Source organism: Solirubrobacter ginsenosidimutans (genome assembly GCF_027587205.1).
Window position 1 is genome coordinate 111,697 of sequence record NZ_JAPDOD010000015.1, and the last position, 56,181, is coordinate 167,877.

The 56,181-nt window shown below is 69.9% G+C and carries 57 protein-coding genes and 2 tRNA genes (2 of these 59 cut by a window edge); 38 read left to right on the top strand and 21 right to left on the bottom strand.

The genetic code is table 11. The features are described from left to right. Positions 1-779: the 3' portion of a protein kinase domain-containing protein gene (locus OM076_RS17030; RefSeq protein WP_270041228.1), read on the top strand. The gene continues 745 nt to the left of window position 1, outside the view; only the last 779 of its 1,524 coding nucleotides appear in the window; its start codon lies beyond the left edge, outside the window; the stop codon is at positions 777-779. 349 nt (positions 780-1,128) lie between these two features. On the opposite strand, the gene OM076_RS17035 is transcribed toward OM076_RS17030, so the two are convergent. From OM076_RS17035 to OM076_RS17070, 8 genes are read right to left on the bottom strand one after another with little or no spacing between them, the layout of a single operon-like run. Next, positions 1,129-2,118: a D-alanine--D-alanine ligase family protein gene (locus tag OM076_RS17035; RefSeq protein ID WP_270041229.1), complete on the bottom strand. Its 990-nt coding sequence runs from the start codon at positions 2,116-2,118 to the stop codon at positions 1,129-1,131. Next, positions 2,115-3,944: a Stk1 family PASTA domain-containing Ser/Thr kinase gene (locus OM076_RS17040; protein WP_270041230.1), complete on the bottom strand. Its 1,830-nt coding sequence runs from the start codon at positions 3,942-3,944 to the stop codon at positions 2,115-2,117. Before OM076_RS17040 ends, OM076_RS17035 begins: the two co-directional genes overlap by 4 nt. Continuing rightward, a complete protein-coding gene (locus OM076_RS17045; RefSeq protein ID WP_270041231.1) occupies positions 3,945-5,330 on the bottom strand; it encodes a peptidoglycan D,D-transpeptidase FtsI family protein in 1,386 nt (461 codons plus the stop codon). Continuing rightward, positions 5,327-6,619, bottom strand: a complete 1,293-nt coding sequence (locus OM076_RS17050; protein ID WP_270041232.1) for an FtsW/RodA/SpoVE family cell cycle protein — start codon at positions 6,617-6,619, stop codon at positions 5,327-5,329. Before OM076_RS17050 ends, OM076_RS17045 begins: the two co-directional genes overlap by 4 nt. Further along, the gene (locus OM076_RS17055; RefSeq protein ID WP_270041233.1) at positions 6,616-7,953 is read right to left on the bottom strand and encodes a Stp1/IreP family PP2C-type Ser/Thr phosphatase; all 1,338 of its coding nucleotides are present in this window, start codon (positions 7,951-7,953) and stop codon (positions 6,616-6,618) included. The genes OM076_RS17050 and OM076_RS17055 overlap by 4 nt, the downstream gene beginning before the upstream one ends. Positions 7,954-7,955: 2 nt before the next feature. Continuing rightward, positions 7,956-8,444, bottom strand: coding sequence for an FHA domain-containing protein (locus OM076_RS17060; RefSeq protein ID WP_270041234.1), 489 nt, complete (start codon positions 8,442-8,444; stop codon positions 7,956-7,958). Between the two features lie 3 nt (positions 8,445-8,447). After that, on the bottom strand, positions 8,448-9,203 hold the full coding sequence (locus OM076_RS17065; protein WP_270041235.1) for an FHA domain-containing protein: 756 nt from the start codon (positions 9,201-9,203) through the stop codon (positions 8,448-8,450). Positions 9,204-9,260: 57 nt separating this feature from the next. Next, positions 9,261-10,952: a serine/threonine-protein kinase gene (locus OM076_RS17070; RefSeq protein WP_270041236.1), complete on the bottom strand. Its 1,692-nt coding sequence runs from the start codon at positions 10,950-10,952 to the stop codon at positions 9,261-9,263. A 190-nt stretch (positions 10,953-11,142) separates the two neighbouring features. On the opposite strand from OM076_RS17070, the gene OM076_RS17075 reads away from it, so the two are divergent. The 5 genes from OM076_RS17075 to OM076_RS17095 all read left to right on the top strand — a co-directional run bounded on the left by OM076_RS17075 (position 11,143) and on the right by OM076_RS17095 (position 15,920). After that, a complete protein-coding gene (locus tag OM076_RS17075; RefSeq protein WP_270041237.1) occupies positions 11,143-12,195 on the top strand; it encodes a hypothetical protein in 1,053 nt (350 codons plus the stop codon). Between the two features lie 176 nt (positions 12,196-12,371). Further along, positions 12,372-12,902, top strand: coding sequence for a DUF4446 family protein (locus OM076_RS17080; RefSeq protein ID WP_270041238.1), 531 nt, complete (start codon positions 12,372-12,374; stop codon positions 12,900-12,902). Next, positions 12,899-13,732 carry a prephenate dehydratase gene (gene pheA, locus OM076_RS17085; protein WP_270041239.1) on the top strand — a complete coding sequence of 278 codons (834 nt, stop codon included), beginning with the start codon at positions 12,899-12,901 and terminating at the stop codon, positions 13,730-13,732. Before OM076_RS17080 ends, pheA begins: the two co-directional genes overlap by 4 nt. Before the next feature lie 144 nt (positions 13,733-13,876). Continuing rightward, positions 13,877-14,371, top strand: a complete 495-nt coding sequence (locus OM076_RS46135) for an HNH endonuclease (protein WP_505017721.1) — start codon at positions 13,877-13,879, stop codon at positions 14,369-14,371. Between the two features lie 58 nt (positions 14,372-14,429). Further along, complete coding sequence (locus tag OM076_RS17095; protein ID WP_270041241.1) at positions 14,430-15,920, top strand: M48 family metallopeptidase; 1,491 nt, start codon at positions 14,430-14,432, stop codon at positions 15,918-15,920. 275 nt (positions 15,921-16,195) lie between these two features. On the opposite strand, the gene gyrA is transcribed toward OM076_RS17095, so the two are convergent. The 6 genes from gyrA to dnaA form a co-directional block, all read right to left on the bottom strand. Next, a complete protein-coding gene (gene gyrA / locus OM076_RS17100; protein WP_270041242.1) occupies positions 16,196-18,766 on the bottom strand; it encodes a DNA gyrase subunit A in 2,571 nt (856 codons plus the stop codon). Between the two features lie 3 nt (positions 18,767-18,769). Beyond that, a complete protein-coding gene (gyrB, locus tag OM076_RS17105) occupies positions 18,770-21,193 on the bottom strand; it encodes a DNA topoisomerase (ATP-hydrolyzing) subunit B (RefSeq protein WP_270041243.1) in 2,424 nt (807 codons plus the stop codon). A gap of 145 nt (positions 21,194-21,338) precedes the next feature. Continuing rightward, a complete protein-coding gene (locus OM076_RS17110; protein WP_270041244.1) occupies positions 21,339-21,632 on the bottom strand; it encodes a DciA family protein in 294 nt (97 codons plus the stop codon). Continuing rightward, positions 21,629-22,729, bottom strand: a complete 1,101-nt coding sequence (gene recF / locus OM076_RS17115) for a DNA replication/repair protein RecF (RefSeq protein ID WP_270041245.1) — start codon at positions 22,727-22,729, stop codon at positions 21,629-21,631. Before recF ends, OM076_RS17110 begins: the two co-directional genes overlap by 4 nt. Further along, complete coding sequence (dnaN, locus tag OM076_RS17120) at positions 22,726-23,832, bottom strand: DNA polymerase III subunit beta (RefSeq protein WP_270041246.1); 1,107 nt, start codon at positions 23,830-23,832, stop codon at positions 22,726-22,728. The genes recF and dnaN overlap by 4 nt, the downstream gene beginning before the upstream one ends. Before the next feature lie 152 nt (positions 23,833-23,984). Then, the gene (dnaA, locus tag OM076_RS17125; RefSeq protein WP_270041247.1) at positions 23,985-25,313 is read right to left on the bottom strand and encodes a chromosomal replication initiator protein DnaA; all 1,329 of its coding nucleotides are present in this window, start codon (positions 25,311-25,313) and stop codon (positions 23,985-23,987) included. A 306-nt stretch (positions 25,314-25,619) separates the two neighbouring features. Here dnaA and rpmH point away from each other — a divergent pair, with 306 nt between their 5' ends. The 11 genes from rpmH to OM076_RS17180 all read left to right on the top strand — a co-directional run bounded on the left by rpmH (position 25,620) and on the right by OM076_RS17180 (position 33,132). Next, entirely contained in the window at positions 25,620-25,769 is a 150-nt protein-coding gene (gene rpmH, locus OM076_RS17130; protein ID WP_270041248.1) for a 50S ribosomal protein L34, read from the top strand. After that, on the top strand, positions 25,769-26,176 hold the full coding sequence (gene rnpA, locus OM076_RS17135) for a ribonuclease P protein component (protein WP_270041249.1): 408 nt from the start codon (positions 25,769-25,771) through the stop codon (positions 26,174-26,176). The genes rpmH and rnpA overlap by 1 nt, the downstream gene beginning before the upstream one ends. Then, complete coding sequence (yidD, locus tag OM076_RS17140) at positions 26,173-26,421, top strand: membrane protein insertion efficiency factor YidD (RefSeq protein ID WP_270041250.1); 249 nt, start codon at positions 26,173-26,175, stop codon at positions 26,419-26,421. The genes rnpA and yidD overlap by 4 nt, the downstream gene beginning before the upstream one ends. 3 nt (positions 26,422-26,424) lie before the next feature. Further along, the gene (locus OM076_RS17145; protein WP_270041251.1) at positions 26,425-27,396 is read left to right on the top strand and encodes a YidC/Oxa1 family membrane protein insertase; all 972 of its coding nucleotides are present in this window, start codon (positions 26,425-26,427) and stop codon (positions 27,394-27,396) included. Continuing rightward, positions 27,393-27,851 (top strand): Jag family protein, encoded by a 459-nt coding sequence (locus tag OM076_RS17150; protein WP_270041252.1) that lies wholly within the window; start codon positions 27,393-27,395, stop codon positions 27,849-27,851. The genes OM076_RS17145 and OM076_RS17150 overlap by 4 nt, the downstream gene beginning before the upstream one ends. A 13-nt stretch (positions 27,852-27,864) precedes the next feature. Continuing rightward, positions 27,865-28,536 carry a 16S rRNA (guanine(527)-N(7))-methyltransferase RsmG gene (gene rsmG, locus OM076_RS17155; protein WP_270041253.1) on the top strand — a complete coding sequence of 224 codons (672 nt, stop codon included), beginning with the start codon at positions 27,865-27,867 and terminating at the stop codon, positions 28,534-28,536. Between the two features lie 81 nt (positions 28,537-28,617). Then, complete coding sequence (locus OM076_RS17160) at positions 28,618-29,376, top strand: ParA family protein (protein WP_270041254.1); 759 nt, start codon at positions 28,618-28,620, stop codon at positions 29,374-29,376. Continuing rightward, the gene (locus OM076_RS17165; protein WP_270041255.1) at positions 29,369-30,259 is read left to right on the top strand and encodes a ParB/RepB/Spo0J family partition protein; all 891 of its coding nucleotides are present in this window, start codon (positions 29,369-29,371) and stop codon (positions 30,257-30,259) included. Before OM076_RS17160 ends, OM076_RS17165 begins: the two co-directional genes overlap by 8 nt. Further along, positions 30,250-30,323 (top strand) — tRNA-Ile (locus tag OM076_RS17170). The genes OM076_RS17165 and OM076_RS17170 overlap by 10 nt, the downstream gene beginning before the upstream one ends. Before the next feature lie 425 nt (positions 30,324-30,748). Further along, positions 30,749-31,804, top strand: a complete 1,056-nt coding sequence (locus OM076_RS17175; RefSeq protein ID WP_270041256.1) for a hypothetical protein — start codon at positions 30,749-30,751, stop codon at positions 31,802-31,804. 32 nt (positions 31,805-31,836) lie between these two features. Further along, positions 31,837-33,132 (top strand): calcium-binding protein, encoded by a 1,296-nt coding sequence (locus tag OM076_RS17180; protein ID WP_270041257.1) that lies wholly within the window; start codon positions 31,837-31,839, stop codon positions 33,130-33,132. Positions 33,133-33,137: 5 nt separating this feature from the next. On the opposite strand, the gene OM076_RS17185 is transcribed toward OM076_RS17180, so the two are convergent. Next, a complete protein-coding gene (locus OM076_RS17185) occupies positions 33,138-33,497 on the bottom strand; it encodes a cupin domain-containing protein (RefSeq protein WP_270041258.1) in 360 nt (119 codons plus the stop codon). 18 nt (positions 33,498-33,515) lie between these two features. On the opposite strand from OM076_RS17185, the gene OM076_RS17190 reads away from it, so the two are divergent. Both OM076_RS17190 and OM076_RS17195 read left to right on the top strand, forming a co-directional pair. After that, entirely contained in the window at positions 33,516-34,526 is a 1,011-nt protein-coding gene (locus OM076_RS17190; protein WP_270041259.1) for a DNA adenine methylase, read from the top strand. Between the two features lie 29 nt (positions 34,527-34,555). After that, on the top strand, positions 34,556-35,038 hold the full coding sequence (locus OM076_RS17195; RefSeq protein WP_169542186.1) for a bifunctional nuclease family protein: 483 nt from the start codon (positions 34,556-34,558) through the stop codon (positions 35,036-35,038). Position 35,039: 1 nt separating this feature from the next. Here OM076_RS17195 and OM076_RS17200 read toward each other — a convergent pair whose 3' ends face one another. After that, entirely contained in the window at positions 35,040-35,984 is a 945-nt protein-coding gene (locus OM076_RS17200) for a D-alanine--D-alanine ligase family protein (protein WP_270041260.1), read from the bottom strand. Then, on the bottom strand, positions 35,981-37,339 hold the full coding sequence (locus tag OM076_RS17205; RefSeq protein ID WP_270041261.1) for an aminotransferase-like domain-containing protein: 1,359 nt from the start codon (positions 37,337-37,339) through the stop codon (positions 35,981-35,983). The genes OM076_RS17200 and OM076_RS17205 overlap by 4 nt, the downstream gene beginning before the upstream one ends. A 25-nt stretch (positions 37,340-37,364) precedes the next feature. Between OM076_RS17205 and OM076_RS17210 the strand changes: the two genes are divergently transcribed. Together OM076_RS17210 and OM076_RS17215 are read left to right on the top strand one after the other, a co-directional pair. Next, a complete protein-coding gene (locus OM076_RS17210) occupies positions 37,365-37,955 on the top strand; it encodes a DUF4126 family protein (protein ID WP_270041262.1) in 591 nt (196 codons plus the stop codon). After that, positions 37,952-39,418 (top strand): alkaline phosphatase family protein, encoded by a 1,467-nt coding sequence (locus OM076_RS17215; protein ID WP_270041263.1) that lies wholly within the window; start codon positions 37,952-37,954, stop codon positions 39,416-39,418. The genes OM076_RS17210 and OM076_RS17215 overlap by 4 nt, the downstream gene beginning before the upstream one ends. A 75-nt stretch (positions 39,419-39,493) precedes the next feature. Here the strand turns inward: OM076_RS17215 and OM076_RS17220 are convergent, their stop codons facing one another. Together OM076_RS17220 and OM076_RS17225 are read right to left on the bottom strand one after the other, a co-directional pair. After that, positions 39,494-40,324, bottom strand: a complete 831-nt coding sequence (locus OM076_RS17220; protein WP_270041264.1) for an LLM class flavin-dependent oxidoreductase — start codon at positions 40,322-40,324, stop codon at positions 39,494-39,496. 4 nt (positions 40,325-40,328) lie between these two features. Beyond that, positions 40,329-41,123: a TIGR00282 family metallophosphoesterase gene (locus OM076_RS17225; RefSeq protein ID WP_270041265.1), complete on the bottom strand. Its 795-nt coding sequence runs from the start codon at positions 41,121-41,123 to the stop codon at positions 40,329-40,331. Here OM076_RS17225 and OM076_RS17230 point away from each other — a divergent pair. Genes OM076_RS17230 through OM076_RS17285 form a run of 12 tightly spaced genes read left to right on the top strand, consistent with a single transcriptional unit; the run spans position 41,104 to position 52,127 of the window. Continuing rightward, on the top strand, positions 41,104-42,474 hold the full coding sequence (locus tag OM076_RS17230) for an AI-2E family transporter (protein WP_270041266.1): 1,371 nt from the start codon (positions 41,104-41,106) through the stop codon (positions 42,472-42,474). The genes OM076_RS17225 and OM076_RS17230 overlap by 20 nt on opposite strands. An 11-nt stretch (positions 42,475-42,485) precedes the next feature. After that, positions 42,486-43,112, top strand: coding sequence for an ABC transporter ATP-binding protein (locus tag OM076_RS17235; RefSeq protein WP_270041267.1), 627 nt, complete (start codon positions 42,486-42,488; stop codon positions 43,110-43,112). Continuing rightward, the gene (locus OM076_RS17240) at positions 43,097-44,407 is read left to right on the top strand and encodes an ABC transporter permease (RefSeq protein ID WP_270041268.1); all 1,311 of its coding nucleotides are present in this window, start codon (positions 43,097-43,099) and stop codon (positions 44,405-44,407) included. Before OM076_RS17235 ends, OM076_RS17240 begins: the two co-directional genes overlap by 16 nt. Positions 44,408-44,418: 11 nt before the next feature. Then, positions 44,419-45,396 carry a porphobilinogen synthase gene (hemB, locus tag OM076_RS17245; protein ID WP_270041269.1) on the top strand — a complete coding sequence of 326 codons (978 nt, stop codon included), beginning with the start codon at positions 44,419-44,421 and terminating at the stop codon, positions 45,394-45,396. Further along, the gene (ahbA, locus tag OM076_RS17250) at positions 45,381-46,460 is read left to right on the top strand and encodes a siroheme decarboxylase subunit alpha (protein WP_270041270.1); all 1,080 of its coding nucleotides are present in this window, start codon (positions 45,381-45,383) and stop codon (positions 46,458-46,460) included. Before hemB ends, ahbA begins: the two co-directional genes overlap by 16 nt. A gap of 1 nt (position 46,461) precedes the next feature. After that, a complete protein-coding gene (gene hemL, locus OM076_RS17255) occupies positions 46,462-47,751 on the top strand; it encodes a glutamate-1-semialdehyde 2,1-aminomutase (RefSeq protein WP_270041271.1) in 1,290 nt (429 codons plus the stop codon). Continuing rightward, positions 47,748-48,200: a hypothetical protein gene (locus tag OM076_RS17260; protein WP_270041272.1), complete on the top strand. Its 453-nt coding sequence runs from the start codon at positions 47,748-47,750 to the stop codon at positions 48,198-48,200. Before hemL ends, OM076_RS17260 begins: the two co-directional genes overlap by 4 nt. A 57-nt stretch (positions 48,201-48,257) precedes the next feature. Further along, the gene (locus OM076_RS17265) at positions 48,258-48,947 is read left to right on the top strand and encodes a QcrA and Rieske domain-containing protein (protein ID WP_270041273.1); all 690 of its coding nucleotides are present in this window, start codon (positions 48,258-48,260) and stop codon (positions 48,945-48,947) included. Further along, positions 48,944-49,747: a cytochrome b gene (locus OM076_RS17270; protein WP_270041274.1), complete on the top strand. Its 804-nt coding sequence runs from the start codon at positions 48,944-48,946 to the stop codon at positions 49,745-49,747. The genes OM076_RS17265 and OM076_RS17270 overlap by 4 nt, the downstream gene beginning before the upstream one ends. Next, positions 49,747-50,466, top strand: a complete 720-nt coding sequence (locus tag OM076_RS17275; RefSeq protein ID WP_270041275.1) for a c-type cytochrome — start codon at positions 49,747-49,749, stop codon at positions 50,464-50,466. The genes OM076_RS17270 and OM076_RS17275 overlap by 1 nt, the downstream gene beginning before the upstream one ends. A gap of 5 nt (positions 50,467-50,471) precedes the next feature. Then, complete coding sequence (locus OM076_RS17280; protein ID WP_270041276.1) at positions 50,472-51,152, top strand: ubiquinone/menaquinone biosynthesis methyltransferase; 681 nt, start codon at positions 50,472-50,474, stop codon at positions 51,150-51,152. Next, positions 51,153-52,127, top strand: coding sequence for a polyprenyl synthetase family protein (locus OM076_RS17285; protein WP_270041277.1), 975 nt, complete (start codon positions 51,153-51,155; stop codon positions 52,125-52,127). On the opposite strand, the gene OM076_RS17290 is transcribed toward OM076_RS17285, so the two are convergent. Then, a complete protein-coding gene (locus OM076_RS17290; RefSeq protein WP_270041278.1) occupies positions 52,124-52,561 on the bottom strand; it encodes a hypothetical protein in 438 nt (145 codons plus the stop codon). The genes OM076_RS17285 and OM076_RS17290 overlap by 4 nt on opposite strands. Before the next feature lie 139 nt (positions 52,562-52,700). Between OM076_RS17290 and OM076_RS17295 the strand changes: the two genes are divergently transcribed. The 4 genes from OM076_RS17295 (at position 52,701) to OM076_RS17310 (ending at position 54,820) form a co-directional block, all read left to right on the top strand. Further along, positions 52,701-52,952 (top strand): Sec-independent protein translocase subunit TatA/TatB, encoded by a 252-nt coding sequence (locus tag OM076_RS17295; protein WP_308214346.1) that lies wholly within the window; start codon positions 52,701-52,703, stop codon positions 52,950-52,952. Between the two features lie 24 nt (positions 52,953-52,976). Further along, positions 52,977-53,993: a twin-arginine translocase subunit TatC gene (gene tatC, locus OM076_RS17300; RefSeq protein WP_270041279.1), complete on the top strand. Its 1,017-nt coding sequence runs from the start codon at positions 52,977-52,979 to the stop codon at positions 53,991-53,993. Between the two features lie 12 nt (positions 53,994-54,005). Next, the gene (locus tag OM076_RS17305) at positions 54,006-54,719 is read left to right on the top strand and encodes a tetratricopeptide repeat protein (RefSeq protein ID WP_270041281.1); all 714 of its coding nucleotides are present in this window, start codon (positions 54,006-54,008) and stop codon (positions 54,717-54,719) included. 28 nt (positions 54,720-54,747) lie between these two features. Beyond that, positions 54,748-54,820 (top strand) — tRNA-Lys (locus OM076_RS17310). Between the two features lie 168 nt (positions 54,821-54,988). On the opposite strand, the gene OM076_RS17315 is transcribed toward OM076_RS17310, so the two are convergent. Beyond that, a complete protein-coding gene (locus OM076_RS17315) occupies positions 54,989-55,348 on the bottom strand; it encodes a hypothetical protein (protein ID WP_270041282.1) in 360 nt (119 codons plus the stop codon). A gap of 104 nt (positions 55,349-55,452) precedes the next feature. Between OM076_RS17315 and OM076_RS17320 the strand changes: the two genes are divergently transcribed. After that, positions 55,453-56,181, top strand: the beginning of a protein-coding gene (locus OM076_RS17320; RefSeq protein ID WP_270041283.1) for a hypothetical protein. Its footprint extends 1,140 nt past the window's final position; 729 of the gene's 1,869 nt are visible here — the first part of the coding sequence; its start codon is at positions 55,453-55,455; its stop codon lies off the right edge, out of view.

Sequence of the window (56,181 nt, forward strand, 5' to 3'; positions counted from 1 at the left end):
GCATGACCGACAAGGACCTCGCGCACCGCTACGCCGACGTCCCGTCGCTGATCGCCGACCTCGAGGACGCGCTCGCGCTGGAAGCTGCCCGCCAGGGCACCTCGACCGGCGAGGCGACCGCGGTCATCCGCACGCTCCCGGCCCGCGCCCGCCGCCGGCTGCCGTTCCGGATGCGTCACTCGCTGCCGGTGCTGGTGATCATCGGCCTGATCGCCGTCGCCGTGGCGATCGTGGTCATCGTCTCGCGCGAGGTCCCGCCGCGCGTCGAGCGCGGCACCGGGCCCGGCCGGATCGAGCAGTCCACGCCCACCGGCACCAAGGTCGTCTCGGTCCCGCGCGGGTCCGCCCACGACTACGACCCGCTGGGCGACAACGAGGAGCACAGCGAGGAGTCCAGCCGCGTCGTCGACCGCGACGACGGCACCGCCTGGACGACCGAGAGCTACCAGGACGGGCTCGAGGGCGCGGGCAAGTCCGGCGTCGGCATCTACATCGACGCCAAGCCCAAGGTCGCGGCGGTGCAGATGCAGATCGACACGCCCCAGCCGGGCTTCAAGGCGACGATCTACGCCGCCCCGCCCGGCGCCGTGCCGAAGTCCGTGCCCGAGGGCTGGACGAAGGTCGGCGCCGGCACGGTCTCGACCTCCAACAAGCGCATCAAGCTCGACACCGGCGGGACCGAGTACCGCTACTACCTGGTCTGGATCACGAAGCTCGCGCCGGGCTCGACCAACGCCGAGATCTCAGAGATCCGCCTCTTCCAGGAAGTCGCGGCCTAGAGGCCCCGCACGTCAACTGCGCCGGGCGTGGTGCCGACATCCCCGTCCGTGCCGGGCCTTCCGGTGATCGGTTTCGGCGAGCAACGAAGTCATGCGTGAAGGGGGTCCAACTCGACCAGTGCGAACCTGATCGAAACCCGCGATCCGTCCCTCAAACGCGCATGGTCGACCATGGCGAGCGGGACAGCGCGAGTGCGGGACACACTGACCAGCCCACGCCCGTAACTGTCGGTATCCCGGCACCACACTTCGAGCCAACAGAGCCGCGCCGAGCGGCGAACGACGGCGAGTCAGACCCGGGGGGTGCGCCACTCCCCCTCCCCACCCGGCGCAGTTGACGTTCGTCCCTCTAGAACGCGACGGCGCGTTCGGTCTCGAAGCGCTCGATGGCGAGCGCCAGCAGGCGATCGCAGAGGGCCGGGAACGAGAGGCCTGAGGCCTCCCAGAGCTTGGGGTAGACACTCGTCTCGGTGAAGCCCGGCAGCGTGTTGAGCTCGTTGACCAGCACCCGCTCGCCGTCCTCGACGAAGAAGTCGACCCGCGCCAGGCCCGAGCATCCCACCCGCACGAACGTGTCGCACGCGAGCCGTCGCACCTCGCCCAGGACGTGCTCCGGGAGCCGCGCCGGCGCCACCAGCTCCATGCCGCCCGGCTGGTACTTGGCCTCGTAGTCGTACCAGTCGGACCCGGTGAGGACGATCTCGCCCGGGATCGAAGCGTCGGGCTCGCCGTTGCCGAGCACGGAGCACTCGACCTCCATGCCCGCCGAGAAGCCCTCGACGATCACCAGCGAGTCGTGGGCGAAGGCCGCGTCCAGGGCCGGGCCCAGCTCGGACTCGGACCAGACCTTGGCGATCCCGACCGAGGAGCCCAGGCGGGCCGGCTTGACGAACACCGGGGTGCCCAGCACGGCGAGCTCACGCGTCACGGCCTCGGGCTCGGCCTGCCAGCGCGCCAGCCGCACGCCCGCGTACGGGACCTGGGGAACATCCGCGGCGGCGAGCACCTCTTTGAAGACGATCTTGTCCATGCACAGCGACGACGCGAGGACGCCCGCGCCGACGTAGGGCACGTCGAGCAGCTCGAGCAGGCCCTGCAGCGTGCCGTCCTCGCCGAACGGACCGTGCAGCACGGGGAAGACGACGTCGGCGCCGAGCAGGCCGCCGCCCGGTCGCAGCGAGAGCTCTGCGCCCTCGAACACCCACGCGCCGCCGCGCTCGATCGTCACCGGCAGCACCTCGTGGCCCGCGGCGACGACGCCTGCGCGAACCGCTGCGGCGGAGCTGAGGGAGACGTCGTGCTCGGACGAGCGCCCGCCCGCGAGGACCGCGACCTTCATCCGACGGTCGGGGTCGGCGTCGGAGTCGGAGTGGGCGACGCCGACGGCGTCGGCGTGGCGCCGTTGGAGCCCAGGAAGATCGTCACGGTCGCGCCCGTCGAGCGGGGCGTGCCCGCCGCGGGGTTCTGGTCGCTCACGCGATCCAGGTTGTCCGGGTCGGGGCGGGTGCGGACCTGCACCTTGAAGCCGGCCTTCTCCAGGATGGCGGTGGCCTCTTCCTCGGTTGGATGATCGGTCGTCACGTCTGGCACCTTGGGTCGTTCGGCGGCCACGGTCAGCGTGACCGCGGCGCCCTTGTTCACGCTCGTACCCGAGGGCGGATCCTGCTCCATCACGGTTCCGGCCGGTTGCGTCGTCTCCTGCTCGGTCACGTCGGCGGTCAACCCGAGCTGCTCGAGCTGCGCCACCGCGTCCGCCTGCTGGAGCCCGACGACCTTCGGGACCGTGATGCCTTCAGAGCCCTGGGAGATGGTCAGGGTGACAGTCCGGCCCTTCGTCAACGATTCGCCGGCCTTCGGCGAGGTCGAGATGACGTCGCCCTTGGCCACCGAATCCGAGAACGCGTCCTTGGTCTTGGTCTTGAACCCGGCCGCCGTGACCGCATCCACCGCATCGCTCTCGGACTGCCCGACGACGGCCGGAACCGGGGCCTCGCCCTTACCGGAGGAGATGAACGCCGTGACGGTCGAGCCCTCCTTGACCCGCTCGCCCGCCGCCGGGTCCTGCTTGATCACCTCGTCGCGCGGGACGTCGTCGGACACCTGCGCGACGAACGTGATCTCCAGGCCGGCGCGGTGGGCGACGTCGGCCGCCTCGCTGGCGGTGCGCCCCTTCAGGCTCGGGACGTCGACCTTGTTGCCCGCGATCGTCAGGTACGCGCCGAGGGCGATCGCGGCCAGCGCGAAGATCACCAGCGCCCAGACCCACCAGCGGGTGCGGCGCCGCTCGTCCTCCCACGGCTCGCCCGGCGCCGGCTCCATCACGATCTCCCGCGTGGGCGCGTGGCGGGCGCGTTCGAGCGCGGCGATGAACTCCTCGGCGCTCTGGAAGCGCCGCGCAGGGTCCTTCTCCAGCGCGCGCATCACGACCGCCTCCAGCGCGGGCGAGATGCCGCGCTCCAGCTGACCTGGCGGGACCGGGCGCTCGTTGATGTGCTTGATCGCGATCGAGATCGGCGCCTCGCCGTCGAACGGCACCTGGCCGGTCAGCAGCTCGTAGAGGACGACGCCGGCCGAGTAGAGATCCGCGCGGCGGTCGACCGGCCGGCCCTCGGCCTGCTCGGGTGAGAGGTACTGCATCGTGCCGACGATCGCGCCGGTCTGGGTCATCTCGGACGTCTCGCCGGCCCGGGCGATGCCGAAGTCCGCCACCTTGGCCTGGCCGTCGGCATCGACGATCACGTTCTGCGGCTTGACGTCGCGGTGCACGATCCCGCGCCGGTGCGCGTAGCCGAGCGCGCGCAGGACCTGCTCGGTCAGGCCGACCGCGATGTCGGCCGGCAGCGGCCCGCGCTCGGTCACGAGCTCCTTGAGCGTCTTGCCGTCGACCAACTCCATCGCGATGTACGGCGTCCCGTCCCACTCCGAGCGGTCGAAGATCGCCACGATGTTGGGGTGGGTGAGGCCGGCGGCGGCCTGCGCCTCGCGGCGGAAGCGCTCGTGGAACTCCGGGTCCTCGACGAAGCGCCCGCCCATCAGCTTGACGGCCACGCGGCGACCGAGGACCTCGTCTTGGGCGCACCAGACCTCGGCCATCCCACCGGCGCCGAGGCGCCGCTGCGCCCGATAGCGGCCGTCGATCAGCGTGTCGCGGGCGACCGTGTGCATCTACTGCCCCAGCGCCTGCAGGACGCGCTTGGCGATCGGCGCGGCGACCGTCCCGCCCTGACCCTTCTCGTGGTCGATGACGACCGCGACGGCGTCCTTGCCGGCGAAGCCGATGAACCAGAGATCGTTGATGCCCTGGGCGATGTTGATCTCGGCCGTGCCGGTCTTGCCGGCCACCTCGACGCCCTCGAGCGCCGCGGCGGTACCCGATCCCTCACGCACGACGGACTTCATCATCGTCGTCAGCTTGGCGGCGCTCTCCTCGGACATGACGCGCTCGGCCTCCTTGGGCAGCGGCGTCTCCACCGTCCGGCCGTCAGGATCGATGACCTTCTCGACGAGACGCGGCTCCATCCGCATGCCGCCGTTGCCGATCGTCTGCGCGACGGTCGCCATCTGGAGCGGCGTGACCAGGAGTAGCCCCTGGCCGATCGCGGTGCGCCCGACGTCGACGCGGCTGGAGCTCATCGGCAGGATCGTGCCCTTTCGGTTGGGCCCGCTCGTCGACATCTGATCGCGCGGATAGTCCATCGGCGGCTTCTGCCCGAACCCGAAGCGGTCCATGTACTCCTGCATCGTCTTGCGCCCGAGCTTGACGCCGACCTCGGCCCACACGGTGTTGACGGAGTGGGTGAGCGCGTCGGTCAGCGTGATGTCCCCGAAGTTCTCCCCGCCGAAGTTGTTCAACACCGTGCCCGAGATGACCTTCCCGTTCTTGCCGCTGACCTTGGAGTCCGGCTGGTACTTGCCGGAGTCGATCGCCGCGGTCGCCGTCACGGTCTTGAACGTCGAACCGGGCGGATACAGGCCCTGGGTGGCGTTGTTGAAGGTCGTCGTGCCCTTCTTGCCGGGGTCGGCAGGGTCGAAGGACGGCGTCCCGGCGAGCACCCGCACGGCGCCGGTCTTGACGTCGAGGGCGACCACGGCGCCCTTGTGGCCCTCCAGCGCGTCGAATGCGACCTGCTGCGCCTTGGGATCGAGCGTCGTCTGCAGGTTGTCGCCCACCCGGTCCTTGGAGATGATCGAGTCCAGTACGCGGCTGAGCTCCTCCTTGCGGCCGGTGAGCGCGTCGTTGTACTGCTTCTCCAGGCCGGAGCGCCCGAACTGGACGCTGTCGAAGCCGACGGCCTGGGCGAACAGCTTCCCCGTCGGGTAGCGGCGGGTGTAGCGCTTGCCGGAGAGCGACGTGCTCCCGGCCAGGACCGTGCCGTCGGCCGCCCGGATCACGCCCCGCTTGATCTGCTGCTCCTCGAGCACGACCCGGCTGTTGTTGTTGTTCTCGCGCAGCCGCTGCGCCCCGAACACGGCCCAGCGCGAGCTGAAGCCCACCAGCACGGCGAACATCACCGCGAAGAGCGCGAACAGCCGGAAGATCGGCGCGTTCATGACTGCCCCGGCCGCCGCGCCCGGTTGGAGATCAGCAGCAGCAGCGCCAGCAGCACGAAGTTGGCCACGATCGAGGACCCGCCGTAGGAGATGAACGGCAGCGTGACGCCGGTCAGCGGGATCACGCGCGTGACGCCGCCGATGATCACGAAGACCTGCAGCGCCATCACCGCGGTCAGACCGGTCGCGAGCAGCTTGCTGAACGAGTCCGTCGCCAGCGTCGCGATCTTGAACCCGCGCTCGGCGATCAGCAGGTAGGTGAGGATCACGCCGCAGCCGCCGACGAGCCCGAGGTCATTGACGATGACCGCGTAGATCATGTCCGTCTGCGGCGCCGGCAGCAGCGCCGCCCCGTCGGGGAGGTTCAACAGCGCCGCGCCCAGCCCCTGCCCGAAGAGCCCGCCGTCCGCCATCGAGAAGAGCCCGTTGGCGATCTGGTAGCCCGCGCCGTGGTACTGCGGGAACGGATCGAGCCAGATGTCGATCCGGTCCTGCACGTGCCCGACCGTCGTGGCGAAGAACCACGCCCCGGCGCCGAACAGCAGGAGCCCCACCACCACGAAGCTGAGCCGGTTGGTCGCGACGTAGATCAGTGCCAGGAAGGCGCCGAAGTACATCAGCGAGGAGCCGAGGTCGCGGATGAAGACGAGCATCAGCATCGCCGCGCCCCAGACCACGAGCAGCGGGCCGAGATGCCGGATGCGCGGGATGGTCAGGCCGAGGAAGCGCCGCGAGGACTGCACCAGCACCTGCCGCGTGTCCCGCAGATAGGCGGCGAGGAAGATGACGATCGCGATCTTGCCGAACTCCGCGGGCTGGAACGAGATCGGCCCCAACTTGACGCCCAGGTAGGCGCCGTTGACCTGCTGGCCGATCCCGGGCACGCGCGGCAGGACGAGCAGCGCCAGGCCGAGGAACGCGATCGTGTACCGGTAGCGCTCGAGGATGCGGAAGTCTCGCAGCGCGATGATCGTGATCACGAACGCGATCAGCCCGATCACGAACCACTGCGCCTGATCGCGCGCGAGGGTCTCGTCGATCCGGTAGACGACCACCAGCCCGAAGCAGGCGAGCACGGCGACGAGCGGGAACAGGTACGGATCGGCGTAGGGCAGCGTGAAGCGGATCACGAGGTGCCCGGCGAAGCACAGGCCGAGGAAGATCGCGCCGTAGGTCAGCGAGACGTTCGAGAGCACGGCCGAGCGCTGGATGAAGATCGCCGCGAAGCCGGCAGTCAGCAGCAACGACGCCGGGATCAGCGCCAGCAGCTCGCGGTTGCGCGCGCTCATTTAGAAAGTCGTCCCTCTTCGGCGGCCTTCACCAGGCTCTCGGCGTCGTCCTTGGCGCGCAGCTTGTGGTCCGTGAAGGTCGCGCGGCGCGCGGCAGGGAGGCTCTGGAGGGTGACGCCTGAGGCGCGAACCGGAGAGTAGAGCCGGATCCCGAGCGGAAGGTCGTACGGAAGCCCGTGATAGAGGGTGACGACGTTGCCGCGGGATTCGTCGACGCCGACGAAGAAGACCTGACGCGTTGCGAGCCAGAAGGCCACCAGAAGGCCCAGAAGGCAGCTGACGGCGATCAGCTTGCCCGGCGAGAACCACCGGCGGCGCCGGCGCTTCGGCGGGGTCGGTGGGGCGTGGGCGTGCCCCTCTTCGATCGGTTGAGCGCGCGGGCGCACCGCGGAGAGCGCGACGGTCCCCGAGGCGCGGTACTCCGCCTCGGCCTCGTCGCTCGCCCGCGTCGCTCCCTGCGTGTGGCCCGTCTCATCCCAGCGGCGCGTGCTGCCCTGCGGGCGGCTCACGCCCTGGCGAGGCTGGGCGACGGCCTCGCCCTGGAAGGTGTTGTACTCACGTGTGTCCTCATCGACGATCGAGGACGAGGCCGCGTCGGAGGCGGACGCCGGACCGTCGATCTCCTCGAGTGAGAAGAGGATCACGGTGATGTTGTCGCGCCCGCCGGCGGCGTTGGCAGCGGCGATCAGGCCGCGGCCGAGCTCCTCCAGCGTCCCCGTGTGGTCGATCAGCAGCGGCTTGAGCTTGTCCTCGCGCACCATCGACGTCAGCCCGTCGCTGCAGACCAGGAACAGATCGCCGCCGCGGGCGCCGTATTCCTCGACGTCGACCATCACGTTCGGCTCGGGCCCGAGCGCGCGCGTGATCACGGAGCGCTGCGGGTGCGTCTCCGCCTGCTCCTCGGTCAACTTGCCGAGACGCACGAGGTCGCCGACGAGCGAGTGGTCGTCGGTCAGCCGCTCGAGCTCACCGTCGCGCACCCGGTAGCAGCGGGAATCGCCGACATGCGCGACCGTCACCGAGTTCCCGCCCACGTAGGCGGCGGTGACCGTCGTGCCCATGCCGGCGCGCTGGGTCTCCGAGCGCGAGCGAGCGTGGATCCGCTGGTTGGCCGTCTCGATGATGCGCACCAGCGCGTCGGCCGGTGACTCCCCGTCCGGGACGCCGCCGTCGAAGGCCTCGACCGCCATCTCGGACGCGACCTCCCCGGACTGGGCGCCGCCCATGCCGTCGGCCACCACGAAGAGCGGCGCGCGGACGAAGTAGTTGTCCTCATTGCCCTGCCGTTGCAGGCCGAGGTCGGAACCGTGCCAATGATCAGCGATTCGCAGCATGCTCAACGCTCGAAGGAGAATTCACTGTCGCCGATCCTGATCCGGTCACCGGCGTGCAGGGGCTGTGGGCCGCGCAGCGGTTCACCATTCAGGTACGTACCGTTCGTGGAGCCAAGGTCCTCCAACACCATCACATCCCCCTGCGGGACGAGGCGCGCATGACGCGCGGACGCAAATCCATCCTCGAGGCGAATGTCCGCCTGATCGCCGCGCCCGAGCAGCGCGCCGTCGCTCAGATCATAGGCGGACCCGGCGGCGAGGCCCGCTCCGGCGTTCACCCGCAGCTTCGGCGCACCCCCGTCGCGGCCGAGCGGAGCGGACGCGGTGTACATGCCGGTGGCGTCCTCGAAGTCCGCACTCGGACCGAGGTAAACGTCCTCGGAACCGCCCCGCAGGTCCTTCAGCGCGGAGCGCGCGACCCAGAGCAGGAAGAGATACAGGACGGCCAGGAAGCCGAACTTCAGTGCGACGGCGATCGGGTCGAGCTCCATCCGTTACTCCAGCTCGAAGGTCACCCGTGAGGTGCCGATCTCGATCACGTCGCCGTCCTTGAGCGACTGGGGTCCGTTCACACGGCGTCCGTTGACCTTGATGCCGTTCGTCGAGCCCAGGTCGTTGACGATCCACGACCCGCCGGAGGGACGCACCTCGGCGTGGTGGCGGGAGACGTTGGGATCGTCGATCACGACGTCGGCGTCCCGGCTGCGGCCCATGACGGCGCCCTTGGAGCCGACGATCTCCGCGCGGCCGTCGAGGCGCAGGCGGGCGCGGCCCCGGCGCGGGTCGGGCTCGCGCAACGGTTCCTGCACGCGGTCGGCGGTCGAGTAGACCATCGTGCGGCCCTCGTCGGCCTGGCTGGGGCCATCGGCCTCGCGCTGCGGCGGCGTGACGCGGCGCGCCTGGATCCCGAACTCGCCCAGGCGCAGCTTCTCGTCGGTCTTGAACACGACGCGCGGGCTGGTGCCGAGCGTGATGCGCTCGCGGCGGGCGTGCTCGAGCAGATACCCCGACAGCTCAGAGGCCAGTTCGCCCTCGGTGCCCTCGAACTGCGCGCGGTCCTCCGGGGACAGCCACACGGCGTATTCGTTCGGTGCGTAGACGCGCGAAAGCGACTGGACTTTGTGCTCGTCCATCTCTTTGGCAAGTTTGCGCGCGATCTCGACAGGGCGGACCTCGGACTTGAAGGCGCGCGAGAACGTGCCCTCGACGAGCCCGGCGAGCTTTGATTCAAGGCTGCGCAGCACGCTCATGAGCGGCTACCCGGACGTGGTGGCCATGATTGCCGGTGCACAGTATCCGGCTCAGCGTCACGGCTCCACCACCCGTCCTCCCCGTAGGTGTGGTACCGCGACCGCGAGAACGCCCGCCAACACGGCCCCGACCACCATTCCACGCGGCTCTGGGGCGCCGATGAATTGGGCGATCGCGGCGGTTGTGGCGCCGAGCGCGGCCGCCCACATCGAGGCCGCGACGACGTCCGCGGCCAGCCACCGGCCTCTGACGAGCCACGGCAGCACGAGCGCGGCGAGCGCCCACAGGCCCGCGTAGAGGAGCGCGCCGGAGGTCAGCAGGGGGGAGACGACGAGATCCAGGGCCGCGTTGCCGTCGCGCAGGGCGGGCGCGAGCGCCTGTGGATCGCCGAGGACCGCGTGGTCGCTGGGGGCGGCTTCGCCGAGGATCGCCTCGCCGAGCAGCGGGGCCGCGAGCAGCGCCCACCAGGCCCCGAGGGCGCCCAGGGCCACGCGGGCGAGCGGCCCGCTCGCCCGGCCGGCGAGTGCGGGGTACGCCCCGGCGACGGTGGCGAGGCCGAGCAGCGGAGCGAGCGCGGGAACCGACCACGCGGTCCCGCGGGTGCGCAGCGCGAGCGGGACCGGGAGGGCGGCGGCTCCCACCAGCACGGCCGCGCCGGGCTGCCGGTCGCTCAGCACCGCGATCACCGCGACCGCCGTGACGAGCCAGCCGATCCGCGGGAGGATCGCGACGGCGGCGACGGCGGCCAGCGCGGGGAGCAGCGGCTGGCCCGCCCACTGCAGGGCGGCGACGGCCAGGCCTCCCGCGAGCAGCGCCGCCACCGCGCGCCCTGCCCCGCGGGGCAGGGGGGCGAACGGCTGGGTGCGCTCGAGCGGGTGGGGGGCGACCGTCCCGCCGTCGTCGGAGACCTCCGGCAGCGACTCCGCGAGCTCGGCGGCGAGCTCGTCCAGCGTTCCGCGCTCGTCGGGCCGCGGCCGCAGCGCGCGGTCGATCGCCTCACATAGCTCCTCGGGCAGGTCCTTGCGGGAGCGCTTGAGGCTCGGCAGGACGGTGCCGACGCGGCGGGCGGTCGCGGCGGGCGAGCCGGCGCGGACGGGGTTGAGCCCCGCGAGCGCCTCGTAGAGCACGAGCGCGAGGCTGTAGACGTCGCAGCGCTCGTCGACGCGCTTGCCGGCCGCCTGCTCGGGGGCCATGTAGGCGAGCGTGCCGACGACGTCGCCGGTGCGGGTGAGGGCGTCGTCGCCCGCGAGGTGGGCGACGCCGAAGTCCGCCAGCTTGGCCACCCCCGCGGCGGAGCGGGGAGCGTCGGGGACGAGCACGTTCTGCGGCTTGACGTCGCGGTGCACGACGCCGCGGCCGTGGGCGTGCTCGAGCGCGCCGCACAGCGCCAGGCCGATCCGCAACACGTCACGGTCGCTCAGGACGCCCTCGGCACTGAGCTCGTCCAGCGTCCGGCCGTAGACCAGCTCGGAGACCAGGTAGCGCGCCCGGGAGTCCTCCCCGGCGTCGTAGACGGCGACCACACCCGGGTGATCGAGGCGGCCGGCGGCCAGCGCTTCGCGGCGTCCGCGCTCGCCCTTGCCCGGTGCCCCGGGGATGACCTTCACCGCTACGGGGCGCTCCAAGCGCTCGTCCCTGGCCTCGTAGACTGTCCCGAACCCGCCCGAACCCAGCCGATCTCCAAGCCGGTAGCGGCCCAGGACGAGTTCGGCCTCGACCGCCACGGAACGCTCGTCGGTCGTCTCCATCAGGCACCCGGTTCGTCGCGCCGCGTCCGTTCCCTCCGACCCCCCTGTTACGTTGAAACTTGCCGGATCCCCCGAGGAGACGAATTTGTCCTTCTTCGACGAGGACGACGAGCCACCACGCACCGCACGCACCCGCGTGCGCTCATCATCGCCGCCGCCACGACGCGGCCGGGTCACCTCCGGCTCGCCGATGGACGCCCAAACCGTGCTCGTGCGGCGGATGATCGCGGGCATCGCCGGCGTCGTGCTGCTGCTGATCCTGTTCTTCCTCGTCCGCGCCTGCAACAACACCCGCCACGAGAACGCGCTCAAGGACTACACCCGCCAGGTCTCGGCCATCGGGACCGAGTCCCAGCAGCAGGGCGAGCAGCTCTTCAAGGCGCTCGGCGCCGCCGGGCAGGGCTCGCCGACCGACCTCTATCAGTCGATCCTCGCGCTCAAGGGCTCGGCCGACCAGTCGCTCAAGCAGGCCCAGGCGCTCAGCGTCCCCGGCGACATGTCGCCCGCGCAGCAGTCGTTGCTGATCACGCTCGAATTGCGTCGCGACGCGCTGCAGGCGACCTCGGACAACATCAAGGACGCACTCGGCGATCCGGGCGACAACGCCGACGCCGCGATCAACCACATCGCCGGGCAGATCAACGCGATGAACGCCTCCGACGTGCTCTACCAGACCCGCGTGCAGCCGCTGATGAAGTCCGCGATGGCGGGAGCCGGCCTGCCGTACACCATCTTGCCGTCGCAGTTCGTCCGCGAGATCTCGTGGGTCTCGCCCGCGTACGTCGCGCAGAAGCTCGGGACGCAGCTCTCGGCCGGCACCGACGCCAACGGCACGGACACGACGAAGAAGAACCAGACGACCGGCCCGGGCCTGCACGGCACCGGCCTCAACAGCACCGTCTACGGCAACGTCACGCTGCAGCCCGGCGTGTCCAACCGGCTCACCTACGTCAAGGGCCAGGCGTTCGTGGTGACGTTCACCAACCAGGGCGACAACGACGAGTTCGACGTCAAGGTCACGCTGAAGATCGCCAACGCCAGCGGTTCCGGCACGCCGATCACGCTTACGAAGACCGTCCCGCAGATCACCAAGGGCCAGAAGCTCCCGGTCGAGCTCCCGCTCAACCGCGAGCCGGCACTCGGCGCCGCCGTCAACGTGAGCGTCACCGTCGCCGCCGTTCCGGGCGAGAAGAAGACCGACAACAACAAGTCGACCTACCCCACGCTCTTCGCTCAGGGCTGAGGTGGCCCCGGCCGTGAGTTCGACGCATTCCGACGGGCCCGGACCACCCCTGCCGGGCGGCGGCCGCCACACACGTACCACCAGTATGCGAGCGGCGTCCGCCGCGGGCAGGGGCGCCCCGTGATCTGGCCGGCGATGCGCCGAACTCCCGGCCGGGACCACTAGCCTCTGGGGTTGTGTCGGACTTCTCGGCTGCCCCGGGGATCGTTGCCCTCGCCGCCGCCGCGGCGGCGCTGATCTCCCTGATCTGGCTGCTTGTGCTCAGCATCCGCTTCCGGCGGGTGCGCGGCGCGCAGCGGCTCGTGCTGGGCGAGTACGGGCAGACCGACCTGGTCGCGCACGCGAGCGAGTTGCAGCAGGCGTTCGAGGTGCTGCACGGGCGGGTCGAAGAGGTCGCCCGCCAGCTCACCGAGCGCATGGCGGCGGCCGAGGATCGCCTCGACGGAGCGATCGCGTACCGCTCGCTCGTCCGCTACGACGCCTACGGCGAGATGTCCGGTCACCAGTCGACGACGATCGCCCTGCTCGACGCCGATCACAATGGCGTCGTGCTCTCTTCGATCGCGCACCGCGATACTGCGCGTCTGTACTGCAAGCAGATCAACGCCGGGCAGGGCGAGCATCAGCTCTCGCCCGAGGAAGTCGAAGCCGTCCGGCTGGCGCTGGCCGGCGGCGAGGTGCAGTCCGTGATCCTGGAGTCTGGGTGAGAGTCGCGTACCTCGGCCCGCCCGGCACGGTCAGCGACGAAGCCCTGACCGCGGCGGCGCCCGATGCCGAGCCGGTCCCACTGTCCACCTTGCGTGACGTCGTGCTCTCGGTCCAGGAACGGCGGGTCGAGCGGGCGCTGGCGCCGGTCGAGAACGCGCTCGAGGGCGGCGTCGACCCAGTGCTCGACGCGCTCGCGCTCGAGGCGCCGGACGTCGCGCTGATCGGCGAGGTCGTCCAACCGGTCTCCTACTGCCTGGCCGCCGGCCGCGAGCTCCCGCTGGACGAGATCACGATGGTGCTCTCGCATCCGCAGGCGCTGGGCCAGTGCAAGCGCTGGCTGGCGACCCACATGCCCGGCGCCGCCGTGGTCCCGGCGGCCTCCACGGCCGACGCGGTCCGCGACGTCGCGCAGGACGGCTCGGGCACCCACGCCGCGATCGGCCCGCGGCTCGCCGCCCGCCGCTACGGCGCGGTGATGCTCGCCGAAGGCCTCGAGGACGACGCCGGCAACGCGACGCGCTTCGCCTGGATCGCCCATGCCGACGCGGCACCGCCGCCGCCGGAGCACGGCCCGTCGAAGACGATCCTGGTCTTCTGGGGCATGGGCTCAGGCGCCTCGGGCTGGCTCGTCTCGTGCCTGGCGGTGTTCGCGTTCGCGGGCATCAACCTCACCCGCATCGAGTCCCGCCCCCTGCGTCAGGGCATGGGCGAGTACATGTTCTTCCTCGACCTCGAGGGCTCCACCGCGGACCCGGCGGTCGCCGGCGCGGTCCAGGGCCTCAAGCGCCACGCCGAAGTGGTTCGAGTCCTGGGCTCGTTCGCTACCTAGGGTTTTCCGGCAGGACCTACCGCTACACTGCCCAGCGTGGCAACCGCTGTACCCCCAGGACCACTGGGGTCCGTGCCGCCCGGAGACCACCCGCGGCACGGACCTGAAGCTGACGGCTCCAGTAGCCGTTGGAGTGGTGGTCGTGTGCTCGTCCTCAATGCGACGTACGAGCCAATCAACGTGTGCACCGTGCGGCGCGCCACCGTCCTGCTGCTCAAGGACAAGGCCGAAGTCGTCGAGGTGGGCACCAAGGACCTGCACTGGGCCACCGGCTCGCTGCCCCGCCCGGTCGTGATCCGCCTCGTGACCTACGTCCGCATCCCGCGCGACACCCACAAGCGCAAGATCACCCGCCGCGCCGTCTTCGCCCGCGACGGTTGGATGTGCCAATACTGCGGCGCCCGCACGAGCCTCACGGTGGACCACGTGATCCCCCGCTCCAAGGGCGGCGGGTCCGGCTGGGACAACATCGTCGCCTCCTGCGCCCCGTGCAACCGCCGCAAGGCCGACCGCCTGCCGCACCAGATCAACATGCACCCGCGCACCAAGCCCCACACCCCGGGCGCCCACATCTTCATCCAGCTCGCCTCGCCGACGATCCCGGCGACCTGGCGCCAGTACCTGCCGCGCGCGGCGTAATCCACCGCACCACAAAGGGGCTTCACGGGTCACCGTTTGGGGAACCAGAAACGGTGCGATGCCTTCCGACACCATCGACGTCCCCGCCGGCCCGTCACTGGCCGGCCGCCTCGCCGCCGCCATCGCCCTGACCATCGGGTTCTACGCCCTCGCCCTGGCGCTCGCGGGCGCCCTGATCGCGGCCGGGGTCCTCCCGTGGGTCTTCGAGGGCCGCAACAACCTCTGGCTCACGATCGCCGGGCCGTTCTTCGGCATCTCGATCCTCGTCGCGATCTTCCCCCGTCGCATCCGCTTCGTCGCCCCTGGCCTCAGGCTCACGGCCGAGGATCAGCCGCGCCTGCACCAGCTCATCACCGACGAGGCCGTTCGCGCGGACGAGCCGGTCCCCGCCGAGATCTATCTCACCTTCGAGCCCAACGCGTCCGTGATGGAGCCCAAGCGCGGGCGGCGAGTGCTCGTGGTCGGGATCGGCCTGCTGCGGATCCTCACCGAGCGCGAACTGCGTGGCGTCCTCGCGCACGAGTTCGGCCACTACCGCGGCGGCGACCTGAAGGCCGGCCCGTGGATCTACCGGACGAGAACCGCGATCGGCCGGACGATCGACAACCTCAGCGAGCACGAGGTCGCCGACGAGTCCTGGTCGCAGCGAGCGATCCGCAAGCCGTTCCTCTGGTACGGCAACGCCTTCCTGCGGATCACCGCCGCCATCTCGCGGCGGGAGGAGTTCGCCGCCGACGCCTGCGCCGTCCAGAGCGTGGGCCGCGCCGCGCACGTCTCGGCCCTTCAGCGCCTGCACGCCTTTGGACCCGGGTTCGACTTCTACTGGCAGCATGAAGTCGTCCCGGTCCTCCAATCCGGCCGGCGCCCCTCGGTCTCGGACGGCTTTCGCCGCTTCGTCGAGCATGAGGACGTGACGAAGAGCGCGGATGCGCACCTGGAGGAGATCCGTGAGAAGGCCTCCGACGCCTACGACTCGCATCCGTCGCTCGCCGAGCGGATCGCCGCGGTGCAGGGACAGCCCGACGGCGTCGCCGACAACACACCGTGCGCGATCGGGCTGCTGCGCGACGCTGACGCTGCCGAGCGCGAGCTGTTGGCCTACGTGATCGGTGACGAGTTGCGCGAGTTCGAGCCCGTCGACTGGGACGCCGTCGGCAACGAGGTCTACGGCCGGCGCGCCGAAGCGCTGACCGAGGCGTACCCCCAGATCCTCGACGGCGTCTCGCTCGGCACGCTGCCGGACGCGGTCGCGGCGATCCCGGCCACCGCCCGCAAGCTGGACGCCGACGAGAGCGACGACCCGAACGGGCTTGTGGCCCATGTCCTCGGCGACGGGGCGCTCCTGGCACTGCGAAGCGCGGGCTGGACGCTGACCGCCGAGCCGGCGGAGCCGATCGGCGCCCGCCGCGGCGACGCCGTCCTCGCTCCCCACAGCGTGGTCGACCAACTGCGCACGGGCGAGCTCGACGCGGAGACGTGGCGCGAGCGCGCGCAGTCCCTCGGCGTCAGCGACCTCGAACTCGCCAGGGCCGCCGCGCCCGCCGCTTAAACGTAACGAGGCCCCGGTCGACTAACCGGGGCCTCGCTTACAACCTGCTGGACTTTCTGCCGTCACCGAACTTTCTAGGCGGCCGGGGGGACTAACTCCGGCATCAGTGGCGGCGGTGCACCGGTGTGGATTCCGCTAGAAACGCGGGGTCCAGCGCCGGCTGGTCTAGCGGCCGGGCACCTCCAGGGTCCCACAAGAACTGTCACTCAACTTCGGACCACCCCCTTTCTCTGGTGATTCGAAGAGTAGCGAACTCTCCGGCGGACCCGCAAGCGCTATTCGTCAGCCTCGTCCTCCGGGGAGGGCTCGATGGTGTCCTCACTGACACTCTCCGGCAGCGGACCGTCCATGGGAACGTCGATCGGCAGGTCCTCGTCGAGAACCGCCGCCGCGGTCGACGTCTCGGACTCGACCACCAGCGCCACCGCCGAGACCTGATCGCCCTCGCGCAGGTTCATCACCTTCACGCCCTGCGAGGCGCGGCCGTAGCGGTTGATCCCGCGCACCGACGTGCGCTGCACCATGCCGTTCTGGGAGATGAAGACGAGCTCCTCGTGCTCCCGGACCACGAGCGCGCCGGACAGCAGGCCCTTGGTCTCGGTGAACGTGATCGTCTTGACGCCCTTGGCGCCGCGCGACGTGAGCCGGTACTCGTCCACCGACGTGCGCTTGCCGTAGCCGCCCTCGGTCACGACCAGCAGGTCCTGACCCGGACGCGCCACGTCCATCGCGAGCACGTAGTTGCCCTTGTCGGAGACGTCCATGCCGCGCACGCCGCTGGTGTCGCGGCCCATCGCGCGGGCGTCGGACTCGCGGAAGCGCACGGCCAGGCCGGCGTGGGAGACGATCAGGATCTCGTCGTTCTCGTCCACCCGGCGCACGGCGACGAGCTCGTCGTCCTCGCGGATGTTGATCGCGATGATGCCGTCCGCGCGGATCGGCGTGTTGTACGCCTGGAACGCGGTCTTCTTCACCGTGCCGTTCCTGGTGGCGAACATGATGTAGGGCGACTCGCCGAAGTCCCGCGTGGCGAGCACCGACTGCACCCGTTCGCCCTCGCGCAGCGGCAGGACGTTGCCGAGGAAGCGACCCTTGGAGGTGCGCGACATCTCGGGCAGGTCGTAGACCTTGGACCGGTAGACCTTGCCGCGGTTCGTGAAGAACAGCAGGTAGTCGTGGGTCGAGGACACGAACAGATGCTCGATGAAGTCCTCGTCCTTCATGTCCATCCCGATGATCCCGACACCACCGCGGCGCTGGGCCCGGTAGGTCGCGAGCGGGAGCGACTTGATGTAGCCCGTGTTCGTGATCGAGATGACCATCTGCTGGTCGGCGATCAGGTCCTCGATGTCGATGTCGTCCTCGGACGGCGCGATCTTCGTGCGGCGGTCGTCGCCGTAGCGCTCGGAGATCTCCAGGAGCTCGGTCTTGATCAGCTCGAGGACCATGTCCTCGTTGCCGAGCAGCTCGCGCAGCTCGCGGATCCGCTCCATCTTGTCGGCGTGCTCCTTGCGCAGCGCGTCGGCCTCCAGGGCGGTCAGCTGCTGCAGGCGCAGTTCGAGGATGGCCTGCGCCTGGACGTGCGTGAGCTCGAAGCGCTCCATCAGCCCGGTGCGGGCGCTGTCGCGGTCGCGCGACGAGCGGATCAGGTCGATGACCTCGTCGAGGTGATCGAGGGCGATCAGCAAGCCCTCGAGCCGGTGCACCGAGCGCTCCAGCGCGCGCAGCTCGTGCTTCGCGCGGCGGACGATGACCTCGCGCTGATGGCGGACGTAGTTGAGGATGACCTCGCGCAGCGAGAGCAGCTTCGGAACGTTCTCGACCAGCGCGACCATGTTCACGCCGAACGTCGTCTGCATCGGCGTGTGCTTGTAGAGCTTGTTCAGGACGACCTTGGGGTTCGCGTCGCGCTTGAGCTCGATCACGAGCCGCATGCCGTTGCGATCGGTGTGGTCCTGGACGTCTGAGATCTCGGTCAGCTTCTTCTCGTTGACCAGATCGACGATCTTCTTGATGACGCCGCTGTCGCCGCCCTTCTTGACCATGAAGGGCATCTCGGTGACCACGATCGCCTCGCGGTTGCCGCGGATCTGCTCGAAGTGCGCGGTCGCGCGCACGCGCACCTTGCCGCGGCCGGTCTCATACGCGTCGCGGATGCCCGAGAGACCGAGGATGACACCGCCGGTCGGGAAGTCCGGGCCCTTCATGTGCTGCATCAGCCCGGTGGTGTCGATGTCCGGGTTGTCGATGAACGCGATCGTCGCCGCGATCGTCTCGCGCAGGTTGTGCGGCGGGATGTTCGTCGCCATGCCCACGGCGATGCCCGACGACCCGTTGACGAGCAGGTTCGGGAAGCGCGCCGGCAGGACCAGCGGCTCGCGCTCGGAGCCATCGTAGTTGGGCCCGAAGTCGACGGTGTCGGAGTCGAGATCGCGCAGCATCTCGCGCGCGATCGGCGCCAGCCGCGCCTCCGTGTACCGCATGGCGGCCGCGGGATCGTCATCGACGGAGCCGAAGTTGCCCTGTCCGTCCACCAGCGGGTAGCGCAGGGAGAAGTCCTGCGCCATGCGGACGATCGTGTCGTAGATCGCGGAGTCGCCGTGCGGGTGGTACTTGCCCATGACGTCGCCGACGATGCGCGCCGACTTGACGTAGGGGCGGTTCGGCTGCAGGCCGTTCTCGTTCATCGAGAACAGCGCACGGCGGTGGACGGGCTTCAGGCCGTCGCGGACGTCGGGCAGCGCGCGCCCGACGATGACCGACATCGCATAGTCGAGGTAGGAGGAGCGCATCTCCTCCTCGAGCCCACGGGGCTCGACGTTGCCCGACATGATGGTGGTTGACATGGCCTAGATATCCAGAGTTGCGACGCGGGCGTTTTCCTCGATGAACTCGCGGCGCGGCTCGACCTTGTCGCCCATCAGCATCGTGAAGAGGCGGTCGGCGGCAGCGGCGTCGTCCATCGTGACCTGGGCCAGCGTCCGGGTGGTCGGGTTCATGGTGGTCGAGGCCAACTGGTCGGCGTTCATCTCACCGAGGCCCTTGAAGCGCTGCAGCTTGACGCCCTTGCCGGCGACGCTGAGCACCGCGCGGCGCAGCTCCTCGAACGACGGGGCGTCCTCGCTCTCGGTGCCGAGCGCGACCGTGAAGGGCGGGGTGCCGGCGAGCTTGATCAGGTCGGCGTGGACGCGGGCGAGCTGACGGAACTCGTTGGCGGTGAACATCGACGTGCGCAGCCGGTGCGTCCGGGCGAGGTTCGAGCGCCGCTCGGTGGCCTTCACGCGGATCAGGTTCTCGTCGGCCGAGACCAGCTCGGTCAGGAACGGATCGGTCTCGACGACGGGGCGCGCCAGCAGCTCCAGCAGCTCTTCCGGCGTGCGGATCTGGTTGTCCAGGATCTGCGACTCCTCGAGGAACTGCACGACCTCGTGCCCGTGCTCGGCCCGCAGCGCGCTCGACCAGCCCTCGTACTGCTTGAGCAGCCGGGTGTAGCGCTGCCAGCGCACGTCGGTGAGCTTGAGCGCCCGGCCCTCGTTGTCGGCGATCTCGAAGCGCTCGAGCTTGTCGCTGAGCAGGAGGTTCTCCAGCTCGGACTCCTTCTCGATGTAGCGCTCGCTCTTGCCCTGCGTGATCTTGTACAGCGGCGGCTTGGCGATGTAGATGTGCCCGGCCTCGACCAGGTCCTGCATCTCGCGGAACAGCAGCGTCAGGATCAGCGTGCGGATGTGCGCGCCGTCGACGTCGGCGTCCGTCATCAGGATGATCTTGTGGTAGCGCAGCTTCTCGATGTCGAACTCGTCGCGGATGCCGGTGCCCAGCGCGGTGATCAGCGCCTGGATCTCGGTGTTCTGCAGCACCTTGTCGATGCGCGACTTCTCGACATTGAGGATCTTGCCGCGCAGCGGGAGCACCGCCTGCGTGGAACGGTCGCGGCCCTGTTTGGCCGAACCGCCGGCGGAGTCACCCTCGACGATGAAGATCTCGGCGATCTCGGGCTCCTTGACCATGCAGTCGGCGAGCTTGCCGGGGAGACCCATGCCGCCCATCGCGGACTTGCGGGCCGTGTCGCGGGCCTTGCGCGCGGCGGCGCGGGCCCGTGACGCGTCGACGGCCTTGCGGACGACGCGGTCGGCCTCCTTCGGGTTCTCCTCGAGGAACTCGGCGAGCTTGGCGTTGACCACCGACTCGACGAAGCCCTGCATGCCCGGGTTGCCGAGCTTGGTCTTCGTCTGGCCCTCGAACTGCGGGTCGGTCAGCTTCGCCGAAATGACGGCCGACAGACCCTCGCGGATGTCATCGCCTTCGAGCGACTTGTCCTTGCCCTGCTTGAGGAGGCCCGAGCTGAACGCGTAGCGGTTGATCGTGCGCGTCAGTGCCGAGCGGAACCCGGAGAGGTGCGAGCCGCCCTCGTGCGTGTTGATGTTGTTGGCGAACGAGAAGACCGACTCCTGATAGGTGCCGTTCCACTGCATCGCGACCTCGACGGCGCCCTCGTCGCTCTCACCGGAGAAGTAGATGACCTTCTCCTGGATCGGGTCCTTGTTCTCGTTGATGTAGCGGACGAAGTCCTCGATCCCACCCTCGTAGTGGAACGTCTTGGTCTTCGTGCCCTCGCCGCGCTCGTCGGTGATCGTGATCTGCAGGCCGCGGGTCAGGAACGCCGTCTCGCGCAGGCGCTGCTCGAGCACGCTGTACTCGAAGTTCAGCGTCTCGAAGATCTCGTTGTCCGGGCGGAAGGTGATCGTCGTGCCGGTCTCGGTCGTCGGCTCTCCCTGGACCATGTCGCCCTGCGGGGCGCCACGCACGTAGGACTGGGTCCACGTGTAGCCGTCGCGCTTGATGGTGGCCGTCAGTTCGTCCGAGAGGGCGTTGACGACGGACACACCCACGCCGTGCAGGCCACCGGAGACCTTGTAGCCGCCACCCTCGCCGAACTTGCCGCCGGCGTGCAGGACGGTGAGGACGACCTCGAGGGCGGACTTGTCCTCCTTCTCCATCTTCGCGACCGGGATGCCACGACCGTTGTCGATGACCGTGACCGAGTCGTCGGGATGGATCGTGACGTCGACCGTGTCGCAGTACCCGGCCAGCGCCTCGTCCACCGAGTTGTCCACAACCTCATAGACGAGGTGATGGAGCCCGCGGGGACCGGTCGAGCCGATGTACATGCCCGGACGCTTGCGCACGGCCTCGAGGCCCTCGAGGACCTGGATGTTCTGCGCGTCGTAGCCCTCAGGCTGCTTCTGTCCGTTGGTTAGGTCGCCGGTGCTCAAGGGTCCCTTTCGTCCACACAAGGACGCCCCGGCGGGACACGATCGTCCGAGGCCGGGGCGTGGCAATTCAGTCCCTTGATTCTAGCAGTCAGACGATCTCAATAAGGACGCGCGCGCGTAGCGCAAGTCCTGCAAATGTCAAGGTTCAGCTGCGCGTCGCACGCGTCCGCAACCGCTTCACCGCGGGACGTCCGAGCGCGTCGTTGAGGCGCTCGACGACCAGCTCCGACATCAGGTCGAGCTCTTGCGCGGCCGTCGCTTGATCGCACGCGATCGTGACGACCCCGTCACGCTCGATGACGGGTTCTCCGTGCGCCGCGAAGTGGCCCGCGCACCGTGGCCACACCCGCTGGACGGCCGCGAGCAGCGTGGGCGGCTCGAGCCGGTCGGCGAGCGCGTCGAGGGAGAAGCCGACGGGCCGCGGGCCCTGTCGCCTCACGCTTCGACCCCTTGCAACGCCCGTCCGCCCTCAATGAAGATCTTCTCCACGTCGTCGGCGTCCGAGCCCGGGACGTGCTCGAGCTCGGTGGTGGTGATGACCGCCTGCCCGTCCCTGCGCAGCAGGCTCGTCAGCCGTTCCCGGCGCGTCGCGTCGAGCTCGCTCATGACGTCGTCGAGCAGCAGCAGGGGCGCGGAGCCGCGCTCGGCCGCGAGCTCCTCCCGCTCGGCCAGCAGCAGCGAGAGCAGCCCGAGGCGCTGCTGACCGCGGGAGCCGTACGCCCGCAGCTCACGCCCTTCGCGGCGGAACGCCAGGTCGTCGCGGTGCGGTCCGTGGCCCGTGAAGCCCCGCTCGAGGTCGGACTCGACGCGCTCGGCGAGCTCCGCGACCAGGCCGGCGGCGTCGGCGGCCTTCGAGCGCGGCCGGTAGCGCAGCTCGACCTCGCCCTCGAGGCCGAGCCCCGCCGCGTGCTCGGCGAAGCGCGGGCGAAGCCGCTCGACGGTGGCGTCGCGGTCGGCCATCAGGGCGATCCCGTGGCGGGCCAGCTCCGCGTCCCAGGCCGGCAGTGAGGCCTTGGAGGCCCGGCCGGCGCGAATCGAGGCCAGAAGCGCGTTGCGCTGCGCGAGCGCGGCCGAATAGGCGCGGCGCGTGCCCGCCCGCGCCGGCCACAGCGCGGCGACGACCTGGTCCAGGTGCGAGCGCCGCAGCGCGGGCGCGCCGAGCACCAGCTCCAGCCGGTCGGGCAGGAAGACCGATACCAACGGTCTTGCCGACACCCCCACGAGGTTGTCCACAGGGGCGCCGTCGGCCTTCAGGCGCTTCGCGTCGCCCGGCTTGAAGCCGACCGAGATCTCATGCCGGCCCAGCGCGTCCTCGCAGGCCAGCTCCAAGCGCGTCAGCTCGGCGCCGAAGCGCACCACCTCGCGCTCGTTGGCCGTCCGGCAGGAACGGCCCGTGCAGGCGAAGTAGATCGCCTCGAGGAGGTTCGTCTTCCCGGCGCCGTTACGGCCGGAGACGACCGTCAGCCCCGGCCCCAGCCGCACGTCCGCCGCACTGTAAGAGCGGAAGTCGCGCAGCGAGAGCCGGGTGGCGATCACACATTCAGTCTGATCGGCATCAGGAGGTACTGGAAGCCCGACTCGTCCCCGGCCTCGATCATGCCCGGGCGCAGCGGCGAGATGAGCTTCAGGACGACGTCGCCGCCCTCGATCGCCTCCAGGCCGTCGCGGAGGAACTCCGGGTTGAACCCGATCTCCAGCGGCTCGCCGGCGAACGGGACCGGCAGCGTCTCGCGCGCCTCGCCCACGTCGGGCGTGCGCGCCGAGACCGTCAGCTCGCCCTCGGTAAACGCCAGCCGCAGCGGCGCGTTCTTCTGCGCCAGCAGCGAGATGCGGCGCACGACCTCGGAGATCTCCCCGCCGGCCAGGCGCAGCGCGTGCTCGTAGGCGTCGGGCAGCAGCTGACGGTAGTTGGGGAACTGGCCGTCGATCAGCCGCGAGGAGAGCACCACGCCGCCGGCCTCGAAGACGACCTGGTTGGCCCGCACCGAGACGGCGAGCTCCTGGGCGTTCTCGTGCTGGACGATCCGCGTCAGCTCCTGCAGCGCCCGCGCCGGCACGTTGGCCTCGAACGCTCCCGAGAGCGCCTCGTCGAGCTTCGTCTCCTTGACCGAGAGCCGGTAGGAGTCGGTGGCGACCATCCGCAGCTCGTCGCCGGTCGCCGAGACGAGGATGCCGGTCAGGACCGGGCGGGTCTCATCCCGCGAGGCCGAACGCGCCACCTTGTTGACGGTCGCGACGAACGCGTCGCCGGGGACGAGGACGCGATCGCCCTCAGGCTCCGGGAAGGGCGGGAAGTCCTCGGAGCGCAGGGTGCGAATGTGGAAGGTCGCGGAGCCGCCGACGATCTCCACGTCCTGCTCGGTGGGGCGCAGCTCGAGCGTGACGTCGGTGCCGGGGAGCGCCCGGACGACGTCGACGACGAGGCGGGCGGGCAGGACGACGGAGCCCTCACGGACGATGTCGCCTTCCAGCGGCACGCGCAGGCCGATCTCCATGTCCGTGGCACGGAGCTCGATCGCGCCGCCGGTCGCGAGCACTTGGACTCCGGACAGGGCTTGAACGGCGCTGCGCGTGGATGCCGCGCGCGTAACCGTCTGCAGCTGGCCGAAGAGCGCCTCGCGCCGGGTCGTGATCTTCATTCGGCTGCCGCCTCTCGCGTCGAGATCGGGTGATGAATCTGTTCAGTGGTCATCGGGGTTGTTCATTGTGTGCACAAGCCGTGCGAAGCGCGTTGTGAAGCCGCGAACGCCTGTGCACGAACTGTCGAAGTCTGGCAGTCGAGTCGGTCGCATCACTCGCCGCCGAGCTCGCGGGTGAGCTTGCGCACAGCCTCGTAGGCGTCTTTGTCGGTCGCGATCCGCTCCGCGGTGCGCTTGCACGCGTGCATCACCGTGGTGTGGTTGCGGTTGCCGAAGGCGCGCCCGATCGCCGGCAGGCTGACGTCGGTCAGCTCGCGCGAGAGATACATGGCGACCTGGCGGGCGAACGCGACGGGCTGGGTGCGGGTGCTGGAGAGCAGGTCGTCCATCGTGATCCCGAACGCCGCGCACGTCTGCTCCTGGATCTCTTTGACCGAGCGGACCTTGGGCTTGAGCTGTGGATAGAGGCCGTCGAGGACCTCGTTGGCCAGCTCGGGGGTGACCGGGCGACCCGTCAGCGAGCCGAAGGCGACCACGCGGATCAGGGCGCCTTCCAGCGCGCGGAGGTTGGTCGCGACTCGGTCGGCGATCAGCTCGAGCGCCTGCGGGTCGATGTCGCCGACGTCGTCCTGGGCGACGCGCTTGCGCAGGACCGTGAGGCGGGTGGCGCGCTCGGGCGGCTTCACGTCGCACACCAGGCCAGCCTCGAAGCGCTCGCGCAGCCGGTCCTCGAGGGCTTCGAGGTCGCGCGGCGGGCGGTCGGAGGTCAGGACGAGCTGGGCGCCCGCCTGGTGCAGCGCATTGAAGGTGTGGAAGAACTCCTGCTCGGTCTTGGCTCGGCTCTGCAGGAACTGGACGTCGTCGACGAGCAGGACGTCGACGCCGCGGTAGGCGGCCTTGAACGCCTCCATCCCGCCGTCCTTGAGCGCGCCGACGAAGTGGTCGGTGAAGGCCTCGACGGTCGTGTAGCGGGCGGTCAGGCCGGCGCCGTGCTCGTGGACGTAGTTGGCGATCGAGTGCAGCAGGTGGGTCTTGCCGAGCCCGGGCGGGCCGCAGATGAACAGCGGGTTGTAGGCCAGGCCGGGCATCTCGGCGACCGCGAGCGCGGCCGCGTGGGCGAGGCGGTTGCAGTCGCCGATGACGAACTGGTCGAACGTCAGGCGCGGGTTGAGCTCCTGCGCGATCTGCGCCCGCTGTGCCTCCGGGCGCGGCCGCTCGATCTCCACCTGCTCCTGCGGCCCCACGATGTCCACGCGCGCGCCTGGCCCGATGACCGTCTCCGCGAGGGCGTTGAGCAGGCGGGTGAAGCGGGTCTCGACCCAGCTACGGACGTCGTCGGGCGCCTCGAGCACCAGCGTGGTGCCGGCGAGCTCTCGGAACCCGACCCGCTCGAGCCAGATGTGCCACGTCGACTCGCTCACGGCGCGTTGGGCTTCCGTCCGGAAGCGGTGCCAGATTGTCGCTGGATCGGGATCTGACACTAGGCGCGTAAAGAGTCCTCCTCGGCTGCTGCCGAGGCTCGAAGTGGGCTACGGAGAGGGCCGCGAACGGCCCGGAGCGCGAACATAGCAAAGGGTCCAGGGACGGTTGACGGCCTTCCCCGGACGCCTCCGCAAATCGCGCGAGAATGTGAACGCGGGCCTCGTGCACAGCTGTCCGATCGATGTGCATAACGGTGTGCGCCCTGCTCCCGTGTATCCTTGTACGCCGCCGCGCAGCGAGGCGGCTCGGTGCTGCGCCGAGCCCTCCAACCCACCCCGGCCCGCGGCCCAAGGAGTCCACGAACCGTGAAGCGCACCTATCAGCCCAAGAAGCGCAAGCGCGCCCGTACGCACGGGTTTCGCGAGCGCATGAGTACCCGTGCCGGTCGCCTCGTCCTGAAGCGGCGTCGTGACAAGGGTCGCAAGAAGCTGACCGTGAGCGACACGAAGCACTAGTGCCTGGGCGCGCCCCTGGTCGTCGCCGGCTCTCGCGTAGTGCGGAGTTCGAGCGCGTCTACCGGCAGGGCCGCTCGAAGGGCAATCGCTTCCTCGTCCTCTACGCCTTCCCCCATGGGGAAGGCGACTCCGGCCGCGCGCCCGACGACGGGCCGCGGCTCGGCCTCTCCGTATCCAAGCGCGTCGGCGGCGCCGTCGACCGCAACCGCGTCAAGCGCGTGCTGCGCGAGGCCTTCTGGGAAGAGGCCGAACGGCTGCCGTCCAGCTCGGACTACGTGGTCGTCGCCCGCCCGGATGCAAAGGGCCTTGCCGAGCGCGAAGGCATGAACGGCATCCGCACCGCGCTGGCTGAGCTCGTCGACGGCCTGGGCGGATCGCCCGCCCCGCCGTCGGAAGCCGGCTCGTGAAGCGGCTCGCGATCGCGCCGATCCGCGCCTATCAGCGCTGGATCTCGCCCGCGTTCCCGCGCCGCTGCAAGTACCACCCGACGTGCTCGGAGTACGCGGTGCAGGCCGTTCAGTCCTATGGCATCCTGAGAGGAACGGTGCTCGCGGCCTGGCGCATCCTGCGCTGCAATCCGTTCAGCCATGGCGGCTACGACCCTGTGTCCGCCCAGACCCTCTTCCGCCGCCAACACGTCTCCCCCTCTTAAACCGTGCACCTTCTCCTGAACGTCCCCGTAATCCAGCCGCTGATCGACTTCTTCGAAGCGATCCTGAAGTTCTTCCACGACAACATCGGGATCGGCTGGGGCTTCTCGATCATCTTGCTGACGATCCTCGTCCGCGCGTGCCTACTCCCCCTGACGTTCAAGCAGTTCCACTCGATGCAGCGGCTCGCTCACCTCCAGCCGGAGATGAAGAAGCTGCAGGAGCGGTTCAAGAACGACAAGGAGCGGATGAACCAGGAGATGATGAAGTTCTATCGGGAGAACAAGGTGAATCCGTTCGCCTCGTGCCTCCCGATGGTGGCCCAGTTCCCGGTCTTCATCTCGCTGTACTACATGCTGCGCACCGATCTCCGGCGGGACATCTGCCCGGAGATCAACGGTCCCGGCACGCCGAACTTCGCGCACCCGATCCCCTGCGGGTCGACGGGCGAGTCGCAGTTCCTGTTCATCAAGGATCTGACGGACAAGGCGACCGGCACGACGCTGATCATCCTGATCGTCCTCTACGTCGGCACGCAGCTGTTCTCGACGCTGCTGATGTCGACGACGACGGACAAGACGCAGCGGATGATCTTCTTGGCGCTGCCCTTCATCTTCGTCACGTTCGTCATCCAGTTCCCGGCCGGCCTGCTCGTGTACTGGATCACCACGAACACGTGGACGATCGTCCAGCAGGCGATCATCCGTAAGCGGCTCGGCCCGCTGCGTCCGCCCGGGGCGGATACCGGCGGCGGCGGATTGGCCGGCCTGTTCGGCGGTGGGGGCGGCGGCAGCGGTGGGGCGACCGTGGCCGTGGAGGGCCCGAAATCCGGCGGTGGTGGCAACAGCGGCGGCAAGGCGGCCACGCGCGTCAAGGAACCCGCCGGCGTCGGCGGAGCCGAACCCAAGGGCCGGCCGGCAAGCCGCCCACCCGCACCACCAAAGAAGAAGAAGAAACGTTCGGGGAGACGGCGATGAGCGCATCTGGCGACCGCGTGAAGGACTTGCTCGAGCACATCAGCGATGCGCTCGCGCTGGACGCCGACGTCCTGGTCGAGGAGGAGGGCCGCAACATCACGGCCACCCTCGAGGGCGACGACCTCGGCCTGTTCATCGGCCGTCACGGCCAGACGATCGACGCCGTGCAGCACCTGGCGTTCAAGGCGGCGACGCGGGATCATCCCCCCGCTGCGGGCCTGCGCGTCGTCGTCGACGCCGCCGGGTACCGGGAGCGGCGCGAGTTGGCGCTCCAGCGGCAGGCCGACGAGGCGGCGGAGAAGGCCGTCGACACCAGTCGCCCGGTGGCGCTGGACGCGATGAGCGCGACCGAGCGGAAGGTCGTCCACGAGTACCTCAAGGACCGCGAGGACGTCGAGACGTACTCCGAGGGCACCGAGCCGGATCGCCACCTCGTCGTGGCTCCGCTCGACTGACCGAGCGTTTCACGTGAAACTCTCCGAGGTGGCCCCGGCGGGTGCCGTCGAGCCGCTGGCGGCCATCCTCGAGCTGCAGGCCCACGACGTCACCGCGTCCACGACGGTCCGCGATCCTCGCGAGGCCGTGGGCCGGCACGTCGCCGATTCCCTGTCCGCGCTCGAGTTGCCCTTCGTTGCGTCCGCCACCCGCATCGCGGACCTCGGTTCCGGCGCGGGCTGGCCCGGCCTCGCGCTCGCCGCCGCGCTCCCCGAGGCACGCGTGAGCCTCGTCGAGAGCGCGATCCGCCATTGCCGGTACCTGGAGCGGGCGATCGAGGTGTCGGGCCTGGAGAATGCGGACGTCGTCAACGCTCGAGCCGAGAGCTGGCCTGAGGGCATCGGCGTCCACGATCTCGTCACCGCACGGGCGCTCGGGGCGCTCGCCGTGATCCTCGAATACGCCGCGCCGCTGTTGATCGAGGGTGGTCATGTCGTGGCGTGGAAAGGGGCGGCGTCCGACGAGGAGGTCTCCGCCGCCACCGCCGCCGCGGCGATCCTGGGCCTGGAGCCCCGGGGCGTGGTCGCGGTGACGCCGTTTCCCGGCGCACGCGACCACACGCTGCATGCCTACTGCAAGATCGCACCCACTCCGAGCCGCTTTCCGCGCCGGCCGGGGATGGCGACGAAGCGCCCGCTCGGCTGATCGAACCCCGTCAACCGTTTCACGTGAAACGCGGGATCGGATGCCGATCCGACCGACGCCGCCGCTAGCGTCGACGCCTGAATGGGCACCATCTACGCGATCGCGAATCAGAAGGGCGGGGTCGGCAAGACGACCACCGCGGTCAACGTCGCCGCGTGCATCGCCGCCGCCGGCTACGAGACGCTCGTCGTTGACGTCGATCCCCAAGGCAACGCCACGGTCGGTCTCGGCGTCTCCCGAGAGAACACTCCGGGCGTCTATGACGTGCTCGCCGGTGACATCGACGCCCGTGACGCCGTCCGCCCGACCGGGGTCGAGCGGCTCTCGATCCTCGTCTCCACCCCGGACCTCGCCGGCGCCACGATGGAGCTGCCGCGCCTGGCCGGGTCCGAGACCCGCCTGCGCGAGGCGCTCGAACCGCTGCGCGAGGACTATGCCTTCATCCTCCTGGACTGCCCGCCGTCGCTCGGGCCGTTGACCGTCAACGCCCTGGTCGCGGCGGAACGCGTGATCGTGCCGGTCCAGACCGAGTACTTCGCGCTCGAGGGCCTCGCCGGGCTGCTCGACACGCTCGCGGCGATCCAGCGCGACCTCAATCCGCGGCTGACCGTCGCCGGGATGCTCCTGACGATGCACGACGCGCGCACCAAGCTCGCGCAGGACGTCGAGCGGGAGGTGCGGTCGCATTTCCCGGCGCTCGTGTTCGACACCGTCATCCCGCGCAACGTGCGCCTCGGAGAAGCCCCCAGCTACGGCATCCCGGTGATCCACCACGACCCGCACTGCGCGGGCTCCGAGGCCTACTTCGAACTCGCCAAGGAGGTGGCCGCCCGTGGCTAGCAATCGTGGGATGGGCCGCGGGCTCGCGGCGATCCTGTCGCCGACGCTCCCGGCCGACGGCGCCGAGGAGCTGCCGGAACTGCGGCGCCTGCCGGTCGACCTGATCACGCCCAACCCACTCCAGCCGCGTCAGTCCTTCGACCAGGACTCACTGCTCGGGCTCTCCGAGTCGGTGCGCGAACGCGGCGTTTTGCAGCCGATTCTCGTCCGTCCCTGCCCGGGCGGCACCTACGAGCTGATCGCCGGCGAACGCCGCTGGCGGGCCGCGCAGCTCGCCGGCCTGGAGGTCGTCCCGGCCGTCGTCGCGACCCACGAGGACCGCGAGAGCCTCGAGATCGCCGTGATCGAGAACATGGCCCGCGAGGACCTGAACCCGGTCGAGGAGGCGCGCGCCTGCTCGCTGCTCGTCGACGAGTTCGGTCTCACGCGCGAGGAGGTCGGCAAGCGGGTCGGTCGCTCCCGCGTGGCGGTCTCGAACCTCCTCCGCCTCCTCGACCTCCCGGACGAGGTGCTCGACATGCTCGTCGCCGGCCGCCTGACCGAGGGGCACGGCCGTGCGGTGCTCACGGCTCCGGACCACGCCGACCGCCGCCGTCTGGCCCGTGCGGCCGCCGACGAAGGCTGGACGGTCCGCGAGACCGAAGCCCGCGCCCGCGAAGCCGCCCGCCCGCCCGAGGTGGCGCCGAAGCCCACCCGCAAGGTCCACCCCGACCAACTCGCCGCCGCCGAGCGCCTGCAGGACATCTTCGCCAGGGCCCTAGGAGCGGACGTCCGCGTCGCCCCTCGCAAAGAGGGCTACACCGTCACTCTGGCGGTAGAGTCGCTGCAAGAGGCCGAAGCCCTCGCGAAGCGGCTATCATTCCGCGCCGCAGCGGGCGATTAGCTCAGTCGGTTAGAGCGCTTCTCTGATAAGGAAGAGGTCCCAGGTTCGAATCCTGGATCGCCCACTCGCCCACGGAGCCCGCTACTGGCGGGCTTCTTTCGTTCTGGAGTGCGCAGCCTTGCGCCGCGACCTGGAACGTGGCGGTGGGCGCGGTGCACAGCAGCCGCCGATTGGTTGCGACAGTTCGCACGGTTACAGACTGGTTGCGCGTATTTTCGGGGGCGCAGCCGTGCGTGGCGTCGATGGTTGACGTCTTCCGGTCGGCGGACCAGCCTGCTGCTCGTGTCCTCGACCCGTCTCTCCCAGATGCGATCGGCGAGCGACCCGCGGGCCAGAGCCGATCAGCCGGACGCCGCCTCGCAACCGCGGTACCGTCGCCTGCTCGAGCTGCAGCAGACCGCCGGCAACCGAGCCGTGTCCCAGTGGCTGTCTGCCGCGCGGGCGCCAGTTGCCCAGCGCACAACGTCTCCGCGCCTGTCGGTCCAGCGCATGAAGATCATGCCCGACGGCATGGGGCCCGGTCTGCACATCCCGGACCATCCGACTGCCGGCGACTTCAGCGACTACGAGGCCGCATACGTCCTCGTACCGATCGAGTTCGTGGAGGAGTTCAGCGCCGGGCTCGACCCGGTTGAAGTTGAATCCACGCTGGTGAGCGTTGGCACGCTCCTACGGATCCTGAGCCTCAACGACAGCGGGTGCGCCCGTGCTGTCCAGGCCTATCGCACCGCGCCCGCAGGGGCGGCCAAGATCCAGGCGCTGCAGGCCGCACTCGACCTGCTGGACAGCGAGATCGGCCCGCAGCTCGACCGCCCGAGCGTCCCCGTGGCGCAGCCGGCCCTGCCTGCCTCGCCGGCCGTCGTCGACGACGGGACGTGGCTGTCGGTCACCTTCAAGAACCTCAAGACCGACCGTGAGGAGACGGTCTACGCGAGCCTGCTCCGGCACGGCCTCTGGAATCTCGGCGACTCTCACCCTGAGGACCTCAACAGCCTGCTCATGCCGGAGGTCCGAGAACAGCTGATGGCCGACGGCGCCTCGCTGGCCAAGCAGCTGCCCAAGCGCCAGCCGTACTTCGGGAAGGGCATGTGTTACGAAGTCCCGTCCGGTCGCGTCTACGAGGTCGACAAGGGCGACCACTTCTTCCCGGTGTCAGGACCCGGCGTCCTGAAGCTCGTGCGCGAGCGGTACATGATGCTCAAGGCAGTCCTCGGCGTATTGCGCTCGCCGCACGCCGACCGCGTCGCCAAGTCCGTCGCGCCGCTGGAGCTCTTCGAGACGCTGGGGACCAGAATCGAGGATCTCGGCACATTCCTGACCCAGATCCGCGCGTGCGGCGTCCACCGCGACGACGACATCGACGCGGTGGTGGCCAGGTACATCAAGCCGTACGCCTGCCCTTCGATCACGGACTTTCTCGCCGAGTTGGCCGGGATCGTCAACCAGCAGCGCCTGTGGGACGCCGCCCGAGCCTCGCGCGATAGGCGCAAAGACAAGGCAGCCGAGGACCGCAAGCGGACCGAGAAGCAGCCGTCGTACGGCTAGCGTCGATCGTCACATCGGGATACGGTCGGCGCATGGCCCTCTCACGCGTCCTCGCCGCGGGTGTTGGAATCCTCGCGCTCGCACTCCCGTCCGCCGCGCACGCGGGGACTGTGTCCGGCATGGGGAGCGTGTCGAACACGTACGAAGGGTCCGACGTGGACGAGCAGGTCGCCATCCGCACGGAGGGAGCTATGACCGTCTTCGGGTCCTCGGCGATCGGGCTCGGCGGGCCCGGCTGCATGCAGGTCGACGGAGACACCGCGAGTTGCCCGTCGGCGGCCACGACGATCGTCAACACGCTCGCCGGCAACGACACCATCGACGCTTCGGGGGTCGCCGCGGGGACCAGCCTCCAGGTCGACGCGGGGCTCGGTGGCGATTACATCACCGACGGCGCCGGCAACGACACCATCAACGGCGGGCCGGGCGGCGACAACTGGATCGCGGGCGGCGGCAGCGACGTCTTCAACGGCGGCGATGGCGACGACACCGCGGACTACAGCGGCCGCGGGAACTCCGTGACGATCCTGCTCAACGGCCAGGCCGCGTCCGGCGAGGCGGGGGAGGCGGACACGGTCGGCGCCGACGTCGAGGGGGCGAGCGGCGGAGCGGGGAACGACTCGATCGTCGGCAACAACCTGGGCAACCGGCTCAGCGGCGGGGGCGGAAACGACACGATCACGGGCGGAACGGGCGAGGACCGTGTGGAGGGCCAGGAGGGCGACGACCGGATCGACACCCGCGACGGGCGCTACGACTCGATCGATTGCGGGGCGGGCACGGACACGCTGCTGGCCGATCCGGGAGATGGCGCCGCCAACTGCGAGGTCGCGCCCGATCGCGACGGCGACGGCACGCTCAACGAGCAGGACTGCGCGCCGGACGATCCCGCGGTGCACCCCGGCGCGGGGGAGATCGTCGGTAATGCGGTCGATGAGGACTGCGCGGGCGGTCCGCAGTACCTGCGGGTCACCGCGCCCCTGGGCTACAGCACCAAGGGACGCGGGAACTCGGCTCGGTTCGTGCGGATCACGCTGTCCGAGATCCGGGCCGGCGACGCGATCGAGGTGCGGTGCACGGGCGGCAAGCGCAAGGGCTGCCCGTTCAGCAAGAAGACCCAGACGGGCAAGGCGGGCAAGAGCAAGGTCAACCTGCTGTCGCTGTTCAAGCAGCGCTACCTCAAGCTGAACGCCGTCGTCGAGATCCGGGTCACCCGCCCGAACGAGATCGGCCGCGTCCAGCGGCTCAAGGTCACCAGGAAGGGTGTGGTCAAGAGCGAGCTGCTGTGCCTGGCGGTCGGGGCGACAAAGCCCGGGAAGTGCAGCTAGGGCTCCTAGATCTCGATCGGCGCCACCGTCCTATCGCCGCCCGCGTCGCCGGTGTTGAGCGTCTCGCGCGGCTCGATCAGCAGCACATGCGTCTCGACGTCGGCCTTCGGGCAGTGCTCGACCCCGCGCGGCACGACGAAGAGCTCGCCTGGCTCGAGCACGACGTCGCGGTCGCGGAACTGGATCACGAGGCGGCCGGCGACGACGAGGAAGAGCTCGTCGGTCTCGTCGTGCTTGTGCCAGACGAACTCGCCCTTCGTCTTGACCACGACGAGCTTGTAGTCGTTCATGTAGCCGACGATCGCGGGCTGGTATTCGCTCCCGAGCAGGGCGAACTTCTCGGCGAGGTTGATTCTGTCGTCCATACAGAGATGATCCCGGACGTGGATGCGCTCGCGGCCTACCCCCGGATCCGGTTTATGGGCTCAAAGCATCGCCTGGCCCCGCGGCTCGCGGAGATCTTCGCCACGCTGCCGCCCGGTCCGGCGATCGACGCGTTCTCGGGGAGCGGCGTCGTGGCGTACACGCTCAAGGCGGGCGGGCGCGAGACCCACGCCAACGACCACCTGACCTTCACGACGACGCTGGCCGAGGCACTGGTCGCCAACGAGGACGAGACGCTCACCGCCGAGGACGTCGAGAAGCTGTGCTCTCCGAGCCTCGACGGCCGGGATTTCATCGCCGCGACCTTCACCGGCCTCTACTTCCCGGACGTCGACCACGCGTTCCTCGACGCCGCCTGGTCGCACGTCGACGAGTTGCAAGGCGCCAAGCGCGCGCTGGCGCTCAGTGCGCTGTGCCTGGCGGCGGCGTGGAAGCAGCCGCGCGGCGTCTTCACCGTCACCACGCCGCGCTACGACGACGGCCGCCGGCAGCTGCACATGCCGCTGGAGGATCTGTTCAAGGAGGCGGTGACCCGCTGCAACGCCGCTGTCATGCCCGGTCTGGCCTCGGCCACGTGCGGAGACGTCTTCGCCTGCGACCCGGGCCAAGCCGCGATCGCGTACCTCGACCCGCCGTACGCGCCGCCCCGCGACGACACGTGTTATGTCAAGCGCTACCACTTTCTCGAAGGGCTGGCGACGTACTGGCGCGGGCAGGAGATCATGTGGGAGACGCGCACCCGGAAGTTGGTGAAGCGACACACGCCGTTCGGCTCCAAGCGGACGGTCCGGGACGCGCTCGACCGGCTGTTCGATCACTTCAGCGCCCCGCAGGCGCTCGTCGTCTCGTACGGCTCCAACGCGGATCTCGACGCCGCGGAGCTCCAGGCGCTGCTCTCGCGCCACCGCCGGAATGTCCGTCGCATCGAGATTCCACACCGATACGCCTTCGGCACGCACGGCACGGCCGCGAGGCGACTTGCGACCGAGTACGTGTTCGTCGGAATGTAGGCACGCCTATACTCCGGCTGGTGCAGGAGATGGTGATTTACGGCGTCAGCTTTGACATGGTCGGCAAGCAGCCGATCGTGCTGCTCAAGGCCGTCGACACGAACAAGTTCCTGCCGATCTGGATCGGACATCCAGAGGCGGCGGCCATCCTGATGAAACTGCAGGGGGCGTCGACTCCGCGTCCGATGACGCATGACCTCCTGTTCGACATGCTCGGTGAGCTCGAGGTCGCGTGCACGCGGGTCTCGGTGACCGAGCTGCGCGAGAACACGTTCTATGCGTCGATCACGTTGTCAGTGAACGGACGCGAGGTCGAGATCGACTCACGCCCGTCCGACGCGCTGGCCCTGGCCGTGCGTTCCGGAGCGCCGATCTTCGCCGCCGAGGACGTGATCGCCGAGTCGGCGATCGAGTTCGAGCACGAGGTCGAAGACACCGAAGAGGTCGTCGACAAGTTCAAGGAGTTCTTGGACCGCGTGACCCCAGAAGACTTTGCTGGGGGCGACACGTAGCTCAGGCCGGGGCGCGCGCCACCGCGAGGTCGAGCACGCGCGCCACGAAGTCGTCGAAGCCGATCCCGGCCGCCTCGGCGGCCAGCGGGAGCAGCGACGTGTCCGTCAGGCCGGGGATCGCGTTGGCCTCCAGCACCGTCAGCTCGTCGCCGGCGAGCATCAGGTCCACGCGGGCGAACCCGGAGCAGCCGAGCACCTTCCAGGTCGCCAGCGCGAGCTCCTGGGCGCGCAGCGTGACCTCCGGCGGCAGGTCGGCGGGGCAGACGAACCGCGTGGCGCCGATCACGTAGCGCGCCTCGAAGTCGTAGAAGTCGTCGGTGTCCGGGATCGCCTCGACCACCGGCAGCGCCTCGGGCCCGTCCGCCGAATCCAGCACGGAGACCGCGAGGTCGCGGCCGTCGACGAAGCGCTCGAGGATCACTTTCGTGTCATACGAGAAGGCGGCCACCAGGGCGTTCGGGACGTCCGCCGCGGTGCGGGCGAACTTGATCCCCAGCGCGGACCCCTGCCCGGCGGGCTTGACCACGATCGGGAACTCGAGCCGCTCCTCGATCGCCGGCAGCGCCCGGGCGGCGCCCAGATCCTCGAACGCGGTCTGATTGAACGCGTAGAAGTCCGGCGTCGGGATGCCCGCGTCGCGCAGGGCGTGCTTGGCGACGACCTTGTCCATGCAGCGGATACAGGCCCCGGGGCGCGAGGCGGTGTACGGGATCCCGACGAGCTCGAGCAGCTCCTGCACCGTGCCGTCCTCGCCGCCGCGGCCGTGCAGCGCCACGAACGCCACGTCGGGGCGCTCCGCGGTCAGCCGGTCGACGAGGTCGGGGCCGACGTCGATCGGCAGCACGTCGTGGCCGAGCCGCGCCAGCGCATCCTCCACCCGCGCGCCGGAGCGCAGCGAGACGGTGCGCTCCATCGACGCTCCGCCCTTGAGGACGGCGACCTTCACGAGGCCTCCCGGCGGCGCAGCGGGACGACCTGGCCCTCCACAGCGGGCTCCGCGGCCTTGCGCGGCGCCGGCTTGGCGCCCGTGAGCGTGCCGTAGAGCGCGACCTGCTCGGAGACGATCTTGCCGATCCGCCGGATGCCCTCGCGGATGTCATCGTCGCCCACGCCGCTGAAGTTCAACCGCATCTCCGATCCGCCGCGCCCGTCCAGGTATGCCGCCCGCCCGGGGACGAACGCCACGTGCTCGCGCAGCGCCCGCGCCAGCAGGTCCGTCGTGTCGATGTAGTCCGGCAGCTTGGCCCAGACGAAGAGCCCGCCCTGCGGGACCGTCCACGTCGTCTCGTGCGGCAGGAACTCCTCCAGCGCCGCGACCATGACGTCGCGCCGGCGCCGGTAGATCCCGCGCAGCTCGTCCAGGTAGCGCCGCCAGTCGCGCTGCTTGAAGTACTCGACCACGAAGTACTGATTCAGCGGCGAGGAGCACAGGTCCGCGGCCTGCTTGCCGAGGTTCAGGCGCTCGAGGATCGGCGCCGGAGCGGCCGCCCAGCCGATCCGCAGCCCGGCCGAGAGGATCTTCGAGAACGTGCCCGCGTAGATCACGTAGCGCCCGCCATCGAGCGAGTACAGCGTCGGCAGCGCCTCGCCCTCGTAGCGCAGGAGCCCGTAGGGGTTGTCCTCGAGGATCACGAGCTCGCGCTCGTTGGCGATCCGCACGAGCTCCTTGCGCCGGTCCAGCGGCATCGTCACGCCGCCGGGGTTCTGGAAGTTGGGGATCGTGTAGATGAACTTCGGGCGCCGGCCTTCGAGACGCAGCCGCTCGAGCGTCTCCTCGAGCAGGTCGATCCGCATGCCGTGCTCGTCCATCTCGATCTGGACGACGTCAGCTTCGTAGGAGTTGAAGCAGGGAACGGCGCCGGGATAGGTGGGCGCCTCGGCCACGACGACGTCGCCGGGATCGAGGAAGGCGCGGCAGACGAGGTCGATCACCTGCTGGCCGCCGGTGGTGACCATGACGTCGTCGGTCTCGACGATCGTCCCCTCGGCCGCCATCACCTGCACGATGCACTTGCGCACGTCTTCAAGGCCGTCCGTCGGCCCGTACTGAAGGGCGGCGGCGCTGGAGTCGACCGCGACCCGCGACATCAGCATCGCGAAGTCCTCTGCCGGGAACGTGGTCGTATCCGGCAGGCCGGTGGCCAGCGAGATGACCTCTGGCCGGGCGGTCACGGCCATCATGTCGCGCATCGCCGACGAGGTCATCCCGCGCGTGCGGCGCGCGAACAGGCCGCCGTAGCGCTCGATCTCGTGGGCGCTGGAGGGGGTGGTCCCCTTCCCGGGGGTGTCGTCTATCGTCATGCGGCGGAACGAACGCTAGCGCGCAATGGACTATCTCCTCGACCTTCTTCAGGGTCTCGGAATCGCCGCGGCGATCGGGATCCGACCCTTCCTGCCTACGCTCCTCGTCGGAGCGCTCGCCGCCGGCGACCTCGGTATCGACTTCGATGGGACGGACTTCTCTTTCCTGGAGAAGACGCCGTTCCTGCTTGTCATCGTGATCTTGGTGGCGGTCTTCAACATCATCGACCGGCGCCGTGGCGCGGACACGAGCGTCCCCGGGCCGGTGACGGCGCTGCTGCTCGCGTGCTCGCTCGTGCTCGGCGCGTTGCTGGCGTCGGCCTCGATCGCGGACGGCAGCGACACCTGGTGGCCAGGGATACCCATAGGCGTGGCAGCCGCCTCGCTCGGCTTCCTGTCGGCCAGGTCGCTGTTCGGCCGCGTCAGCGCCCGCCTGGACGCCGAGACGGCCAAGGCGCTGCCGCTCTACGCCGAAGGGATGGCGCTGCTCGGCGCCGGCCTTTCGGTCCTGCTTCCGCCGCTCGCGATCCTGTTCGTCGCGGCGCTCGCCTGGCTGCTCATCGGCGGCCGCCGCCGCGAGGGCGAGAAGTACGCCGGGCTGCGCATCCTCCGATGAAGAAGCTCGTCCTCGCGGTCATCGACGCGATGAAGCCCGCGATGCTCGAGCGGGCGGTCGCGACGGGCCGTGCGCCGACGCTGGCGCTGCTGATGGAGCGCGGGCACTACGTCGACGAATGCGTGGCGGCGTTCCCATCGGTCACGCCCGTCTGCGCGGCGTCGATCGCCACCGGCACCGGTCCCGCCGAGCACGAGATCCCCGCGATGAACTGGTGGCACCGCGGCGAGGAGCGCTACATCGAGTACGGGACGAGCTTCGGGGCGTCACGCGCCTTCGGCATCCGCCAGTCGCTCACCGACACGATCTACAACATGAACCTCGAGCACCTCTCGAAGAACGTCGAGACCGTGTTCGAGAAGCTCGACGACGCCGACATCCGCACCGCCGGGACGACCTACCTGATGTACCGCGGCCGCTACCGGCACGAGCCGTCGGTCGACACCGCCCTCTCGCGCCTGGCCCACACGGCCTTCGGCCTGCCCACGATGGGCCCGAAGGAGCTCTTCTACGCGGACATGTTCGCCTCGCGCAAGACCTCGTGCCGCTCGCAGCTCGGCCTCCCGGGCGTGCGCGACCAGCATTCGGGCTGCGTGTCGGAGTACATGGTCGAGCACGACCTATTCGACTTCCTGCTGCTGTCGCTGCCCGACAACGACACGCATTCGCACAAGTACGGCCCGTTCGCCCAGGTGGACTCGATCGCCGCCGCCGACCGCCAGATCGCGCGGGTGATGGAGGCGGCCGGCGGGCCCGACAAGTTCCTCGAGGACCACGCGGTGATCGTCTGCAGCGATCACTCGCAGTCCAAGGTCGAGGGTGAGATCGATCTGTTCAAGGCCTTCGACGGCTTCGGCGTGCGCGCCGCCCAGCGCTCGCGCGAGGACGACGAGATCGCGGTCTGCCCGAACTCGCGTGCCGCGCAGGTCTACGTGCTCGATCGCTCCAAGCGGCGGTCGTTGATCCCGCGCGTGGAGCGGACGCTTCTCGCCCTGGAGGGCGTGGACCTGGTGATGCGGATGGGCGATCACCCGGACGGCGAGGCGGTCGTCCGCGGCGAGCGCGCCCGCGGCGTCAAGGAGGTGCGCTTCGCCCCGCGCGGCGACCTCGTCGACGCTCGCGGCGACCACTGGAGCGTCGAGGGCGACCTCGACCTGCTCGGCCTGAAGATCGAGGACGACCAGATCCGCTCGGCCACCTACCCGGACGCGATGAGCCGCGTCTGGTCGGCGCTGCGCTGCCCGTCCGCGGGAGAGGTGCTCGCCTCAGCTCGCCCCGGCTACGAGTTCCTGGACTGGGGCGGCGCGCACCACGTGGGCGGCGGTTCGCACGGCTCCCTGCACGCCAACGACTCCAACGCCGTGCTGATCTGGACCGGCACCGGCCCGGAGAAGACGGCGAGGGAGCAGTGGGCGCTCCGTGACATCGTCCCGATGATCACGGACCATTTCGGCCTCGCGTAGCCTGGACTTCGCCCCCTGGGCGAATGTCCAAGCGAAGCGAGCCCTCTGGGCGAGCTTCGCCCACTTCGGCGTGAACTAACCCAGCGCGTCGGCCAGCAGGTCGACCTGGCCCGGGTCCGGGTCGCAGGGGAAGAAGACCAGCTCGTCGCAGCCGGCGTCCGCGAAGCCCTGGACGTACGCGCGGACGGTGTCGGCGTCCTTGGCGGCGCCGTCGGCGACCATCTGCGACATCTCGCCCAGGAAGCCGTAGTAGTCGTTCAGGTAGCCGTCGGCCGCCGCTTTGGCGTTGTCGCCGAGCGCGAAGTACGAGAGCGCCATCGTCTGCGGCTTGCCGTCGCGGCCCGCGGCCTGCCACGCCGTCTGCAGCTTGGCCAGCCCTTCACGGAACTGGTCGGGCGAGCCGCCGCCCATGATCCAGCCGTCGTGCGCCGCCGCGCGCCGGAACGCCGCGCCGGAGCTGCCGCCGAGGATCACGGTCGGCCGTCCCGCCGGCCCGATCGAGTCGCCGCTCCAGATCTCGTCCCACTGTTCGAGCATGTGGTCGAAGGCCTTGCCGCGGCCGCCGAACTCGGCACCGGCGGCCTCGTAGTCGTCCTCGCGCCCACCCACGGCGACGCCGAGGACGAGCCGTCCGCCGGACAGCGCGTCGACCGACGCCGCCTGCTTGGCCAGCATCGCGCCGCTGACCCGCAGCGGCGCGATCAAGATCGTGGTGGCGAGCTTGATCCGCTCCGTCACCGCCGCGGCGGCGGCCAGCGCGATCAGCGGCTCGTAGTTCGCGTAGACGATCCGGTCGATCGTCCCGAGGCTGGAGAAGTCGCGGGCCTCAGCCCGCCGGGCCCAGTCGACGATCTGCGCGCCCGTGGCGCCGCGGATCGTCGAGGGCAGTCCGATGCCGACGTCCATGCCGTCAGGCTACGGGTCGCAGCACCTGGGCGATCGAGTCGGCGCGGCGCGGTGACGAGGCCCGGATCACGACCGCGTTGATCCACGGATCGATCTCCGACGGCTCGTAGCGCATCGGCATGTGGGTGCGCATGACCGCGATCGACTGCTCCTTCTTCATCCCGATCACGCCGCCGCGGGCGCCGGTCATGCCGACGTCGGTGATGTAGGCGGTGCCGCCCGGGAGCACGCGGAAGTCGGCGGTCGGGACGTGGGTGTGGGTACCGACGACCGCGGTCACCTTGCCGTCGAGGTACCAGCCGAGCGCGACCTTCTCGCTGGTCACCTCGGCGTGCATGTCGACCAGCACGTGGTCGCAGCGGGAGACCTCGCGCAGCGCCTCGTCGATCGCCACCAGCGGCGGCGCGGCCGCCTGCAGGTGGACCATCCCGCTCAGGTTGACGACGCCGAGCGTCACCCCGTCACGCTCGACGATCGTCGTCCCGCGGCCCGGCTGGGTCTTGAGGAAGTTGTACGGGCGGATGATCCGCCGCTCCTCCTCCAGGTACGGCCAGACGTCGCGGTGGCGGTAGGTGTGGTTGCCGAGCGTGATCGCGTCCACGCCCAGCTTGAGGAACTCGTCCGCCTCTTTAGGCGTGATCCCGAGCCCGCCGGCGGCGTTCTCCCCGTTGACGACGACGAAGTCCAGGGCGAACTCCTCGCGCAGGCCCGGCAGCAGCTCGCGCAGGACGCGGCGGCCGGCGCGCCCGACCACGTCGCCGATGAAGAGGATCGAAGTGATGGACGGGCATACTGACAAGGAGATGGCGCGGCATACGGAGGAGGAGGCTGCGAACCCGCTGGACGAGGTCGGCGAGGAGGGTCCGGACTCCCCGCCGCTGCGCACGCCCGCTCCCGCTCCGCCCGCCCGGATCGCGCCCGTTCTCGTCCCGCGCTGGGTCCAGATGGCGCTGCTGCCGGTGGCGATCGCCGGCGCCTACCTCTTCCTGCACGCGGCGGGCCACATCCTGCTGCTGTTCATCATCGCCGGGCTCATCGCCCTGCTGCTGAACCCGTTCGTGGCGCTGCTGCAGAAGGCCCGGTTCCCTCGCGGAGCCGCCGTCGCGGTCGTCATGGTGAGCGTCCTCGCGCTGCTCACCGGCATCGGGTTCCTGCTGGCCAACCCGATCTCCGACCAGGTCTCCAGCTTCCAGCGCGACGTCCCCGGCTACGTCGACGACGCCAACACCGAGCTCGCCAACCTGCAGGACTGGCTGGACCGCAAGGGCATCAACCTCCAGGTCAAGCAGGAGGGCGAGACCGCGCTGCAGACGATCGGCGAGCGCATCACCGGCGGCGCCGGCGACGTCGTCAGCTTCACCCGCGACGCGGTCCAGATCCTCGTCGAGGCGAGCCTCGCGGTGATCCTGATCCTCGTCCTGTCGGTCTACATGCTGATCTACGGCGAGCGCATCGGTGCGGTCGCGCGCGGCCTCGTCCCGCCCGGGGACGGGACGCCGGACGACGACTTCCCGACCCGGATCCAGGCCGCGCTGTTCGGCTACGTGCGCGGGCAGGTGCTGTTCAGCCTGATCATGGGCACCAGCGCCGGGCTGATGCTGTTCCTGCTCGGCTCGCTCGGCATCTTCCCCGAGGGCAAGACGTACGCGGTCGCCTTCGGCGCGTGGTACGGCTTCGCGGAGCTGATCCCGTACGTCGGACCGGCGGTTGGCGGGCTGCCGCCCGTGATCATCGCCGCGCTCAGCGACAACCCGATCGATGCGGTGTGGCTGATCATCGCGTTCACGGTCCTGCAGCAGCTCGAAGGGCACGTGGTCGCGCCCAACGTGTTCGGGCAGGCGCTGCGGATCAACCCGATCCTGGTCATCTTCGCGCTGCTCATGGGCGGGCAGCTGGCGGGATTCGTGGGTGCGTTCATCGCGCTGCCGATCGCTGCGATCCTGCGCGAGACGATCGTGTACCTGCGCCGCCACACCCACTTCGAGCGCTGGGACCTGCCGACGGCCAAGCCGCCGCCGCAGGCGACGGAGTCCCGCTGTCCCGAGTGCGGTGTGCCCGTCGCCGCGGACGCACAGGAGTGTCCCGCCTGCGGGACGGAGCTCGGCGATCGCGACGCGGCGGCCTCGGCGGCCGCGGCCGCGCCCGGATGAACGTCAGCGGGGTGGGCAAGCGCTTCGGGGCGAAGGCGGCGCTGCGCGACGTCTCGTTCGCGTTGGAAGCCGGCGAGCGCGTGGCGATCATCGGCCCCAACGGCGCCGGGAAGACGACGCTGCTGCAGATCCTCGCGGGAAGCCTCGCGCCGGACGAGGGCACCGTGGACCTGCCCGACGCGGGCTGGGTGCCGCAGCGCGCGGCGGTCTACGGCAAGTTGACCGTGCGCGAGAACCTGCAGCTGTTCGCGCGGCTGGAGAAGGCCTCGCCGGTCACCGTCGCCCGGATGCTCGAGCTGACCGAGCTGCAGGGCGACGAGGAGACCGGCAAGCTTTCCGGGGGCAACCGGCAGCGGCTGAACATCGCCGTCGGGCTGCTCGGCGACCCGCCGCTGGTCCTGCTCGACGAGCCCTCGGCCTCGCTCGATCCGGCGCAAAGAGAGCGCCTGTGGGCGTTCATCGCCACGCTCGAGGCCACGGTCCTCTACACCACCCACGACGTGGGCGAGGCCGATCGCCACGCCGACCGCGTGCTGGTTCTGGCCGACGGCGAGCTGCTCTTCATCGGCACCCCGGACGAGCTCTCCGGCGACCGCGACCTCGAGACCGCTTTTCTCGCCCTGTGCGCTGGCTCCTGATCAAGGATCTCCGGATCCTGCGCCGCTCGCCGCTGCTGGTGGGCCTGCTGATCCTGTACCCGGTCGTGGTCGCGATCCTGATCGGCGCGGCGCTCACCGGCGGGCCGGAGAAGCCGCGGGTCGCGTTCGCCAACCTCGCCGGCGACGCGACGTTCAACCTCGGCGGGCAGACGCTGGACGCCACGACCTACACGTCGCGCTTCTTCGAGGCGGTCGACCCGATCCGCGTCGACAGCCGTGAAGCGGCCATCGAGAAGGTGCGCAGCGGCGAGGCCCTGGCCGCGCTGGTGATCCCCGCCGACGCGATCCAGAAGCTGCAGGGGATGCTGTCGCTCGGGGGCGGTGGCGCGCCCACCGTCGAGGTCTTCTACAACGCCGAGGACCCGGTCAAGCGCCGCTACGTCGAGTCGACGATCCGCGCTCGCCTCGCCGACGCCGACGCCGCGCTCTCGGATGCGGTGCTCGCGCAGTCGGCCAAGTACCTCGACCTGGTGGTCAAGGGCGGGAAGCTCTCGTTCCCGCTGGTCGGCGAGGTGGAGATCCTCGGGCTGCGCAACGCTCGCACGCTGATCGACACGTCGCTGAAGGGCCTGCCGAGCGACTCGCCGCAGCGGGCGCCCTTGGAGCAGGTCAGCCGCTTCGCCCGCCTCGCCGCCGACAACCTCGACCTGAGCAAGCCGATCCTGTCGTCGATCGGTCAGCCGGTGACGATCAAGCAGACGGTCGTCAAGGGCTCAAAGACGCCGCTGGACCAGTTCGCGGTGTCGGTCGCGGCGACGCTCTCGCTGATGCTCGTGACGCTGCTGCTGGCCGCCGGCCTGCTGGCGATGGAGCGCGAGGAGGGCGTCTTCGCGCGGCTCGTGCGCGGGCTCGTCTCGCGGACCTCGCTGCTGACCGAGAAGATCGTGCTCGCGGCCGCGGCGGCGTTCGTCGTCACGCTGATCCAGCTCGCGGTGATCCGGATCTTCGTCGGGCTGGAGATCAAGCCGCTCGCGCTGGCCGCCGGCGCGTTCGCGTTCGCGGCGCTCGGCACCGCGTTGGGCGCGCTGGCGCGGGAGGTGCGGGTCGCGTCGCTGCTGGCGATCCTGCTCGCGCTGCCGCTCGCGTTCCTCGCCCTGATCCCGAGCGGCGCGGTCAATTCCGGCCTCTACGACACCCTCAACGTAGTTTCCGGTGCATTTCCGTTCAAACCGACGCTGCGGGCGCTGGACGGCCAAGGCCTCGCGCTCGTGCATCTGCTCGCGCTGGCGTGCGCATACGCCGGGCTCGCGCGCGTGGCGCTCCGCCGGTTCTAGGATTGCCTCGAATGGCCTTTCCCGCCACCCGCCTGCGTCGTCTGCGTTCGACCGGCGTGCTCCGCGGCCTCGTGCGCGAGACCGAGCTGAGCGTGTCTCACCTCGTCTACCCGATGTTCGTCGTGGCGTCCGGCCCCAAACGGACGCCGATCGCCGAGATGCCGGGGATCGACCACGTCTCGATCGACGGGGCGGTCGAAGAAGCCGGGATCGCTCACGCGCTCGGCATCCCGGCGGTGCTGCTGTTCGGCCTTCCGGCCTCCAAGGACGAAGAGGGCTCCGGCGCCTGGGACGACGAGGGCGTGATCCAGCTCGCCACCCGCGCGATCAAGGCCGCGCACCCGGATCTGCTCGTCATCACCGATCTCTGCCTGTGCGAGTACACGTCGCACGGCCACTGCGGCGTCCTGCGCCCCGACGGCGTCGTCGACAACGACCAGACCGTCGAGCTGCTCGCCCGCACCGCGGTCTCGCAGGCGGAAGCGGGGGCGGACGCGGTCGCGCCCAGCGACATGATGGACGGCCGCGTGGGCGCGCTGCGCGCCGCGCTGGACGACCACGGGCTCTCCGAGACGCCGCTGATCGCCTACTCGGCGAAGTACGCGAGCGCCTTCTACGGCCCGTTCCGCGTCGCGGCCGACAGCGCGCCGCAGTCAGGCGACCGCAAGGGCTACCAGATGGATCCGGCCAACGCGCTCGAAGCGATCCGCGAGGCCAAGCTCGACGTCGAGGAAGGCGCCGACATCCTGATCGTCAAGCCGGCCCTGCCGTACCTGGACGTCATCCGGCGCATCAAGGACGAGACGGGCCTGCCCGTCGCCGCGTACAACGTCAGCGGCGAGTACTCGATGCTCAAGGCGGCGGCCGAGCGAGGCTTCCTCGACGAGCGCGCCGCCGTACTCGAGGCGCTGACCGGCATCCGCCGCGCCGGCGCCGACATCATCATCACCTACCACGCGAAGGACGTCGCAACGTGGCTCAGCCAATAGCTCGCGCCAAGGTCCGTTCCCGGCGCGACGGCTCGGCCGTCCCGCTCGACGAGACCGACAAGAAGCTCCTGAACCTCATGCAGGGCTCCTTCGCCCTGTGCGAGAAGCCCTTCGCGCACGTCGCGGGCCTCGCCGACTTGAGCGAGGACGAGGTGATGGAGCGGGTCCAGTACCTGCTCGACAAGCGGATCATCCGCGAGGTCACGCCGATCTTCGACACCCGCGCGCTCGGCTACTCGTCGATGCTGGTCGCGGCGAAGGTCGACGCCGCCAACCCGCATCGCGCGGCGCAGTTCATCAACTCGCACCCCGGCGTCACGCACAACTACCTGCGCAATCACGAGTTCAACCTGTGGTTCACGCTGGCCGTTGAGCCGGACTCCAAGCTCGGCCTGGACGGCACGCTCGACGTGATGGCGGCCAGGACCGGCGCCGAGTCGATCCGCCAGCTGCCGACGCTGAAGCTGTTCAAGATCCGCATGGACCTCGAGATGGAGGCCGGCACCGACGCGCTCAAGACGGCCGGCGAGGCCGTCGAGCCGCTGGAGCTCGACCCGATCGAGCTGTCCACCGAGGACATCGAGACCATCAAGGCCACGCAGGGCAAGATGGAAGTGCGCTCCGACGCCTACACGCCGGCCGCCGAGAAGCTCGGCGTGCCCGTGAGCGAGGTCCTCGCTCGCCTCGCCTCCCTGCAGGAGCGCGGCGGCCTGCGCCGCGTCGCCGCGATCCTCTATCACCGCCGCGCGGGCTTCTCCGCCAACGGCATGGGTGTCTGGGCCGTCCCGGACGACCAGATCCTCGACCTGGGCCGGCAGATGGCCGCCTTCCGCGGGATCTCGCACTGCTACCAGCGCCCCACCTACGCGGATTGGCCGTACTCGGTGTTCACGATGGCCCACGGGCGCTCCAAGGAGGAGTGCGACGCGGTGCTGGACGCGATCGCCGACTCCTGCGGCATCCAGGAGCGCGCGACGCTCTACTCGAGCACCGAGTTCAAGAAGATCCGGATGCTCTATTTCACCGACGACTTCAAGCAGTGGGAAGCCGAGCACGGGGCCTGAGGTGAGCACCTCATCGCTATCGGACACCCGGTCGGCCGAGCTCTACCGGCGGGCGCTGCACGTCCTGCCGGGCGGGGTCAACTCGCCGGTGCGGGCCATGCGCGCCATCGGGCGCGACCCGATCTTCGTCGAACGCGCCTCAGGCGCCGAGCTGACCGACGTCGACGGCAACGTCTATGTGGACTACGTCTGCTCCTGGGGCCCGCTGATCCACGGCCACGCGCACCCGGCGATCGTCGAGGCGGTCATTGGGGCCGCGGCGCTGGGCACGTCCTACGGCGCGCCGACGGCGGGTGAGGTGGAGCTCGCCGAGGCGATCACCGCCCGCATGCCCTCGGTCGACATGCTGCGGATGACGTCGTCGGGCACCGAGGCGTCGATGAGCGCGATCCGGCTCGCCCGCGCCGCCACCGGCCACGACAAGCTGCTGAAGTTCGCCGGCGCCTACCACGGTCACGTGGACGGCCTGCTCGCGCAGGCCGGCTCCGGCCTCGCCACGCAGGGCATCCCGTCGTCTCCCGGCGTTCCCGCCTCGGCCGCCGCGGACACCGTCGTCGTGCCCTGGAACGACCCTGAGGCCGTCAGGCGAGCCTTCGCCGAGCACGAGCTCGCGGCCGTCCTCGTCGAGCCGTATCCGGCCAACATGGGCCTGATCCCGCCGGCGCCCGGCTTCCTGGAGCTCTTGCGCGACCTCTGCACCGGCTACGACTCGCTGTTGATCTTCGACGAGGTCATCACGGGCTTCCGCGTCGCGCCGGGCGGAGCCCAGGAACTCACGGGTGTGCTGCCCGACCTGACGGTGATGGGCAAGATCCTCGGGGGCGGGCTTCCGGCCGCGGCGTTCGGCGGCTCCGCCGCGCTGATGGAACGGATCGCGCCCGCCGGCGACGTCTACCAGGCGGGGACGTTGAGCGGGAACCCGCTCGCGGTGGCCGCGGGGCGCGCCACGCTCGCGCTGCTGGACGAGCAGGCCTATATGACGCTGAGCGACACGACCCGCGCGCTGGCCGACGGCCTGCGCGAGGCGGCCGGCGATCGTCCGGTCTCCGTGACCTCCACCACGGGCCTCGTGACCGTCTTCTTCGCGGCGGAGGCCCCGACGGACTACGCAGGCGCCGTCGCCTGCGACAGCGAGGCCTACGGCACGTGGTGCCGAGCGCTGCTGGCGCGCGGGGTGTACCCGCCGGCGTCGCAGTTCGAGGCGTGGTTCCCGTCGCTCGCGCACTCCAGCGAGCACATCACGCGCACGGTCGAGGCGGCCGCGGCGGCGTTCGCGGAGGCAGCCTCGTGACCGACGCCTTGCACCGGCTCGCCGACGAGCTGCGCGAGGAGGGCGGCCTGCTGGCCCTGACCGTGCGCGAGGACGGGCGCGAGCCGCAACCGCACGGCGACGCCGTCGCGGCGCGCGGCGAGGGCTACCCGCTGCTCGTCGAGGCGATCCGCGAGGGCTACCTCCAGCACTACGCCTCCGGGCGGGTCGTCCAGCCCGAGGATCCGGACCTCGCGCTGCTCGCCGGCGACCGGTTGTACGCCCTCGGTCTCGAGCGTCTGGCCGCGATCGGGGACCTCGACGCGGTGGCCGAGCTCGCCGATGTCATCGCCCTCTGCGCGCAGGCCCACGCGGAAGGCGACCCCGCCCGCGCGGATGCTGTATGGGACGCGGGCGCGGCGGCTGTCGCGGGCGGTCCTGCTGCTGACCACCAGGCCGCCAAACGGCGGTGGCGAGGCGCCGGGTCGTGAACGCCTGGCACGTCCACACGCCGCCCCAAGTCGGCCGAGCGATAGCATTCCGGCCCCTTGCCTGAGAACCGCAAGCAGCCGCAATCCAAGTTCACCGCCGATCGCAACATCCCAGGTGCGTTCGAGGGTGAGACGATCACCCGTCGCCGCTTCATGGTCGCGACGACGCACACCGCTGGGGCCGTTGCCACGGCCGCGGTGCTGCTGCCCGCCATCGGCTTCGCCGCGGGCTCCCCGATCTTCGAGCGCGCCCCCGTCATCTGGACGCCCGTGGGCAAGCCGACGGACTTCCCGGACGACGACTACGTGCCGCGGGTGATCACCACCACCCAGGGCATCGGCGAGGTCGGGAAGACCACCGTCTACATGCGCGCCCGCAACCCGGACATCGACGACGTCGAGGGCAACCCGGCTCCGCCGTCGACCGACGCGCCGGTGATCGCCATCTCCAGCCGCTGCATGCACCTCGGGTGCCCGGTGCGCTGGACGTCGGCCGCGCAGCGCTTCATCTGCCCGTGCCACGGCGGCGTCTACGGCTTCCTGGGCCAGGTCTCCGGCGGTCCGCCGGTCCGCCCGCTCGATCACTTCTACACGCGGATGCGCAACGGCAACGTGGAAGTCGGCCCCCGCTACTCGGTCAACTCCCAGTTCAAGCGCTTCCCGAGCTACCGCGATCCGGGCCAGCCGCTCGACGGCATCGGCCAGTACCTGTACCCCGGCCGCTTCTCGACCCCGAAGAACCCATGAGACTGCCGACGCTTCCCAAGCCCCCCATCCCGAAGAGCTTCCAGGACGCGCCCTCGCGCCCGGGCGAGGCCGAGCCGGCCAAGCCGCTCGAGCAGGCCAAGGAAGCCGGCATCCATGTGGCGGGCTGGGTCGACGAGCGCACGTCGCTCTCGGGCGGCATCCGCTGGCTGTTCTTCCGCAAGGTGCCGAAGGGGACCAACTGGTTCTACACGCTTGGCTCGGCGACGATGTTCGCGTTCGTCTCCCAGGCGCTGACCGGGATCTTCCTGGCGATGTACTACACGCCGTCGCCGACTCAGGCCTACGAGTCCGCGCGGCACATCACCAACGACGTGTTCCTCGGCGAGTTCGTGCGCGGCATGCACAAGTGGGGCTCGTCGGTGATGGTGATCCTGATCTTCCTGCACATGGCGCGAACGTTCTTCTTCGGCGCCTACAAGTACCCGCGCGAGCTGAACTGGATCATCGGCGTGGTGCTCGTGATCCTGACGTTCGTGATGTCGCTGACGGGCTACCTGCTGCCGTTCGATCAGCGGTCCTACTGGGCGACGATCGTGGCCTCGAACATCAACGGCACCGGCCCGCTCGTCGGTCCCTTCCTGTCGGACTTCCTGAGAGGAGGCGCCGACTTCGGGGCGACGACCTTGTCGAGGTTCTACGCGATCCACATGATGCTCGTGCCCGGGTTGATCGCCGCGCTGATCGGCGCGCACCTCTACCTGGTCGCCAAGCTCGGCACCACCGCGCCGCCGTGGCTGCGCGCTGAGACGGACGAGAAGCTCCGGGAGGAGCGCGTCTAATGAATCAGCGCGAGAAGGAGGAATACCTCCGCGAGTACGCGATCCTGAAGTCCAAGGGCAAGCCGTTCTTCCCTTACGCCGTCGCCAAGGACAGCGTGATGATGGTCTTCGTGATGGCCATCATCATCACGATGTCGATCGTCCTCGGCGCCGAGCTGGGGCCGAAGGCGGACCCGACGACGACGACCTACGTGCCGCGCCCCGAGTGGTACTTCTTCTTCCTCTTCGAGGTCCTGCGCGTCATCAAGCCGCCGGAACTGGTCCCGTTCGCGACCATCGGCGTGCCGACGATCTGCATGATCATGCTGTTCCTGCTGCCGTTCATCGATCGCGGCCCCGAGCGGCGTCCTGAGCGCCGGCCGATCGCGACCGCCTCCGGCATCCTCGTGATCGCGGCGATGGCCTACCTGACCTACATGGGCGCCGTCGCGGGCTCGCCGAACTCGATCGACATGGTCGTGCCGGCCAACCTCGAGAAGGGCAAGCTCGTCGCCGCCCAGTCCGGTTGCCTGGCCTGCCACATGATCGGCGAGAACGGCAACGGTGGCCCCGGGCCGCACCTGACCGACATCGGGGACAAGCTGGAGAAGGGCGCGATCCGCCGGACGCTCGAGAACCCGACCGCCCCGATGCCCTCCTTCCGCAACCTGCCCGAGGACAAGAAGTCAGCGCTGGTCGACTTCCTCTCGTCACTCAAGGGCGGGACCGAAGCCGGCTAGCGGCCATGGCGGCCGGGACCGGCACGCTGCCCGCCGATTCGGTGCGGGCGATGTTCGACCGTATCGCCGGCGTCTATGACGTCATGAACACGGTCATGACGGCGGGGCTGCACCACCAGTGGCGCACCCGCGCCGTCGACCTGGCCCGCGTGGGGCCGGGGACTCGCTCGCTCGACGTCGCGACCGGCACCGGCGACCTCGCGATCGAGCTCGCCTCCCGCGGCGGGGACGTCGTCGGGTCGGATTTCTCGGAGGGAATGCTCGAGCGGGCGCGCGCGAAGGCGCCGGCATTGACGTGGGAGCAGGCCGACGCGCAGGCGCTCCCGTACCCGGACGATGCCTTCGACGCGGCGACAGTGGGCTTCGGCGCCCGCAACTTCAGCGACCTGCCGCTCGGCCTGTCGGAGATGGTGCGGGTGGTCAAGCCGGGCGGGCGTGTGGTGATCCTCGAGATCACGACCCCGCAGAAACCGCCCCTATCCACGTTCTTCTCTTTGTGGTTCGATCGCCTGGTGCCGTTGCTCGGGCGCTTCGATGAGGCGTACACCTACCTGCCGAACTCCGTCAAGCGGTTCCCGGCGCCCTCCGCGCTGGCGGGCGAGCTGGTCGCCGCGGGTTGCACCGACGTCGGCTGGATCCTCACCGCGGGCGGGATCATCGCGATCCACCACGGGACGGTTTCATAAGTGGCGAGCGCCGAGGCGGTCGCCGCGGTCGTCGAGGCGGGGGGCGCGCACGTCCCTGGGCTGATGCGCGACCTCGAGGAGCGCCTCGCGACGATCGCCCAGTCGCACGGGCCGACCTTGGGGGAGCACGCGGGCGCGACGATCGCCGCCGGCGGGAAGCGGCTGCGGCCGCTGCTGGTCTTCGTCGCCGCCGGGCCGGACCCGGCGGGGCGCGACGCGGCGCTGCGCGCGGCGGTGGCGGTCGAGCTCGTGCATTCCGCGACGCTGGTGCACGACGACGTGCTCGACGCCGCGGTGCTGCGTCGCGGGCGGCCCACCGTGGTGGCGTCCGCCGGCCGCTCGATCGCGACCGCGACCGGCGATCTGCTGTTCTCGCGCGCGTTCGCCGAGCTGGCGGGCGGCGGGACGGTCGACCCGGTGCGTGTGCTCTCTGACGCGTCGTCCGCGCTGGTCCAGGGCGAGTTGCTGCAGCGCGAAGACGCGTGGAAGCTGCAGACGACGCGTGAGCGCTATCTGCGCCGCTGCGATCTGAAGACCGCGCGGCTGTTTCGCGCCGCGTGCGAGCTGGGCGCATTGGCGGGCGGCGGGAAGGTCGCGCTGCTGGGCGAGTTCGGCGAGCGGATCGGGCTCGCGTTCCAGATCCTCGACGACGTCCTGGATGTGTCCGGTCCGGCCGAGCGGACGGGCAAGCACCGTGGCACCGACCTGCTGGACGGCACCGTCACGCTTCCCCTGATCCTCGCGCGCGAGCGCGACCCGGAGCTGGAGCGGCTCGACCTGCGCGCGGTGCGGACCCCGGAGCAGGCCGAGGGCGTGTGCGACGCGATCGCCGCGACGGGCGCGCTGGGTGCGGCCCGAGAGGAGGCGCTGGCGATGGTCGCCGACGCGAAGGCGGATCTGCCGTGCCTGCCGGAGCCCTCCCAGCAGGCGGCGCTGGAGCTGGTGGCCGACTCCGTGGTCGACCGCTACTCCTAGAAGTCTTCAGGCAGGATGGCGTTGGCGTCCAGGGCGGCCGCGAAGCGCTCGGCTTCGGCCTCCATGTTCGCCTGCACGAGCCGGCGCAGGTCCTTGACCAACGCCTCGGTGCCCGCGTCCAGCCGCTCGTCGAACCGGTCGACCGTGGCCTGGTCGAAAGTACCGACTTCGTTCCACTCGCAGTTCGGGCAGCGCAGCTCGACCTCCCAGTGCGTCACGGAGGCCTCTTCCCAGTCGACCGGGTACACGAGGTCGCGATCGCACTCGGGGCAGACGTGGAGATCCTCGACCTGGGGGGTGCTGGCGGCGGCCGCAGCGGCGGCGCCAGCGGCCTCGGCGGCGAGCGGCTCGAAGTAGACAACCTCGATCGAGCGGCCCGAGGGAAGGGTCACGCGGCGGACGTACTGACCGTTGGAGTTGGTGGGCTGGCTCATGACAGCCACCTAGATCGGCCTCCCCGTGACGAACTTGACCCAAATTCCCATGTTCCATGCCGCTACCCTCGTCCACAGGAACTGGTAGTAACGCCGTCCAACCACGTTCGGGAAGAGCGCGATGCCTAACATCGGACCCTTGGAGATCGCCATTGTCCTGGTGATCGTCCTCATCATCTTCGGCCCCAAGCGGCTTCCTGGCCTCGGTAAGCAGCTGGGTACCGGGATGCGCGAGTTCAAAGAGTCGATCACGGGCAAGGACAAGGACGATGACGACGTGCGCGCGTCGCGGACGGACGCTCGCGCTGATGTCGAAGCCGCGCTCGGGCGTCCCGAGGGCGAGCAGGCGCCGCTCGAGGGCGACGCCGTCCGCGAGCGCCAGCCGCGCTAGCGCTTCCTTCCACCTGTCGCACCTATGGCATCCGCGCTCCGCACCGTTGCGCACGATGACCGTCTAAGCCTCGTCGAGCACCTCACCGAGCTCCGGGTCCGGATCGTCGTCTGCCTCGTCGCCTTCGTTGCCGCGACCGTGTTCTGCATGGTCGAGAACCAGCGGATCCTCGACATCCTCAACAAGCCGCTGACCACGACGGTCAAGCCCGGCCGCAACGACCCGCTCACCAACGGCACGCGCTTCGACCAGCGCATGGCGATCTACCTGAAGCAGTCTGCCGAAGTGAACCGGCGGACCGCGGCCGCGGTCGAGGATGCGCAGCTCAAACGCGATCTCCTGGCGCTGGCGAACGAGGGCGATCGGGTCGCCGCGTCGGCGCCGAAGCTCACCGCCCGCAAGCCCGTCACGCTCGGGGTCTCCGAGCCCTTCATGCAGACGCTGAAGGTCTCCGCGTCCGCGGGCCTGCTGATCTCGCTGCCGCTGATCCTCTTCCAGCTCTACGCGTTCGTCCTGCCGGCGTTCTCCCCGCGGGAGAAACAGATCGCGCTCCCCGCCATGTTGGGGATCCCGTTCCTGTTCATAGGTGGAGTCGTCTTCGGCTACTTCACGGTCGTGCCGAGCGCGATCCGGTTCCTACAGAACTTCAACACGGACGCGTTCGACGTCCTGATCCAAGCGCAGCCCTACTACAAGTTCGTGCTGATGCTCCTGATCGCGATGGGGCTGCTTTTCCAGATCCCCATTGGCATCGTGGCGATCACGCGGGTCGGAATCGTCTCCACCAGCCAACTGGCGCACAACCGCCGCTACGCGATCCTGGCCATCGCCGTCCTCGCGATGCTGCTGCCCGGTCAGGATCCGGTGACGATGACGATGTTGATGGCCCCTATGTACGTTTTGTTCGAGGGCTCTATCCTGTTGTCCTGGCTGCTGGATCGGCGTGCCGCGAGGGCCCACGCCGACGATGAGGATTTGGTTGATCTTGAGGACTCGTTGTCATCCTCCGAGCCAGTGCACGTCACCCGCGATCAGGACTAGTCCGCAACTTCCATGCTGTTCGATCTGAGAAGCGGCGCTCGGCGCCGCACCGTCAAGGTTGTCTACCTCGGCCTCGCGCTGCTCATGTTCGTGGGCTTCGTAGGCTTCAGCATCGGATCGAGCGGCCTGTCCGGCGGCATCGTCGACGCTATCACCGGCAACGGCAACTCCGGCGGCGGTGACACCGCAGTCGTCGACCGCCTCTCCGCGCAGGTCACGACCGCCGACGCCAAGGCCAAGGCCGCCCCGAGCGACCCCGTCGCCTGGGCGGCTCTCGCTCAGGCCCGCCTCCGCCTCGCCAACGTCGGCGACAACCTGGACCCGGCCACCGGCGCCTACACGGCCTCCGGCAACCGCCAGCTCGCCGCGGCAGGCACCGCCTGGGACAAGTACCTCGCGCTGAACCCGCCCAAGCCGGACGAGAGCCTCGCCCGCCAGATGGCCAACGCCTACCTGACCGTCGGCAACGCCGACAAGGCCGTCACCGCCCAGGAAGTCGTCACCGAGGTCGACCCGACCCAGCAGACGTTCTCCAACCTCGCCATCTTCGCCTACCAGGCCGGCCAGACCCGCAAGGGCGACCTCGCCTCCACCAAGGCCGTCGAGCTCGCCCCCGCGGCTGACAAGAAGGACCTCAAGACCCAGTTGGACTCGGCCAAGACCCAGGCGCTGACCCAACAGCTCCAACAGGCCGCCCCGAGCGCCACGCCGACCATCGGCGGCTAACACCTCCGCCGCTATCCTGTGCGGCCCAGCCCTTGTAGCTCAATTGGCAGAGCAGCGGACTCTTAATCCGAAGGTTGAAGGTTCGATTCCTTCCGGGGGCACTTCCGAAACCGCGCTACGGCGCGGTTTCGTTGGTTAAGGGGTCGGGTACCCCCGGGGGCCTCGACGAGCCCAAGAACGCGACAGACCGCCTCGGCGGGTGGTCACAAAAGCCCGCTATAGGGGCTTTTGTGACCACTGGTCGTCGGTGGCGGTGCGCGCGGGCGGGGTCAGCCGCCGAAGTTGGCCTGGCAGTCGGCGAGGGCGCCGGTGTCGGCGCCGGCCTTGGCGACGCAGTCGGTGAGCTTGGAGGCGTCGTCGACGGACTTCTGCACGCCGGCCGAGGCGTCGTCGGCGGTCTTCTGCGTGGCGGGGGAGGTCGCGTCGGTGGCCTGCTTGGTGGCGGCGGCGGTGTCGGCCTTGGCCTGGTCGAGCTGCTGGGTGACGGCCTGGGTGGTGGTGCGGACTGCATCGTTGGCGGTGTCGGAGCTCGGCTTGATCACGGTGAAGTACATGACCGCGAAGATGATCAGCGGGACGAGGATCAGGAAGACGCGAGCGATCGGGTTGCGAACTTGGAAGAGGATCATGCTCGTCTAACTGCTCAGGGGGCTTGGCATTACGCGGGGCTGCACGAATGGGTAGCCGGGCGGGCTTGACGGGTGCTGCGGCGCCCGAAGAGGATGGGTCGCAGATGAGACTGCGCCGAGTGTTCGCTGTGCTGGGAGTGATCGCGGGCGGTGCAGTACCGACGGCGGCGGTGGCGCTGAGCGCCGATCCGTTCGGCGCGCCGGAGATCGCCGATCCGACCTGGCGGCCGGCGACGAACTTCACCGAGGGGGTGCCGTTCGCCGGCGCCGACGGCGCGGGGAACATGCTGCTCGCGACGATCTATCGCAAGACCGTGAGCTCCGACGATCAGCTCGCCGTGCTCGAGCGCTGCGGGTCGGGTCCGGTGACGTGGCAGCGCACGGTGCTGACCGACGTGGCCGGTGGGATCACGCCGGGCAGGTTGCTGGTCTCACGCGACGGGACGGCGCTGGCGACGTGGCGGGTCGCGGGTGGCGGCACCGTCCGGCACTACTCGTCGGTGAGGCCGCCTGGCGGCGACTGGGGGGAGCCGCAGCTGATCGTCTCCGACCTCAATGTCAGTTTCGTGCAGCTCGCCGTCAGCGACACCGGCGACGCGATCGCGACGTGGGTGGACTCGTCGCCGTCCGGGACGTGGGCGTCGATTCGGCCTGCGGGTGGGGCGTGGGGCGCTCCCGAGTCGATCGCGGCCACGAACCTCACCTCCGACGTCGCGATGAGCGCGACCGGCGACGCGGTCGTCGCGTACAAGGGGTCGACGCCTGGGTGGGTGTTCTCCCGCTATCGCCCGGCCGGCGGGACCTGGGGCGGCGTGCAGGAGGTCCTTCGCAAC

Excerpts from the sequence above, each read along its gene's own strand:
- OM076_RS17035 (WP_270041229.1), bottom strand. The coding sequence starts at position 2,118 with ATGAAGGTCGCGGTCCTCGCGGGCGGGCGCTCGTCCGAGCACGACGTC.
- OM076_RS17040 (WP_270041230.1), bottom strand. The coding sequence starts at position 3,944 with ATGCACACGGTCGCCCGCGACACGCTGATCGACGGCCGCTATCGGGCG.
- OM076_RS17045 (WP_270041231.1), bottom strand. The coding sequence starts at position 5,330 with ATGAACGCGCCGATCTTCCGGCTGTTCGCGCTCTTCGCGGTGATGTTC.
- OM076_RS17050 (WP_270041232.1), bottom strand. The coding sequence starts at position 6,619 with ATGAGCGCGCGCAACCGCGAGCTGCTGGCGCTGATCCCGGCGTCGTTG.
- OM076_RS17055 (WP_270041233.1), bottom strand. The coding sequence starts at position 7,953 with ATGCTGCGAATCGCTGATCATTGGCACGGTTCCGACCTCGGCCTGCAA.
- OM076_RS17060 (WP_270041234.1), bottom strand. The coding sequence starts at position 8,444 with ATGGAGCTCGACCCGATCGCCGTCGCACTGAAGTTCGGCTTCCTGGCC.
- OM076_RS17065 (WP_270041235.1), bottom strand. The coding sequence starts at position 9,203 with ATGAGCGTGCTGCGCAGCCTTGAATCAAAGCTCGCCGGGCTCGTCGAG.
- OM076_RS17070 (WP_270041236.1), bottom strand. The coding sequence starts at position 10,952 with ATGGAGACGACCGACGAGCGTTCCGTGGCGGTCGAGGCCGAACTCGTC.
- OM076_RS17075 (WP_270041237.1), top strand. The coding sequence starts at position 11,143 with ATGGACGCCCAAACCGTGCTCGTGCGGCGGATGATCGCGGGCATCGCC.
- OM076_RS17095 (WP_270041241.1), top strand. The coding sequence starts at position 14,430 with ATGCCTTCCGACACCATCGACGTCCCCGCCGGCCCGTCACTGGCCGGC.
- gyrA (WP_270041242.1), bottom strand. The coding sequence starts at position 18,766 with ATGTCAACCACCATCATGTCGGGCAACGTCGAGCCCCGTGGGCTCGAG.
- dnaN (WP_270041246.1), bottom strand. The coding sequence starts at position 23,832 with ATGAAGATCACGACCCGGCGCGAGGCGCTCTTCGGCCAGCTGCAGACG.
- OM076_RS17150 (WP_270041252.1), top strand. The coding sequence starts at position 27,393 with ATGAGCGCATCTGGCGACCGCGTGAAGGACTTGCTCGAGCACATCAGC.
- OM076_RS17160 (WP_270041254.1), top strand. The coding sequence starts at position 28,618 with ATGGGCACCATCTACGCGATCGCGAATCAGAAGGGCGGGGTCGGCAAG.
- OM076_RS17175 (WP_270041256.1), top strand. The coding sequence starts at position 30,749 with ATGAAGATCATGCCCGACGGCATGGGGCCCGGTCTGCACATCCCGGAC.
- OM076_RS17180 (WP_270041257.1), top strand. The coding sequence starts at position 31,837 with ATGGCCCTCTCACGCGTCCTCGCCGCGGGTGTTGGAATCCTCGCGCTC.
- OM076_RS17185 (WP_270041258.1), bottom strand. The coding sequence starts at position 33,497 with ATGGACGACAGAATCAACCTCGCCGAGAAGTTCGCCCTGCTCGGGAGC.
- OM076_RS17195 (WP_169542186.1), top strand. The coding sequence starts at position 34,556 with ATGGTGATTTACGGCGTCAGCTTTGACATGGTCGGCAAGCAGCCGATC.
- OM076_RS17205 (WP_270041261.1), bottom strand. The coding sequence starts at position 37,339 with ATGACGATAGACGACACCCCCGGGAAGGGGACCACCCCCTCCAGCGCC.
- OM076_RS17210 (WP_270041262.1), top strand. The coding sequence starts at position 37,365 with ATGGACTATCTCCTCGACCTTCTTCAGGGTCTCGGAATCGCCGCGGCG.
- OM076_RS17215 (WP_270041263.1), top strand. The coding sequence starts at position 37,952 with ATGAAGAAGCTCGTCCTCGCGGTCATCGACGCGATGAAGCCCGCGATG.
- OM076_RS17220 (WP_270041264.1), bottom strand. The coding sequence starts at position 40,324 with ATGGACGTCGGCATCGGACTGCCCTCGACGATCCGCGGCGCCACGGGC.
- OM076_RS17230 (WP_270041266.1), top strand. The coding sequence starts at position 41,104 with ATGGACGGGCATACTGACAAGGAGATGGCGCGGCATACGGAGGAGGAG.
- hemB (WP_270041269.1), top strand. The coding sequence starts at position 44,419 with ATGGCCTTTCCCGCCACCCGCCTGCGTCGTCTGCGTTCGACCGGCGTG.
- OM076_RS17270 (WP_270041274.1), top strand. The coding sequence starts at position 48,944 with ATGAGACTGCCGACGCTTCCCAAGCCCCCCATCCCGAAGAGCTTCCAG.
- OM076_RS17275 (WP_270041275.1), top strand. The coding sequence starts at position 49,747 with ATGAATCAGCGCGAGAAGGAGGAATACCTCCGCGAGTACGCGATCCTG.
- OM076_RS17280 (WP_270041276.1), top strand. The coding sequence starts at position 50,472 with ATGGCGGCCGGGACCGGCACGCTGCCCGCCGATTCGGTGCGGGCGATG.
- OM076_RS17290 (WP_270041278.1), bottom strand. The coding sequence starts at position 52,561 with ATGAGCCAGCCCACCAACTCCAACGGTCAGTACGTCCGCCGCGTGACC.
- tatC (WP_270041279.1), top strand. The coding sequence starts at position 52,977 with ATGGCATCCGCGCTCCGCACCGTTGCGCACGATGACCGTCTAAGCCTC.
- OM076_RS17305 (WP_270041281.1), top strand. The coding sequence starts at position 54,006 with ATGCTGTTCGATCTGAGAAGCGGCGCTCGGCGCCGCACCGTCAAGGTT.
- OM076_RS17315 (WP_270041282.1), bottom strand. The coding sequence starts at position 55,348 with ATGATCCTCTTCCAAGTTCGCAACCCGATCGCTCGCGTCTTCCTGATC.